This window comes from Acinetobacter nosocomialis NIPH 2119, from assembly GCF_000368085.1.
In the GTDB taxonomy this organism is placed as follows: Bacteria; Pseudomonadota; Gammaproteobacteria; order Pseudomonadales; family Moraxellaceae; genus Acinetobacter; species Acinetobacter nosocomialis.
The window spans coordinates 1,308,625-1,366,295 of sequence record NZ_KB849239.1 but is presented as its reverse complement, the minus strand read 5'-3'; the positions used below and the strand labels follow the sequence as shown (position 1 = coordinate 1,366,295).

Sequence of the window (57,671 nt, the reverse complement as noted above, 5' to 3'; positions counted from 1 at the left end):
CAGCAGAAAGTAAATTAATGCTGACTTCAAAAAGAGTACCTAATCGCATTTGTGCATAGACAGTTGTCATAAACTCTTTCATTGAAGCTTTTGCATACTGGCTCTCACGACCAGCATGGGCAAATAATTTAACCGTTTGAATATTTGTGTAGGCATCTGTTACACGTCCAGTCATTACTGCACGAGCATCAGCTTGTTGCTGTGATACTTTGCTTAAACGGGGAATAAAGAACCAAGCGCTTAATAAGAATAAACCCAACCAAACCATAAGTGGAATGAGTAAAGTTGGTGAAATTGCACCAAGAACGATACTAACGGTAATAAAATAAATGCTGACATAAGCCAACATATCGCCCAAAATAATCCAAAATTCACGGATAGCTAGTGCTGTTTGCATGACTTTTGCTGAAAGGCGACCCGCAAAATCATTATGGAAAAAATCTAGACTTTGCTTTAACAAAAGATTATGAAAACGCCACCGTAAGCGCATTGGAAAAGTACTATATAAAATTTGGTGTTTTATAATAGATTGAATATTAACAAATAAAATATTAGCAAATAAAACGCTAATAAGAATGAGTATATTGGAAGCGTGTTGGCTTAAAAAGCTTTCTGGTTGACTGTTACTCAGCCAGTCTACAAGTTGCCCAATTTTTGAAAAGAGTAGAGCTTCAAAGCTGGCTGCACCCGCTGTACATATAATGAGTAATAATAAGTACGGACGAACACCTTCAGTAGCTTGCCAAACAAATGGGAAAAAGCGAGTTGGTAAGGGCTCATCCAGACCTTTGGTTGGATAAGGATCTACAAGTTTTTCAAACCACTTCAGCATGAATGACTACCTTTATACATCAGCTACTTTATTAAAATTTCGCAATTTAATTTGCAATAAAGTCAGTTAGATCAAACTCGATATAGATGTTGATCTGTTGGGTGTGTGGATACACATCAAAGTTTATGTTGTATATCTTTAACTAAAACTGACAAGATTTAGTCAAGATATAAATTTGGAAACGGGAAAAGCCTAAAAGGCATGGTAAAGACAAAAAATGTTTTATTCATTATATCGATAATAATAGATGAAGTGGTGAATGAATTTGATGTGAATGTAATTTTTATAATTTTTTTTAATAAATGATAAAATACTGATATTTAGCCTAAGCAGCATGAGCCTTTATCTAAAAATTGATAAAGGCTCATAATAATTACCACATTAAGTCATCTGGAATAACATATGCTGCATACGGATCTTCTTCGTCAGTAGTTTGTTCATTTTTCTCTGCATTATTAATTAAAATAAAGCCTTGCATTTTTTGATCAATTTTTTCGGCCAAAGCTTTTGGAAGATAAGCGTATTGATCTTGATCTTTAGCAATTACTAAACTACCTGTAACAAGGGCATTGTAGACTTGTTGAGATAGATATACCTTTTTAATTTTATTTTCATCAATAAATTGATAAGCCACATCTCCAGCAAAATCTACAATTTTGTGTTGTTTAATCATTTGAATAATAGAAGCTTTTAATGCTTTTTCTTCGAGTTGTTGCTGTTTTTCTAGATTTAAAGCTTGGTCTTTTGCTAGTTTTTCTTGTTGAGCTTTTTCAATATTTGCTTTGATTTCTGCTTCATTGCTTTGACCAGTACGCTGCTCATGCTGAGCTTGTTTGGTGAGTTTTTTTGCTTTTTTATTGTCAACTAAACCTGCTTTGAGTAACTGAGCTTGTAAGGCATTTTTAACCATGACTTAATCCGAATCTGAAGAGGAAGAACGATGAAAATAAACAGCCCAATACGAAATACTGAGTGTTAAGCTTAAAATTGCTGGTAGCAAAAATGATTGCAATTTTAAGTAGGGGTGAACTGAAGCAGCAATTATACCACCAATAAGAAAACCTGAAAAAATAAGTAGATGTAAAATAATACGACGGTTTTCTACTTTTAAACCTCGTGCTATGTAACCAAGTGCAAGGCCAAGATCTGTTAAGACACCCGATAAGTGAGTTGTCCTAATAATGGTCCCTTTATAATGGCTGACCATGGCATTTTGTAAACCCATGGCGACACAAGCCCATAATAATCCATATTTGGGAAAATAAGGCAGTAATAACCAGCAAAGAAAAATAAAGAGGGCAACTAAGCTTAAAGGGAGGCCATATCGACGGCCTAATTTGAAATGGCTATTACCTAAAATAAAACCACTATAAAATGATCCACATACATAACATAGTATAACAAGTACCAAATATATGACGTGATCAAACTGCCAGTTTACCAAACTCATCGCTAACATACTGACATTACCTGTCATATGCGACACCGATTGATGTAAAAGGGTGATTAACCCTAATACATTAATCATTCCGGCATTCATTGCCAGTAAAAAGGCGCCCATTTGGAACCAGTTTGGTAAACGTTGAAATGGCATGTTCTCTAAGAGTTTTGTCTTGAGCGAATATCAACAGCGGCAGTAAATAAAACATCAGTTGATGAGTTAAGAGCTGTTTCGGTTGAATCTTGTAATACACTAATAATCATACCAACTGCAACAACTTGCATCGCAATTTCTGATGAAATACCAAATAAACTACAAGCGACTGGAATTAAAAGTAAAGAACCACCGGCAACACCAGACGCACCACATGCTGAAACTGTAGCGACTACTGACAAAATAATCATAGTTGCCAAATCAACATGAATCCCCAATGTATGCACAGTTGCTAAAGTAAGCACAGTGATTGTAACAGCTGCTCCAGCCATATTAACTGTAGCACCTAAAGGAATAGAAACACTTGCAGTAGATGGATTAACACCTAAACGTTCAGCTAAATCAAGGTTAACTGGGATGTTAGCTGCTGAGCTGCGTGTGAAGAATGCAGTAATACCACTTTCTTTTAAGCATTTAAAAACAAGTGGGTATGGATTGCCACGAATTGTTAAACCTACCAAAATTGGGTTAACTACAAGAGCAACAAAAAGCATTGTTCCTAATAGAACAGCTAATAATTGCGCATAACTTTCAAGCGTTGCTAAACCAGCATCGGCAAAGGTTACTGCAACTAAACCGAAAATGCCTACAGGTGCAAATGCGATGACTTTGTGAATAATCGCACTCACAGCATGTGAAACATCATGCATCACTTGTTTAGTCGTATCTGAACTATGACGCATTGCTAAACCTAGACCAATTGCCCATGCCAGAATGCCAATAAAGTTCGCTTCACTAATTGCTTGAACAGGGTTTGCAATAAAACTTAAAAGCAAATTTTTTAATATATCAGCGAGGCTACCAGGCGCTTGTAGGTTGTTATGTGAAACAGTATTAAGATAAAGAGTACTTGGAAAAGACAAGCTCGCAACAACGGCACTAAACGCAGCTAATAGCATACCCACTACATATAATAGTAAGACTGGTCGTAAATTTGCACTATGGCCAACCTGAAAGTTAGCAATAGATGAGAGAACCAGTACGAAAACTAAAATAGGAGCAACCGATTTCAATGCTTTAATGAACAGCTCACCAAACAAGCTTAAGTAAGGTGTAACGGTTGGAAATAATAGTGCAACACCTATTCCTAAAATAATGGCGATAATAATTTTGGTGACTAAGCTTAATCGAGAAAAGAATTCAAGCATATAAAGGCCTTATTAACCTATTCATGGCTAAAGGTTGAACAAGCGGAGTATTTTATACTTAAGTGATGTGAATCTTAAGCTTTTTTATATCAAGTAATTAGATTAATAAAAAAAGGTAATATTAAGTATTTGTTTTTAAAATAGTAAAATTAAATTATTAAATTAATTAAAAAGATATTCTGCTTATATAACAGTCAATAAAAAATTAACTGTGTGGTCTAAAAACCTATTGAAAAATAGTGGAGGGTGAGACAGAAAGAAATAAGAGAGTGTATTGTTGTTTTCAATAGCTTTAGATACTTGAAAAACTACGCGAATTTTCAATCCTCTTTGCTCGGTTTATTACCAGCTACCAAGTTGAAAAATCGCATATTTCAGGAATACATTAATATTATTATAATTTTATAAATTCAGCGCAGTTATTCTATACAGTATAACTGATAAAGCGTATTCAAAATTGAGTGCATCTTGTCATCCTTTATAGAATAGAAAATTTGTTTGCCATCACGACGTGTTGAAACGACATCACTTTTACGTAACATCATCAATTGTTGTGAAAGAGTGGGTTGGGTGATTTGGGTTTTCTCTTCGATTTGAGAGACATTTAACTCCTCATGAGCTAAGTGACATAAAATTAATAAACGGTCAGGGTTAGCTAAAGACTTTAATGTGCCTACGACTGAATCAGCCGCATTTTTCATTTCTTCAATTTGGAGTCCATCTTTCATACTTTATACCTATATCAATATGGCCGGCATAGTATAGATTGATCTTAAGAAAATGAATGTAGCAAAACTAATCAATCCAATTGTTTTTGTTGAAAAGGTTTATAAGTGTAATTGATAAATATATAACATTATTAAGGTATAACAATAATTTGTAGTTGTTTTGTGTCAAAAGTGTTGCATTGTGTGAGAAGCGTAATTGTTAAGTATAAATGAAACAAAGTCAAAGGAAAAAAATCTTATTTTAAGTTCTATCTATAGTTAATTCTGATTTATCTATGAAAGGGTAATAAAAAAAGATTGAGTTTTTACTTTTTAAAGATATAATTGATTCTGTACAGACAGGTCTGTATATTCTAGTTTGGGATGATAGTCCAAAAAAAACGTCTAACTCTAGGCTAGAATGACTTTCAGACGCAGCGTGATGAATAAGAAGAAGATTCAACAATATAAGAAGAATAATATCACGCTTTATTTTTTACTGTGCAACTTTTTCAAACTCAATAAGCTTCTCTACACGTTTCCAGTAGTCATTAATTTTTACTGAGCCGTGCTCAACCTGAGCTTGAATGGTCATACCTTCTAAAATATTGACTAACAGTAATGCTAAAGGACGAGATTCCTCAATTTCATGTTGAACAAGAAGATCCTGCATTAACTGAGTCAACCATATTTTGTATAAAGTCGCAGGTTGGTGAGTTGAAGGGTATTGCTTTAATACTTCTTCTAAGGCTTTTTGAAACATACAGCCATTAAAATCTTCGCTATTAAACCAATCTGCATACCATAAAAAGATTGCCTTAATACGGGCTAATGGATCATTTTCGTCTTGTTTAGATATAGCAGCAGTAAGAGAATTTTGTAAAAGTGAGTTTCTTAGTAATAAACACTCTTCAATTAGTTTCTCTTTGGAAGGGAAGTATTTGTAAAATGTCATTTTTGCTACACCAGACTCACTGATGATACGATCAACCCCTATAGAGTTATAACTATATGAGTTAAAAAGTCTTAATGCAGTGGTAATAATGTCATCTTTTTTTGACATATTTTAGTAGCCTCACACAAAAAATTTGCTCTTAGCCTAAATGGTCGAGTGTATAAATAAAAAGCAAGAACGCACAATTTTACATTGTATTGATTGTTATTGATAGAAAAAAATAGGTTTTTTAAAAACAATAGAAGGGCAAAGCATAATGCTCTAGGTATATATTTTATATTTGCTGAAAAAATTTCTATGTCTTAATTAGACGTATTTACTAGATAATTTTTTAATTTAGAAAATAATTTTAAACCATAGAAATGTAACCGCAAAATAGATTTATAGATTGGTATATTTAAACATGTATTTATAAAAGAAAAAAGGAGAAATTTTAGAATTTTCTCCTTTTAACCTATTTAGTCGATATTATTCTGCCGGTGGCAATAACATAAGAATTGAATCATTCAATAATTGAACAATATTTTCTAAAATCTCTACATTGCTTAGCTGGTTATTAAATGGAATACTTTCTCCATCTGCTATTGTTTTGAGTTGAGTGGCAAAAGATTCCACTATTGTTAAATCTTCTCCATTGCCCCAAAACTTTAAAACTCCATTTTGTTCTGTATAAAGTAGGCGAGAGGCTGGTTCTAGCAATAATTCATAACCTTCTGTCAAAATAGCATTGAGGTCTTCAACTTCTATCTCGTCTGGTTCAGGAATATTATCTGGATATTTAGGTTCAGTCATATATGCCATGATGGCAGCATCAAGTACTGATGAATTTTGCAATTGAGCTAAAACCAATCCTCTTAAATATGCTAATTCTTCTGTATTAATTTCACCAACTTGAGAAATACTCTTTCGGGCAATATCTATGACTGGGTTCTGTAGTAATTCATCGGTAGCAAATTGGTCACTAATTCTGTCAATCATGCCAGAAATATTAGGCATACGGAAACCAAACGAGAAAGTTAAGCAATCATCTTCAGCAACACCATAATGTGCTAAGCCAGGTGGAACATATAATAAGTCACCAGGAGCTAAAACTTCGTCAAAATGAACATCTATGTCTGGCAATAATTTTAATGGTTGATTTGGAACAAATTCAGTGGTTGCATCACACATTTGGCCTAATTGCCAACGGCGGTGTCCATGTCCTTGAACAAGAAATACATCATAAAAGTCAAAATGTTTTCCAACTGAGCCGCCTTTAGGTGCATAAGAAACCATAATGTCATCACGACGCCATTGAGGAATAAAAGGAAATTTCTTCCATAATTCCGCTAAATCGAATGAGTAATGATCAACTGCTTGTACTAACAGTGTCCATAGCTTTGGTAATTTTTGAAAGTCACCTTTAGTTAGAGGAGAAGACTTTACGTGCCACTCATTTGGATTTTTGTCTTTTTGACGAATAAGACGTGCGCTAACATGATCTTCTAAAGCGAATTCTTTCACATCATTTGGCTCTAACACGCCAATGATTTCAGGCATGGCGTTACGCACAAGTAATGGTTTTTTCTGCCAGTATTCTGATAAAAACTGTTCAGCAGTAATGCCGCCTAAAACGGTTAAAGGTTCTGTCATGGAGATAACCTATAAATAAACTAATAAATATTAAGGAATTTGAAGTTCAAGCTGTCTTAAAATCTGACAGAGCTGAATCATGGGTAAGCCCATTAGGGTGGTTTGATCTTGGCCTATCATTTTCTCAAATAAACTAATGCCAAGACTTTCACACTTAAAACTTCCCGCACAATGAAGGGGTTGATCTAAATCGATATATCTTTCAATTTCTGAGTCGCTTAAATTGCGAAATTTAACTTGATAATGTTCAACTAGAGTGTGTTCAAAGTTTTTTTCAAGACATTGAACACTTAAGGCTGTACTAAAAAAGACTGTTCTGGCTGAGTTTGCTTTTAACTGAGCTTTAGCATTTTCAATAGTCAATGGTTTGCCAATAAAATCATGAGGTGCATGTTCTCGCCATGCAACCTGATCTGATCCAATTACAATTGCTTCCGGATTTTTCTGAGCAATAACCTGAGCTTTAGTAAAAGCCAGTCTTTTAGCTAAATCATCAGCATGAGTCTCGCCACGAGAACTTTCATCAATATCTGGACTGATACAGATATATTCGATGCCCAAACGATTCATCAAATCCTTACGCGTTTGACTACTCGATGCCAAAATAATTTGGGGGTGTTTCATTACACTGCGTATTCCATTAATACATCTAATGGGACATAACTTAATACTGCTTGATGGCAGGCATGAAGTTTGACAGGTGGAGCTTGACCAGCTTGATATGCTTCTACCCAACGAGTTACACAAATGCACCAGAAGTCACCTGGCTGTAGGCCAGGGAAGCCAGCTTCAGGTAAAGGAGTAATGAGATCGTTGCCAACTTTTTGCGAAAAATTTAAAAAGTCAGACGTCATTTGAGCGCATACAGTGTGTTGCCCAAGATCTGTTACTGCTGTATGGCAAAAACCATTTCGAAAATATCCGGTAATAGGATCAAAACAACAGCTCGCTAAAGGCTCACCTAAAACATTTAAACGATTGATTTGTGGATCGGGATGAATAGACATAATCGATGAAATATTAAATTACTACCTCTATCATAATCAAAACTTTGGCTTTCTACAGCTTTTATGCAAAAAAACTAACCTTTTTTGATGTAATCATTTAAAATTGGCGCGTTTTTAAAATCATAAAGAGAGCTTTACATGAATTTTCAGCGCATGACTGACCTTAACTTAGCAGGTAAACGTGTACTTATTCGTGAAGATTTAAACGTTCCTGTTAAAAATGGTGTGATTACCAGCGATGCTCGTTTACGTGCGGCACTTCCAACAATAAAAGCTGCTTTAGAAAAAGGCGCTGCTGTAATGGTATTTTCGCATTTAGGTCGTCCTGTTGAAGGTGAGCCAAAGCCTGAACAATCACTTGCACCAGTTGCAGCATATTTAACTGAAGCATTAGGCCAAGAAGTTAAATTATTTACTGATTATCTTGATGGTGTAGAAGTTCAGGCTGGACAAGTTGTTTTGCTTGAAAATGTTCGTTTTAACGCTGGTGAAAAGAAAAATAATCCTGAGCTTGCACAAAAGTATGCTGCTTTATGTGATGTATTTGTGATGGATGCATTCGGTACTGCTCACCGTGCAGAAGCTTCTACTGAGGGCGTAGCACGTTTTGCTCCAGTTGCAGCTGCTGGTCCTTTATTGGCTGCTGAATTAGATGCGCTTGGCCGTGCAATGCAAACACCTGAAAAACCAATGGTTGCTATTGTTGCTGGCTCTAAAGTTTCAACAAAACTTGATGTTTTAAACTCATTGTCTACTATTTGTGATCAACTTATTGTTGGTGGTGGTATCGCAAATACTTTCTTAGCGGCCGCTGGTTACAACGTTGGAAAATCTCTATACGAAGCTGACTTGGTAGAAACAGCAAAACAAATTGCTGCTAAAGTAAGCGTTCCACTTCCTACAGATGTTGTTGTAGCGGATGCATCTCAAATTAACTTTGAAGATTTCTTGGGTTCTTTGGCGGCTGCACAAGCAGTTGTTAAAAAAGTTGAGGATGTAACTGCAAACGATATGATTTTAGATGTTGGTCCTGAAACAGCTAAAGCATTTGCAAATATTTTAACAACATCAAAAACGATTCTTTGGAATGGTCCCGTTGGTGTGTTTGAAGTTGATCAATTTGGTGAAGGTACTAAGGCACTTTCTCTTGCAGTTGCTCAATCTGATGCATTCTCGATCGCTGGTGGCGGTGATACTTTAGCTGCGATTGATAAATATAATGTTGCTGACCAAATTGGTTATATTTCAACTGGTGGTGGTGCGTTCCTTGAATTTGTTGAAGGTAAAACTTTGCCAGCAGTGGCTGTTTTATTAGAACGTGCATAATACATATATGTAAAAAAAGAAGGGGTTGGGTTCAACCCCTTTTTCATTGATAAGTCATTAAATTGTCATATTACTGAAATAAAATAATGAGCACTAAATCACCAATTGTGGAAAATAGTGATGAATTTAAAACTTACCTTAGCTGCTTTATTAATTGTTCCAGTGATGTTGACTGCTTGTGCGAAAAAAGAAGAGTCTTCTAAAGCAGGACAAGATGCAGCATCTACAGCAGTTTCTGATAAAGTAACTCCTGAACAGCAAGCTACAATTGATTCGCTTGATAAGCCAGTTTTAGATGAAAAGAATACAGATGTGGTTGAAGGTAGTGCGTCTAACGAGTCGGCTGCTTCAGAAACTCATTAATTTGTTGTTTTTTGTTAAAAAGTCCCTGCAAATGCAGGGATTTTTTTTGAAATACTGTGATTTGTTGCTGAATTGAAATAAATGACAAGGTAGAATAAGCCGCACTACCTGGGAGGATATTATGGCACTCATTTCAATGCGCCAGCTCTTGGATCACGCTGCGGAACATAACTACGGCGTACCAGCATTTAACGTAAATAACTTAGAACAAATGCGTGCAATTATGCTTGCCGCAGATGCAACCAATTCACCTGTAATTGTTCAGGCATCAGCTGGAGCTCGCAAATATGCAGGCGCTCCATTCTTACGCCATCTTATTTTGGCTGCAATCGAAGAGTGGCCGCACATTCCAGTGGTAATGCACCAAGACCATGGTACTAGCCCTGATGTATGCCAACGCTCTATTCAACTTGGTTTTAGCTCAGTAATGATGGATGGTTCATTAGGTGCTGATGGTAAAACCCCTACAACTTACGATTACAACGTAGATGTAACTCGTCAAGTCGTAGCAATGGCTCATGCTTGTGGCGTGTCTGTTGAAGGCGAAATCGGTTGCTTAGGTAGCCTTGAGACAGGTATGGCTGGAGAAGAGGATGGTGTTGGTGCAGAAGGTGTACTCGATCATTCTCAACTTTTAACTTCTGTTGATGAAGCGAAGCAATTCGTTGCTGACACAAATGTTGATGCCTTAGCAATTGCTGTAGGTACTTCACATGGTGCTTATAAATTTACACGTCCACCTACAGGTGACATTCTAGCAATTGATCGCATTAAAGAAATTCATGCGGCGTTGCCAAATACTCATCTTGTAATGCACGGTTCAAGCTCTGTACCACAAGAATGGTTAAAAGTAATTAATGAGTTTGGCGGCAATATCGGCGAGACTTATGGTGTGCCAGTTGAGCAGCTTGTAGAAGCAATTAAACACGGTGTACGTAAAATCAATATTGATACTGACTTACGCTTAGCTTCAACAGGTGCAATTCGTCGTTTCATGGCAGAGAATCCAGCTGAATTTGATCCACGCAAGTACTTCGCTAAAACTGTCGATTCAATGAAACAAATTTGTATCGATCGTTATGAAGCCTTTGGTACAGCAGGTAATGCTGACAAGATCCGTCCAATTTCATTAGAGAAAATGGTAGATCGTTATAAATAATTCCCGATAGGGTTTGATTTATGGAAACCGGTTATTTATATAACCGGTTTTTTATTATCTAAATCTTATCCATAAAAAAACCTGTGATAAACACAGGTTTTAATTAAATAAAAATTAACTTACTTTTGCAGATTCTTTTTGTCGAGACTTGGATCTTTAATCTCTACATAAGCATTTGCACGTACTTCACGTAACCAGCTATCAATTTCAGTATTGAATTGACGTTCACCTAAAATTTGACGTGCCATACGTTCTTGATATTCGTGAGTCATATCTTTTTCGCGTTTGTCTGTCACTTGTAGAATATGCCAGCCAAATTGAGTTTGGAAAGGTTCACTAATTTGACCTACAGGAATTTCCTGCATTTTTTTATCAAACTCAGGTACCATCATTCCTGGATTAACCCAGCCTAAACTACCACCGTCACGCGCGGAACCTGTATCGTTTGAATAAGTTGCCGCAAGAGTGGCAAAATCTTCACCTGCCTTCAATCGCTTGTAAATGCTATCAATGATTTGTTTTGCATTTTCAGGACTTACTACCTCGGAAGGCTGAATAAGAATATGGCGTGTTTGATACTGTGGTACTAAGGCTTTTTGTTCATTTTGCTTGCGTTCTAAGAGTTTTAGAACATGTACACCATCTCGTACAGAAATTAGATCAGTGGTTTGACCATCTTGTAGGGGAGTAATACGGGCAGCGAGTTCAGCCGGAATATCAGAAAGGGGACGGAATCCCATGTCTGCACCTTCAACTTTTACTGTCGCAGTTGAAAGTTTTTTGAGAGCATTTAAATCATTGCTTTGAGCCAGCTTTGAACGAACTTCTTTAGCTACACTTTGAACTTCTTGAGGATTGTCTCCAGAAATTCGCATATGGATCACATGTGCCTGATTGCCGAGAGCAGCTTGACCCTGTGGTGATTTTAAGAAATTGTCAACATCTTGATCACTAATCTTAATACGTGACATCACTTGCTGTTGGCGTAGACGATTAATTGCTAAATCTTCGGCAATACGGCCTCGTAAATTTTCATAAGTTCCTGGAGCAATCGCATCTAATTTTTGTTGAAATGCTTCTAAACTTTTACTGCCAGATTGACTTGCTACTTTAAGTACTGCCTCGTTTAGGCTTTTCTCATCAGGTTTAATACCATAACGTTTTACTTGTTCAAGTTGAGCTTGACGTAAGATGAGTTGGTCTAAAACTTGAAATTGTAAGTATTGTTGAGGTGGTACTTCTTTTTTTTGTGCCTGTAACTCGTGAGTAGCTTCTGCCATTCCTTGTTCAAGGTCACTTTTTAAAATTACGCTATTGTCCACAATTGCCACAACTTCATCAGTGGGTTGGGCAAAACTATGCATTGATGAAGATATTAATACAGCAAGGGTTGTTGCTTTAAAAAACTGTTTAAGATGCTTTGCCTTCATTAACGTTGTGTCCAAGATTGATTAATTTTGTTAAAACCTAAAACGCGATTTTCAAGTATAGATGCAAGTTTGTTGTTTAAACCACCTAAACCTTTAAGTGTGACTTCAGCCATAATCGCGCGTTTCTCGTTAACATTAGGAGATTTTGGATCATCTAGGTCGTTATAGTAAGAACGACCGTAGACTGAGATACCCCAGCAACATGATTCATAGTTAACACCTAATAACAGCTCACGAGCCACATCATTGTCCATGTCATATTGAACAAGACCCATAATACGCCAGTTGTCTTTAATTGGTTGTATAAACGATGCAACAACTTGGTCATAGTTATCTTGGCGACCAGGGATATCTTTACGATAGAAGTAGCCTAAGTTATATAGGTTGCCTTTGTCACCCGTGTAGTAAACTTGGAAATCACGCTGTGCGTTATCGCCGTTTGACATCCAAGCTGAATTTGCTGCAATCGTAAAGTTCTGGTTAAGTTGGCTTGTTAAGCTTACAACTGGTCCTGTATTGCGTTCGGTATCAAATGTATCAGGTTGATTTTGTAGAGTTACGCGTCGATCTTCAAAATAATAGCTTTGACCTACACTCGCACGTAAGCGTTCTAAACCTACTGTATCAAAAAGGCTATAACTTACACCAAGTGATAAGAAATTGTTGTCTTCAAGGCGGTCATGCCCATAGAAGCGGTAAGGGTTGAAGAGTTGATCGTAGTTAACTGAAGCAGAGGTTGAATCGAAGTTTGGATAACCATTCTGATCTTTATAAGGGGCATAGGCATAAAATGCACGTGGAGTAATTGTTTGAAGATATTTACCATCACGTTCAAAAGTAAGACCAGTATCTAAAGTAAACTGAGGTACGACGACTGATTTAGACTCTGAACTGGCATCTAAACCTTGTGAGGCAATGCTATCTTTGTCATAAAAAGTCTGGATAGAACGTACAGAAACTTCAGGAATAACAAAAGCTGCTGGTGTACGATAGTTATAACGTGTTGCAAACTGGTTATAAATACGTGTACCGCTACTTTCCTGAGCAGAACCATCATTAATTGATTTTTTAAAGTATGCAGTATCGTTATTAAATTCGTACTGTAGACCTTGTGGATTACCAGTTACGTAGTTTAATAAGAACTGTGGTAAACGGGCATAAGGTTTATTCGCATCCAAAACTGAAGGATCGAGCGTCTGGAAGTCTTCAACTTTAAGCTGAGCTTTTAAACCCGGAATACCATGTTGATAGTTGAGTTCCCAAGCTCTTCGTAGATTTACATCGGTTTTGGAGTTTGGACTGCTGTCTAAGTCTGCAAAATAATCTTTATCAGATGCATAGTGATATTCAAGGTTAGTAGACCATTGATCATTAATATTCCAGTTGTGGAGGAAATTAAAATCTTTACGGTCTTTATCGTTATATTCTTTATCAGATGGAAGAATACCGCCTGATATTACCCCTGCACCGAAGCCATCCGTTAAATAGCGAAATTCACCTTTGAGCATGGCTCCACGTTCTGATAGATATCGTGGAGTAATCGTTGCATCATAATTAGGCGCAAGATTTAAATAAATTGGAACAGAAAGTTCACCGCCACCACCACTATTTGAGAAACCTGAAAAACCAAACTGTGGGTTAAGAATACCTGTAGTTCGACGGTCATCAATTGGGAAGTTAAAGTAAGGGACTGCTATAACTGGCACATCTTTAACATAGATTTTTGCATTGCGAGTGACGCCTCGACCAGTTTCCTGATTTAGCTCAATTTTATTAGCCTGAATTTTCCAAGCAGGTTTTTGGCCTGGTGGACAAGTGGTATAGCTTGCATCGTTAAGAACCATTACATTTGGAGAGGTTCTCTCGATTTTTCCAGCGTGACCATGTGCATGCTGCTGTTCAGAAATATAAAAACTATTATTTAAATCACCAGTTTGAGTCTTTAAATTGTAATTAATTTCATCACTTTGAGAGAGTAAGCCGCCTTGGGCTAACTGCACTCGACCTTGTGCATGAGCAAATGTTTGAGTTTTATCGATGGTAACTTTATCGGCACGTACAGTACGACCTTCTTGATCTATTACTACGTTTCCTTCTAGCTCAGAATCGCCAGCAGGGTTGTAATGACCATAATCCGCCGTTACAACCGATGTAGCCTTATCTGCATCTAATGCTTTAGTTTCAGGATTAATCGGTGTAATCCAAGTTCCTTGGCAAAATGCCGAACTCAAATATTTATTATTGCGCAACTGCGCTTCAGGTGCAGATTTATCAACATAATATTGTTGAAAGAATTCCTGCCCAGGATAGGCTTCCTTAATACTCGCCTTAAGTTGATTATTGTCTATGTTGGAGACAACACCAGCTGACTCAGCATAACTTGATTGTATGGAGCCACATAAGAGCGTAAAAATAGCGGTCGCTAAAGGATTAAATTTAAACTGATGCTTCATTGTCTCATTAACCAAGTATGCTAATTCACAATTAATTATTGTCGCATCATAGAGAAAAAGTTTATAAGTGGCTACACTTAACCCTTCAAAAATCTCAGCTTGTTTTAGATTTTATTGCAAATGAATACACAACGTGAACAATTGATACATACATGGCTTACATCTGTTCTTGAAAATGATCAATTTCAGATCGCTTATTTAGCAGGGGATGCCAGCTTTCGCCGTTATGCTCGCATCCAGTTACAAAATAAAACTTATATGCTTATGGATGCGCCTCCTGAAAAAGAAGACTGTGTTCCGTTTGTAACCATTGACGAGTTTTTTGCAGGTCATGGGGTTCGCGTGCCTCAGATTGTTGCAAAGGATTTAACACAAGGTTTTCTATTGCTAGAAGATTTTGGTGATGTACTGTTGTCTACATTATTAAATGATGCAACAGTTGATCAATATTACGAACAAAGCTTTAAACAGCTCACTCATTTGCAATCAATTAATGGTATTGATCATTTCCCAGCTTATTCTTATGAAAAGCTTATGTCTGAAATGCAGCTGCTAACCGATTGGATGTTGCCATCACTTGGAATACATCCATCGGCTGAGCAAAAGAAAACTATTGATGATGCATTTGATTTCTTAGCCAATGCTGCATTGGCTCAACCGCAAGTTATTGTGCATCGTGATTTTCATAGTCGTAATTTAATGAAAATTACTAATGAAGAAGAATTGGGGGTAATCGACTTTCAAGATGCGGTTATTGGTGCCGACACTTATGATTTAATCTCGATTACACGTGATGCGTATGTACAGTGGAATGCTGAGCGTGTTTATCAATGGTTTAAAGTTTTCTATGAGCTTTTACCAGCATCTGCTAAACAAAACCGAACTTTTGAGCAATTTAAACGTGATGCCGATTTAATGGCAATTCAACGTCATATCAAGATTTTGGGCATTTTTGTTCGTCTGTTTGAGCGAGATGGTAAGTCTGGATATTTAAAAGACTTGCCGCGAGTCATGTGGTATTTACTTGAAGAGAGTCGTGGTTATCATGAGCTTGATGACTTCATGACGTTTATTCGTAACTCAGTCATGCCTAAGTTTATAGAAAAATATGGCCCCTATGAGGTAGCAGCATAATGAAAGCAATGATTCTTGCTGCTGGCTTGGGCAACCGTATGCGTCCACTTACGCTATATACACCAAAGCCTCTGCTTGAGGTGGGTGGTAAGCCACTTATTGTGTGGCATATCGAAAAACTTAAGAAAATTGGTGTGACTGAAATAGTCATCAATTCTGCCTGGTTGGCTGATAAGCTCATCAGTAGCTTAGGCGATGGTTCTCAATTTGGTGTGGACATCCGTTGGACACGAGAAGAAGAAGGGCTGGAAACAGCTGGTGGAATTATTAATGCTTTGCCACTGCTTGGAACAGATCCATTTATTCTGGTGAATGGTGATGTATGGACCACAATGGGTTTTGAAGCGCTACGCGATATTCAGCTAAATGATGATTTAGCTCATCTTGTGTTGGTTGATAATCCTAAACAACATCCTGAAGGCGATTTTACATTATTGGATGGACGTGCTTTTGCATTCGATCAAGATGTGAAGGGTGAGAATCTCACTTTTAGTGGTGTATCTGTTATCAATCCTAAGCTCTTTGATGGATTGGAGCCTGGTAAACGTCCGTTAGCACCATTGTTGAAGCAAGCGATGCAGAATCAAAGAATATCTGCTGAAAAGCTTAAGGGTGCATGGGTAGATGTGGGAACGCCTGAACGTTTAATGGAGCTAGATTTGCAAATTCGTGAAGGCTTCTACGATTAACTGCGTAATCCCTAATCGTTAAATAGTGTTCCACGATGCATAAATAGGTATACTTTGTTTTAAATTTTACTTAGATGTTATCTGTTTATGCATCCATTTTTTCAAGAGTTACAACAGGGTAGTCAAAAACTAGGTTTGTCGCTTAGCGATGAAGCTTTGACATCATTGTTAAAGTATCAAGATGCTTTGGTACTTTGGAACAAAGCTTATAATCTAACAGCGATTCGTGATCCGAAAGAAATGTTAGTGAAGCATTTGTTAGATAGCCTAAGTATTTTGAAAGATTTACCACCAGGTCGATTGCTTGATGTAGGTACTGGTGGTGGTATGCCAGGCATGATCATTGCTTTATGTCAACCAGAGCGCTCTTGTGTATTGCTTGACTCAAATGGTAAGAAAATTCGTTTTTTGAAACAGTTTATTGCTGACCTTAAGCTTAAAAACGTAGTAGCTGTGCAAACGCGTGTTGAAAATCAAGATACAATTGATGAGCTTGGTCAATTTGATGTGATCACAAGTCGTGCATTTGCATCTTTAACTGATTTTGTTGATGCTGCACGTCCATATTTACATGAGCATAGTATAATTGCTGCGATGAAAGGATTGATTCCAGTTGAAGAAATGGAAGAGCTTAAGCAGGAATTTTCATGTAAAGTGATTGAACTGCATGTACCAAGACTTGATGAACAACGTCATTTACTTTTACTTCAACGAATTTAAATAAAAAGTATTAGGGTTACCATGGCTCAAATTATTGCGATTGCAAACCAAAAAGGTGGTGTTGGTAAAACAACGACTGCAGTAAATCTTGCAGCATCACTTGCTGTATTGAAAAAACGTGTATTACTTGTTGATATAGATTCGCAAGGTAATGCTACGATGGGGTCTGGTATTCAAAAGAATGATCTACTTTACTCAATCACAGATGTGTTATTGGGTGAAGTGCCAATTGAAACTGCAATTCAAAAGGCAGAGGTTGGATATAAAGTTTTGGGTTCAAACCGTGAGCTTTCAGGTGTTGAACTGGCAATTGCCGAACAAGAAGGTCGTGAGTTCATTTTAAAGAATGCTCTGAACGAAATTAGAAATTCTTTTGACTATATTATTGTTGACTGTGCCCCTAGCTTAAGTTTAATTACGGTAAATGCCTTGGCTGCCGTAGATAGTGTAATCATTCCTATGCAATGTGAGTACTATGCATTGGAAGGTTTGGCTGATTTAACCCAAACAATCGATCGTATTCAAAAAGCATTAAATCCTGATTTAGAAATTATCGGTGTTTTACGTACGATGTACGACGCACGTAATGCCTTAACTCGTGATGTATCAGCTGAGTTGGAACAGTATTTTGGTAAGAAGCTCTATGACACTGTGATCCCACGTAATGTTCGTTTGGCTGAAGCGCCAGCGCATGGTTTGCCAGTGATTTATTTTGAAAAGAGTTCAAAGGGTGCAGTTGCATACTTAAATCTTGCAGCTGAGATGTTAAAGAAAAGTAAAGTAAAGAAAGGAAGTAAAGTATGAGCATCAAAAAACGCGGATTGGCGAAAGGGCGTGGTTTAGATGCATTACTTGGTTCAATTCAAAAAGAAAAATTACAATTAGAAGCTCAAGCACTTGATCATGGTCAGTTAAAGCAAATTGATGTGAATTTGTTGAAGCGAGGTGAATATCAGCCACGTCGTTTTATCCATGAACATGACTTACAAGAATTGGCATCCTCTATTGAAAAACATGGGGTAATGCAACCAATTGTTATCCGTCCTGTAGATGATGAAGCTCATCCTTACGAAATTATTGCAGGTGAGCGTCGTTGGCGTGCAGCACAAATTGCCGGTTTAACTGAAATTCCAGCAATTGTTCGTGATTTAAATGATCAGGTCGCAATAGCTTTAGCACTTATTGAGAATATTCAGCGTCAAGATTTAAATCCAATTGATCAAGCCTTGGCATTACAACGTTTTCATGATGAATTTGGTTTAAGTCATCAGGAAATTGCCGATACTGTAGGTAAGGCGAGAACAACGGTCAGTAACTTGTTGCGTCTATTAAGTTTGGCTGATGACATTAAAGAATTTATGCAACAAGGCCAGCTTGATATGGGCCATGCTCGTGCCATCTTGACTTTAAAAGGTAAAGAGCAACTTGAAGTAGCTAAAATTGTCATTGAAAAGGGATTATCCGTTCGTCAAACTGAGCAATTAGTACGTGATTGGAACGAACCTAAACAGGAAAAGGAAAAAACTCCTGTTGCACCAGACATTGAGCAATTAACTCAGAAATTATCGGAACGTTTTGGTGCCAATGTTAAAATTGATCATAACCAGAAAGGTAAAGGGAAACTTGTTATTCATTATCATTCACTCGATGAGTTAGATGGTATTTTGAATATTTGTTTGCCAGATTAATTCTAAGTTAGGTCATATATTTCTAATTTATATTCTTGGGGAAGAAAATATGTGGGAACTTGTGAAAGCGGGCGGCTGGTTAATGCTGCCTTTAATTTTGTGTTCAATTTTAACGGTCGCTATTAGTATTGAACGTTTTATACGTTTGAGACGTTCACAAGTTTTGCCTAAAGCACTGATGAGTGATGGTAGTGCAGATATTTCTCATATCATCACAAATTTGGAGCAAGATACTAATGCCTCAAGTACAGCATTAGGAAATATTCTAAAAGCTGGTTTTGAGCATCAGGAGCATGGAGAGCAATTTGCTCGGGCTCAAATGGAAGCAATGGCTTCTCAAGAAATTTCTTATTTAGAAAAAAATATTAACTTCTTGGGAACTTTAAGTGCTATAGCACCTTTGCTTGGGTTACTTGGAACAGTTGTAGGGATTATTGAGTCTTTTCTCGTGATTGATTTTGGTTCGGCAGGTAGTCCAAGCTTAATGATTCCTGGTATTTCAAAGGCCTTGATCACGACAGCGGTTGGAATGCTCATTGCAATTCCTGCACTTATTTCTTATCGTTATTTTCAGAGAGTGGTGCAAAATTACATTGCGGAGTTAGAGCAACAATCTACACTCTTTCATGCATCATTGTTTTATAAACGTTCTTCTGTTGTGCAAGAACATCGCCGTGTTGGTTGATGGGTAGATAGCAATATGAAGTTTAAACGTTCTCAAGTTGAAGACATTCATATCAATCTAACGCCCATGATTGATTGTTTATTGTTCATTCTGGTGTTTTTATTGTTATCTACCACTTTTAATCAGCCAAGTCGCATCAATCTAACTTTACCAGATGCACAAGGCGTCCCACCAAAACAGTACGATCATAAAATTGAAGTCGTGGTAGACTCTAGCGGTCATTACGCTGTCAATGGTCAAGCATTGTCTACCAAGGAAGTCGCTGATTTGAGCACTGCAATTAAGCAAATTGCTCAAGAGAGCCGTGATTTTATGTTTATCATCGCTGCAGATGCAAAAGCGTCTCATCAGGATGTTATTCGTGTTATGGATGTAGCAGGACAACTCGGTTTTGTTAACATCAATATTAGTACCAAAGTTCCTTCTAGAGGTTTTTCTGAGTGAATCAAGATTTTAAGGTTTATTTGCGTCTCATATCCTATTTAAAACCTTATTGGGGCGTGGCCTTATTAGTTCTTATCGGATTCGGTATGAACTCAGCAACAGAGGTTTCTGTTGCTAAGCTCATTAAATTTATTATTGATGCCATTCAAAATGCGAGTAGAGCGGATCTAGACTGGTTCCCTTTATTAATCATTTTATTAGTATTTTTCCGTGGCTTAGGCCTATTTATGGGCGGCTACTATACTGCTGTTATCTCCCGTAGTTTAGTTTTTAGTATTCGCCAAGAAGTTTATGCAAAGCTTTTAAGACTGCCGGCTCAATATTATCTCGATAACTCTTCGGGACATATTACAGCTAAAATTATGTATAACGTTGAGCAACTCACAGCTGCTTCATCTGAATCATTAAAAACCATTGTTCGTGATGGTATGATTACATTGGGGCTGCTAGGTTATTTGTTTTATACAAATTGGCGTTTGACCCTTTGTATTATGGTGTTCTTACCTATTATTGGGGTTTTGGTGCGCAAAGCATCAAAAAGAATGCGTAAACTTTCACTGCAAGTCCAAGACACTATGGGCGATGTTAACCATGTCGTACAAGAAAGTATTAGTGGTAATGCAGTTGTTAAAAGTTTCGCTGGTGAAGACTCAGAACAAGAGCGTTTTTATAAGTCGTCTGAAGAGAACTTAAAACGCGGTTTAAAAATGGTGATTGTACAAAACCTAAATAGTCCTGTTGTTCAAGTTGTAATGGCTTGTGCAATGGCTCTTATTGTATGGTTAGCCTTAAGACCACAAATTTTAGGAAATACCAGTGCTGGTGAGTTTGTTGCGTATATTACAGCAGCAGGACTTCTTTCTAAACCTGTTAAAAACTTAACTGATATTAATGAAAAGTTGCAGCGTGGTTTAGCGGCAGCACATTCAGTTTTCGAATTATTAGATTTACCTGAAGAAGAAAATACCGGTCAACTTAAACCTCAATTGCAAGGTGCAATTCGTTTTGATCATGTTGTGCTTAACTATGCTGATGGTACTCAGGCGATTAAAGACTTTTCTTTAAATATTCGCCCAGGTGAGACAGTTGCATTGGTAGGGCGCTCGGGTGCTGGTAAAACTTCATTAGTGAATATGTTGGTACGTTTTCAAGAAGTCTCAAGTGGTCAAATTTATTTAGATGACTTACCAATACGTGATATAGAACTTTCAAGTTTGCGCACACAAATTGCAATGGTTAATCAGCAAGTTGTTTTGTTTAACCGGACCGTACGTGAAAACATCGCTTATGGTCAGTTATATAATGCAAGTGATGAAGAGGTTATCGCAGCCGCAAAAGCTGCTTACGCCCATGACTTTATTATGAACTTACCAAATGGTTACGATACTGTTTTAGGTGCACAAGGTCTAAACTTATCTGGTGGTCAACGTCAACGTATAGCAATTGCTCGTGCAATTTTGAAAAATGCACCAATTCTTATTTTAGATGAAGCGACAAGTGCGCTTGATAATGAATCTGAACATTTTATTCAGCAAGCATTTGATGAGGCGATGCAAGACCGTACAACGATTGTGATTGCACATCGTTTATCTACAATTGAAAATGCAGATCGTATTGTTGTATTAGATCGTGGACAAATTGTTGAGCAAGGCACCCATCAAGAATTACTTGCTAAGCATGGTGCTTATTATCAATTACATCAGCGTAATTTTGAGGACAACTAAGCATGTCTTTGGCCCAGCTGATACAAAATGCATGGAATAAGCAATCAAGTTGGTTGATTGTTTTGCGTCCGTTGTCATGTTTGTATCGTGCTGGGTTTTTATTGAATCGTTATTTTTATAATTCAGGTTTAAAAAAAACCTATAGTGCACCTCTACCAGTCATGGTAATTGGCAATATTACAGTAGGTGGTAGTGGCAAAACTCCATTATTAATAGAACTAGTCAATTACTTAAAACAGCATAATGTAAAAGTAGGCGTAATTAGTCGCGGTTATGGTGGAGCTGGTCCTTTTCCTATGTTGGTAACATCGGCCAGTCAGGCAGCTGAAGCAGGGGATGAGCCTGCTTTGATTGTACAGTCAACTGGTGTGCCTATGGCAGTAGGACCGAATAGACAGGCTGCAATCGAGTTATTATTAGCATTCACAAAACTAGATTTAATTATTAGTGATGATGGATTACAACACTGGGCTTTAGGTCGTCAAATAGAATGGATTGTGCTTGATCAAAATCGTGGACTTGGAAATAGAAAGTTATTACCAGAAGGCTATTTGCGTGAACCTGCTGAACGTTTAAAAACGGGTACAGTAATCGAACATACATTTGCCCCTTCAACAGCAATGCATATGCATCTAGAAGCGGGGCATCCTTACTTATTGAATCCTTCTTCAGCAATTGAATTATCATTCAATACACAAAATAATTACCATGCAGTAGTGGGTATTGGTTTTCCTCAGCGCTTTTACCAAACACTTAAAGGTTTAGGTGTAAATCAATTTCAAGAGCATGCTTTTCGTGATCATCATGATTACGTTATTGATGACCTTGTATTTAATGATGATCAGCCTATCATTACGACTGAAAAAGATGCGGTTAAGTTGTTACCTTTACTTGAAAAGTATCCAGAATTTAAACGGCCTATTTGGGTCGTACCTGTTAAAGCAGTTTTGTCTGCAGAGTGCTATCAGGTTTTAAATCAGCAATTGCAAAAGCTTGATATTCAAATATCTTAGGAAGAAAAAATGAAACACATCGTTATTCCAGCACGCTTCTCAAGTTCGCGTTTGCCAGGTAAGCCATTGTTACTTATTCATGATCGTCCTATGATTTTACGTGTCGTAGATCAGGCAAAGAAAGTTGAAGGCTTCGATGATTTATGTGTAGCAACTGACGACGAGCGTATTGCTGAAATATGCCGTGCAGAGGGTGTTGATGTGGTTTTAACAAGTGCTGACCATCCATCGGGGACAGATCGTTTAAGCGAAGTTGCTCGTATTAAAGGATGGAATGCTGATGACATTATTGTAAATGTACAAGGTGACGAGCCTTTACTACCAGCTCAACTTGTTCAACAGGTTGCCAAGCTTCTGGTTGACAAACCAAATTGCTCAATGTCTACATTATGTGAGCCTATTCATGCATTGGATGAATTTCAGCGTGATAGCATTGTGAAAGTGGTTATGTCTAATCAAAATGAAGCTTTATATTTTAGTCGTGCAACTATTCCTTATGATCGAGATGGTGCTAAACAAGCTGAAGCAACTTTACATACTCAAGCATTTCGTCATTTAGGTTTATATGCTTATCGTGTGAACTTGTTACAAGAATATGTTACATGGGACATGGGTAAACTTGAAAAGTTGGAAAGTCTTGAGCAATTACGTGTTTTAGAAAACGGGCACCGTATTGCTATTGCTGTAGCAGAAGCAAATTTACCGCCGGGTGTTGATACCCAAGCCGATCTTGACCGTCTAAATAATTTGCCTGTTGAGTCTTTTGAGTAAGTGTTAATTTAATGAATCAGAATGTGACTTCTAAGGTTTATCCGTGGCAACAGACAATGTGGGAAACGTTAACAACACGTTTTCCTAATATTGGGCATGGCTTATTATTTTATGGTAAACAAGGTTGTGGTAAGCATGCTTTTGCCAAGCATTTTTTAGCATGGGTCCTTTGTTTAAATAAACAGCCTCAGGGGGCTTGTGGTGAGTGTAGTAGCTGTCAATGGTTAAAATCAGACACGCACCCGAACTATGTTCATATCACGACTGATGAAGAAAATAAAAAACAGAATGCAAAAATTAAAATAGAAAAAATTCGAGATCTATTGCCATTTGTCCAGCAAACTGGTGAAGGATGGCGTGTTATTGTTATTGAACCAGCCGAAGCTTTAAATCTTGCATCATCAAATGCGCTGTTAAAAACTTTAGAAGAACCCGGTGAGCGTGTTGTTTTAATTTTGTTGGCTGATCACTATTTGAAATTACCAGCTACCATTCGAAGTCGCTTACAGCATTTTGCTTTAGACCGTATTTCATATGAGCAGGCAACATCTTATCTAAATGAGCATTTGGCTGAAATTGCGTCAGTGCCACCTGAATTATTGTTAGGTCTTTCTAATGATATGCCTTTGCAAGCAGTTGAAATTGCCACGAGTGATTGGTTTGCGAAAAGACAGTCCTTTTTAGAAGACTGGACTAAGGTAGTTAATCAAAAAAACATGCCTTTATTTTATTCGGTTAAATGGCAAAAAGAGCTTAACTTTAGTGATTTTATGATGCTTCTTGAATACTTGTTAGGAGATTTAATTTGTGTCAAGCTCAATCAACCACAGAAAAATATAGATTTACAGTACGATCAATTGGCGCAAAACTATAATTTAGAGAGCTTATTCAGTCTTTATGAGGAATTGCAGCAATCTAAAAGATTAGTTGAACAAAATGTACAAACACAACTCATCATAGATCAACTTTTTATAAAATTAATGAACGTTTAAGGGGAAATTATAATGCAACCACAAATGGGTGGAATTATTCAGGTCAATATTCCTGATAGAGCAACCTTACAAGCAAGCTATATGGGGTACGTACAAGGTGGGGGCTTATTTGTGCCATCGAAGCAAAAGGTGAAGATGGGGCAAGAAATTTTTATTTTAGCTACGTTACCAGAACAATCACAAAAAATCCCTTTAACTGGTAAAGTAGTGTGGATTTCACATAAGCAAAGTGGTTTTAAGCCTCAAGGCTTCGCAATCCAATTAAGTGGTGATAAAGGCATTTACTATAAAGCTGAGGCTGAACGGATTTTAGCTGGTAGTATGTCTTTAGATCGTCCAAGTTATACTATGTAAGCAGATAGGAAAGAACAGTGTTTGTTGATACCCATTGCCATTTAACAATGTTAGATTTAACACCTTATAATGGTGATTTAGATCTTGCCCTTGCTGCTGCGCGAGCAGAAGGTGTCTCTAAGTTTATGGCAATTTCAGTTGACCTTGATGATCATATTGCTTTAGCTGAAATCGCAAAGCGTCATGAAGACGTTGGGTATACCGTTGGTGTGCATCCTTGTGAGGATGTAGATATCATGGCCCGAGCAACGACTGAGTATCTGACTGAGTTAGCTCAATCAGAAAAAGTGTGGGCTTTAGGTGAGACAGGCCTAGATTATTACCATAGCACTGATTTTATTAATGAGCAAAAGGCTTGTTTTGCTCGACATATTCAAGCTTCTAAAAATGTAAGAAAGCCAGTAGTTGTTCATACGCGTTCAGCAAAACATGATACGGTAGATATTATTCGAGCTGAACAATCTACGCATGGTATTTTGCACTGTTTTACTGAAGACTGGGAAACAGCAAAAGCTGTATTAGATTGCGGGTACTATATTTCTTTTTCAGGTATTGTTTCATTTAAAAATGCTCAAGATTTACGAGATGTTGCCAAGCAAGTGCCTTTAGATCGACTTTTAATTGAAACAGATAGTCCTTATTTGGCTCCAGTGCCATATCGTGGTAAAACAAATGAACCAAAATACGTACCCTATGTAGCGAAAGCACTTAGTGAGGTATATGATAAATCGGTTGAGGAAATTGCAAGAATCACCTCGCAAAATTTCGAAAATTTACTCAAAGCGATTTAACTTATAGAAACTATACAAAGAGAGTAATTGCGTGAAGATGGACCGTCAAGCTCAGTTCCGAGCAAGAGAAGCGTTAATATTTCAAGTTGCGGAACAGTTGTTGTTAGAAAATGGCGAAGCCGGAATGACACTTGATGTGCTGGCTGCTGAGCTTGATTTGGCAAAAGGTACTTTGTACAAACATTTTCAAAGCAAAGATGAATTGTACATGTTGTTGATTATTCGTAATGAGCGCATGTTACTCGAAATGGTCCAAGACACTGAGAAAGCTTTTCCAGAGCATTTGGCTTTCTTTATGTTGCATCATTTGCACCACCCGGAACGAACAGTTTTGTTCCATCAAATTGAAGAAAAGCTTTCGATTACAGCACAAGGTGTGCATCATCTTTTTAATGAACTGTATCAAGTAAGAAAACAGCGCTTACGTATTATTATTCGTATGACTGATCATTATTTAGAATCAATCCAGAGTCATATGACTACGCGAGATTACTTGGCTTCAATTTGGTCTCTTACTCATGGAGCTGCGGCAATTCTGAATTCAAGTTTTTACCAACGTTATTTGGGTTCAAGAGACACTTTGAGAGTAGCTTATATTGATCAGGCGTTGGCCTTACCGAAACAAGCAGTTGAACAATACGCTTAATAGGTCAATATGAAATTGAAATCATTTCAATCACAAAAAGGCTTTACCCTCATAGAGGTGATGGTAGTCATTGTGATTATGACAATTATGACTTCACTTGTTGTATTGAATATCGGTGGTATAGACCAAAAAAAGGCTATGCAGGCAAGAGAGTTATTTTTACTCGATTTACAGAAAATTAATAAAGAATCACTAGACCAATCACGTGTATTAGCTTTAGAAACTCATGGTGAGACAGATGTCTCACCATTTTCTTATGAATTATATGAATATCACGATCAAAGCACTTTACAAGTACAAGACTTAAAAAATCGCTGGCAGAAATATAGTGAATTTAAAACACGACAACTTCCTGCGCATGTGTCTTTTTCAGTACAGCCTTTAGATGGCGAGAATTATTCTAAAGCTAAAAATACCGATTTGGTTGGTGGACAAACACCTCAGCTTATCTGGTTTGGCAATGGAGAAGCCAAGACCGTTAAAATACAATTTTATCTAGAGCAAAAACCGATTGGTTCAGAAATACAAATAGATCACTTGGGTAAAATAAATGAAATCTAAAGGCTTTACCCTCTTAGAAGTTATGGTTGCTTTGGCAATCTTTGCAGTAGCAGCTGTTGCTTTAACTAAAGTGGCAATGCAGTACACTCAGTCTACTTCTAATGCCATTTTAAGAACTAAAGCTCAATTTGTAGCTATGAATGAAATTGCTATGATGGAGATTAATCAAGAGTGGTTGCAGGGCACTCAAAGTAAGCAAGTAACTTCTCAAGGTGAGACTTGGCAGATTGATAAATCAGCTGAATCAACTGTTAGCCCTAATGTTCAAAAAATTGATGTACAAGTTAGCTTATATGATCCGGATAAGGGAAAAGTACAAAACGGTATTACTCATATGGTCTTTTTTAATTATCCAGTGAAAGCAAAATAATGATAAAAAATAAGAATTTTCGAATTCAAAGCATTGCTTCTCATCTTAGAGCTCAGTCGGGTGTTATTCCGACTGACTACTCTGGGCATAGCTCTTCGTCTTACGCTCAGACAAAGCTTCGCTTTAGAGAGCATCACACTCGAAACATGGTTTCTCGTCTTGCGGCGCGATCAGGTGGTGTGTCGACTGGCTATTCAGAGCATTGCTCTTCATCTTGCGCTTGGACAAAGCTTCGCTTTGTTAATCCTCGCTCAGGATTTACGTTGGTTGAATTGTTAGTTGCGATTGCTATCTTTGCGGTCTTATCCTTATTGGGGTGGAAAATTTTCGATTACTTGCTTAAAGTTCGTGACCGTAATGCTGAACATGAAGTGCATTTGTTTGAGTTACAAGATGCTTATCAACAAATTCTTCGTGATAGTCTGCAAATTATTCCTTTATCTGCAAATCAAGGTGGCCAACTTCATCCAGCTTTAGAAATTGATAATCAAATTCTGCGTTTTAGCAAAGCAGGTGTAACGGATCCTTTAAAACAAGGTTTATCACCGTTTGAACGAATTGAATATCGTTATGATGCAGACCAAAAAAAATTATATCGTCTTAAATATACAAATTTGAATACTTCGAATAATGAGCAACCTTTATCGAGTACCTTGCTAAGTCAGGTTGACCAATATCAGATTATGGTTTTGACTCCGCAAGAGGTAACAAAGTGGCCTGAGGTTAATATTGATCCAACAAAGCCTAACGAATTGAAAAAATTACCGAAAGGAATAAAAATTCAACTTACTGTAGCAGGAGTAAGTTATGAATGGATCTATAGCTTAAATCAAAGTAATTTATCGCTTTCCCCACAAGGTGGCTCATAATGTTTAAAAATTATAAGCACCAACAGGGTGTCGCTTTACTGACAATACTTATTATGGTTGCCTTGGCTACAATTTTAGCTGCTTCTATTGCCAAACATCAAAATAATACTATGGAAAATACAGCTTATTTAATGCGTCAAAATCAATCTTTGCTCTATGCAAAAAGTGCAGAAGCTTTTTTCTCGGAGTTATTAATTCAAGATGCAAATAATGCGGGTGGAGTAGATCATTTAAAAGAGACATGGGCACAACCTATGCCACCGTTCCCAGTAGAAGATGGTTCTGTCTCAGGGCGTTTGCTTGATGAGTCGGGGAAATTTAACTTAAATAATTTGACCAATGGGGAAGGTATGGTAAATGAAGATGCTAAAAGTTGGTTTGAACGTTTGCTTGTGCGAGTAGGTTTACCTGCTGAGCTAAGTCAGGCTGTGATTGATTGGCAAGACCCAAATGATGAGCCAGCTGGACCAATGGGAGCAGAAAGTAGTTATTATCAAGGCTTAGATCCTAGCTATATGGCTGCGAATACTAAATTTCACCGTATTGAAGAGTTAAAGCTAGTTAGAGGCTTTGATGGGAAAAAATATGATTTGATCGCCCCATATATTTCTGCTTTGCCAGAAAATACGAAATTAAACATCAATACTGCTTCACCATTGGTTTTAGCAAGTATTGATGAAAAACTAGATGTTGGAGCGATCGAAAAAGAATTACAGGCGCGACAGCAAAATTTAAAGTTCTTCCAAAATGTTGATGAATTGTGGCAATTGAGTGCTTTTTCAGCGGTTGATAGTCAAAAGAAAAAGCAGGCAAGTGGTCTTATTGATGTTAAATCTAACTTCTTTCAAGCTCAAATTGAAGTTGTTCTAAACAATAGGAAGCGCCAGTTTACTAGCGCCTTAATGCGAAAAGATAAGCAAGTATATGTCTACTCAAGGAGTTTGGCTCCATTTAACTAAATAAATTTATTGATATTTTTCCTAAGTCTGTAATACTTGAAGCTTATTAATAAAAGGGATGAGGTCATATTTCTGTATAGACAATATTTAAAGTAAAAATCAATATCTTCAAAATTCCTTCACATCTCTTATCATACTTTTTGCTAATTGTTTCTATTTGAAAAGTGGTGCGAAGTTTTTATCTTTTGCTTTATAATAATGTTCTTAGAAGGAATGATCGATTTGGCACATGTTAATTCGTAAGTTATTTAAGTTTGAAAATGCACATGTAGTACGTAACTGTACATCAGATCGTTGTAAGCGATCGATTCATGGGCACAGTTATAAAGTCGAGTTATTACTTAAAGCTTCGAAATTAGATCATGGACAAATGGTATATGATTTTGGACTATTAAAAGGTGTGATTAAGGACCTTTTTGATAGTTTTGATCATGCGATTTGTTTCTGGGAAAAAGATGATCCACAATATATCGATGCTTGTAAAACTTTTAGTGCACGTTGGATTTCTTTACCAGTGTCTCCATCTGCCGAGCAATTTTCTCGTATTTTCTTCTATCTAGCTCAGCAAGTATTAAAATCAACCATTACCCAAAATGGGGAAGGTGATGTTGAAGTTTATTCAGTGATTGTTCATGAAACTGATACAGGGTATGCCCAAAGTTTTCTTGAAGATATTCAAAATGAACAAATGGGACTACTAAACCTTGAAGGTATTGTTTTCTCAGAACAAGTTCAATCTGAATGGACTGATCCAAAAATGTATGAAAATTTAAAACAAGGGATTAAGTTTCAGAATCCACATGTTAACTTACAAGTAGAAGTGTAAGTTAACGTCCTTTTGTTTGTAGAAATGAAAATTGATCTAGGATGACATTAATGCAATTAACTGAGCAACAGCAAGACAAACTCAGTAAAGTTCAATTAGAAGAAAGCTGGAAAAGATCATTAACTCCATTTTTGCTGAGTCCTTACATGGATAGTTTGCGAGACTTCCTGTTTCAACAGAAGCAGGCTCAAAAAACAATATATCCACCTAGTAAACAAATTTTTAATGCGTTAAATATTACACCTTTAGATCGTGTAAAAGTCGTGATTTTAGGGCAAGATCCATATCATGGACCGAATCAGGCAAATGGCTTAAGTTTCTCTGTACAAAGAGGGGTTGCATTACCTCCATCTTTACGTAATATTTTTCATGAATTAAATACAGATTTAGGTGTACCAATTTCGCGTCATGGTGATTTAACCAAATGGGCCGAGCAAGGTGTACTTTTATTAAACAGTGTACTTACTGTAGAAGCAGGACAGCCCACATCACATCAAAAACAAGGTTGGGAAGAGTTTACTGACGCAGTAATTGATGTCTTAAATGAACAACGCGAGCACATTGTTTTTATTTTATGGGGTGCTTATGCACAACGTAAAGGGCAACGTATAAATAGAGAAAAACACTTAGTTTTAACTGCTGCACATCCATCACCACTTGCGGCTAATCGTGGTGGTTTTTTTGGTTGCAAAGTGTTTTCAAAAACAAATCAATATTTGAAACAACATGGCATTGAGCCCATAGACTGGCAATTGGACGCATGATGAACTCTCCCAATGTAAATAGCTATCATCCGGATTTGGTAGTTGAAGAAGCGAAAAATGGTTGGCGTATAGTACGTTTGAATCGACCTAAATCATTACATGCTTTAGATGAATCAATCGTAACGGCTTTATTACGAGTATTTGAAGACTTCCGTGATGATGAGCGAGTAAAAGCAATTTGGTTGGACTCGACAACACCAAAAGCTTTTTGTGCAGGCGGAGATGTACGCAAATTACGTCAGCTGGTCATTAATCAAGAAGTAGAAACAGCAAATAAGTTTTTCCAGCAAGAATATGCTTTGGATTTACTTTTGCATAATTATGCAAAACCAGTTGTTGTATGGGGCGAAGGTTATGTAATGGGCGGCGGTTTAGGCTTGTTTATGGCTGCGCCTTTCCGCTTAGTTACACCGTATTCACGTTTGGCAATGCCTGAAATTAATATTGGCTTATACCCAGATGTAGGTGCAAGCCGTTTCCTTGCTGACCGTGGGCAAATTGGTTTATTTACCGGTTTGACGGGTTCTATCATGACTGCCGCTGGGGCCTACAGCATTGGTTGGGCGACGCATATTTGCGAAGCACAACGTGATAATGTTCTGCAAAAAGTATTGAATATTAATTGGGCTCACTATCCTGCAGGTGATTTCCGTGCGATTGACGATACTTTAAATAGTTTGCACCGTCCGGTTGCAGCAGGACCATTGCAAAATTCTTTAGACGTTATCCATAGCGTTTGTCGTGGTTCAAGTTTTGAACAAGACTATCAGGCGATTGTAAGCTTACGCGATGCAAGCAGTGATTGGTTGCGTCAAGCTAGTGAAAACTTACAAAAGGGTTCGCCAAGTACAGCAGCGATTACTTGGTTGTTATGGCAATGGGGTAAACAAGTTCATTCTTGGGACGAAGTTTTTGATCTGGAAGCGCAAATTTCTGAATGGAAAATTCGCCACCCTGACTTTGTGGAAGGTGTGCGTGCACGTTTAGTCGATAAAGATTTATCGCCAGAGTGGAAAGCCTGTGAAGACCTCACATTAAGAGGTATTTTGGCCGATGACCCACCAATTACGACTATTGATAGCTGGAATGCATTACTTAGACAGTATGGTGTAGTGTCATAATAAATAATGTCTAAATTTAGTGATGAGTATTGGATGCAGCTTGCTTACGAGCAAGCTGAATTAGCGGCCGAGCAGGGGGAAATTCCTGTTGGGGCTGTAATTGTAAGCCAAAATAAGTTAATTGGAGCTGGTTTTAATGCTCCAATTGGTTTATCTGATCCTACAGCGCATGCAGAAGTTCAAGCTATTCGTTCGGCTTGCCAATTATTAAAAAATTATCGTTTACCAGAAGACGCGACTTTGTACGTTACGCTTGAGCCATGCACAATGTGTGTGGGAGCTTTGGTACATGCAAGAATTAAACACGTTGTATTTGGAACAGTAGAGCCTAAAGCGGGCTCACTAGTGAGTACACGTCAATTATTAGAAAATGGTTATTACAACCATAAATTTACTTTTGAGCAGGGATGTTTACATGAAAAATGTGCTCAGCAGTTAAGTCTTTTTTTTAAGCAAAGACGTGAACAAAAGAAACAAGAGAAGCAACAAAAATCGTCCTTAAATGATTAAAAAATGTCATGTGGATATGGCAAACTAACGCCGTTTCATTGACATGATTTATTTAAATAAGGAACTTTCATGCGTAATGTAATTACTATACAAAAAGAATTTAATGCTCCTCTTAGTGATGTATTTAACCTGCTTTCTAGACATGCAACTTACAATAAGGCATTTGCTCCATTACAAGTTGTACGGGTAAAAGACTCAGTAGATCCTGAAAGACCCGATGGGGTTGGTTCTGTTCGTCGTATGGGGTTCGGTACGATTAAACCACTTAAAGAAGAAATCACTTATCTCGAAGAAAACAAGCGTATTGAATATAAATTGATTGATAATCCCTTAGTTAAGCACCATTTAGGTCGTATCGAGTTTTCTGAAATAACTCCATATATTACTTTGGTTACTTATCGTATCGAATTAACGGCAAAAGCTCCTGTTGTAAGTAAATTAATTCTTGCACAGCTAAAACTAGCGATTACACTAGGCTTTTCGAGATTAGCTAAAGCATTTGCTTCTTAGTGAGAGTTCAATGACAGTTCAAATTATTACTATTGATGGTCCGAGTGGTTCGGGTAAAGGAACATTAGCGGCAAAACTTGCTGCTTATTATCAATTTCATTTACTTGACTCTGGCGCTTTGTATCGTTTGTTAGGGTTGTCATTACATAAACATGATTTGTTAGAAAAATTAGATAGCCATTTAGATGAGTGTGTGAAATATGCTCGTCAGCTTAATATCAAGTTTGAAACTTCAGCAGAGGGAACATTGGTTTTCCTTGATGGAGAAGATGTATCACAAACCATCCGTACAGAGCGAGTTGGAGAATATGCTTCTAAAGTTGCAGCAATACCAGAGCTCAGACAAGCACTTTTTGAGCGTCAAAGAGCCTTTGCGCAAACTCCTGGTTTAGTGGCAGATGGCCGAGATATGGCAACATCAATTTTCCCTGAAGCGAATGCAAAAATTTACCTGACAGCATCGGCAGAGTCTCGTGCTGAGCGAAGAGTAAAACAGTTGCAGGGCATGGGGCTAGATGCTAAAATAAACGACATTTTAGCTAATATACAAGCGCGTGACAAAAGAGATATGGAGCGGGAAGTAGCTCCTCTCAAGCCAGCCGCAGATGCTTATATCATTGATAGTTCGGAATTAACGATCGATCAAGTATTTAAGTTAATGGTTGATTATGTCAATAGCCGTACTATTAGCAACTAAGATTATCAGTTGACGCATAGCTTGATCAGTCTATAAAGACTATGTTGATACTTAACTAAACCGGCCTTGTCTGATCCAAGACCGCTGACTTTATCAGGTATATCATGACCGAATCTTTTGCAGCCCTCTTTGAAGAAAGTGAATTAAACCTCAACGTTGAAAAGGGTGCAGTCATCCAAGGTGTTGTTGTAAACATCGATAGCGACTGGGTTACTGTTGACACTGGCCTTAAATCAGAAGGCATTGTTGACCGTGCTGAATTTTTAAATGAACAACGTGAACTTGAAGTTCAGGTTGGTGACACTGTTGACGTAGTTGTTGAAGCTCTTGACAACGGTATGGGTCAAACAGTTTTATCACGTGAAAAAGCTAAACGTGCTGAAACTTGGACTAAACTTGAAAAAATCTTTGAAGATGGCGAAATCGTTACTGGTGTTATCTCTGGTAAAGTTAAAGGCGGTTTCACTGTTGACATCGGTCCTGTTCGTGCGTTCTTACCAGGTTCATTAGTTGACACTCGTCCTATCCGTGACACTACTCATCTTGAAGGTAAAGAGTTAGAGTTTAAAGTAATCAAACTTGATGCTAAACGTAACAACGTTGTTGTATCTCGTCGTGCTGTTATGGAAGCTGAATCTTCTGCTGACCGTGAAGCATTACTTGCTCAACTTGAAGAAGGTCAAACAGTTACAGGTACTATCAAGAACCTTACTGATTACGGTGCATTCGTTGATCTTGGCGGTATTGATGGTCTTCTTCATATCACAGATATGGCTTGGAAGCGTATCAAGCACCCTTCAGAAGTTGTTGAAGTTGGTCAAGAAGTTACTGTTAAAGTACTTAAATTTGACCGTGAACGTAACCGCGTATCTTTAGGCCTTAAACAATTAGGCGAAGATCCATGGTTAGCGATCATGAGCCGTTACCCTAAAGGTTCTATCGTTAAAGCACGTGTTACTAACTTAACTGACTACGGTTGTTTCGCTGAAATCGCTGAAGGCGTTGAAGGTTTAGTACACGTTTCTGAAATGGACCACACTAACAAAAACATCCACCCATCTAAAGTTGTTCAGATCGGTGACGAAGTTGATGTTATGGTTCTTGAAGTTGACGAAGAACGTCGTCGTATCAGCCTTGGTATCAAACAAACTCGTGCTAACCCATGGGAAGAGTTTGCTAAGTCTCACGAGAAAGGCGAAAAAGTTTCAGGCACAATCAAGTCTATCACTGACTTTGGTATCTTCATTGGTTTAAATGGCGGTATCGACGGTCTAGTTCACTTGTCTGATATTTCTTGGAACGAACAAGGCGAAGAAGCTATCCGTCGTTACAAGAAAGGTGACACTGTTGAAGCAGTTATCTTGTCTGTAGATGCTGAAGGTAACCGTATCAGCCTTGGTATCAAGCAATTGAACAGCGATCCGTTCAATGATTTCTTAGCTGCTAACGAACGTGGTGCTTTAGTTAAAGGTACTGTGACTGCAGTTGATGCTCGTGGCGCAACTGTTAAGTTGGCTGACGAAGTAGAAGCTACTCTTAAAGCTTCTGAAATCAACCGTGACCGCGTTGAAGATGCAACTAAATTCTTAGAAGTTGGTCAAGAAGTTGAAGCTAAAATCATCAACGTTGATCGTAAATCTCGCTCTATCAACTTGTCTATCAAAGCGAAAGACGAAGCTGAAGAGAAAGAAGCAGTAGCTAACTTACGTACAGCATCAGCTTCTCAAGAAAATGGTCCTAAGACTATTGGTGACTTGATCAAAGCACAAATGAAGTAATAAGTTAACAAAGTACAGTTTCATGTAACGAAATTGTACTTTTTATACAAATTACTGTAAACGGTAGCGTAGTATTCAACATACTGCGCTACCGTTTTGTATTTAAACAGGTTATTATCAAACGACTTAGAGTAGTAATAAATAACGAGGTCGTAGATGACTACTGAAGCTCTTAATAAGTCTGATTTGATTGAACGCATTGCGCTAAAAAATCCACACTTGGCTGAACCATTGGTGGAAGAAGCGGTTAAAATCATGATTGATCAAATGATCGAAGCTCTTTCGACTGACAATCGTATTGAAATCCGTGGTTTTGGTAGCTTTGCTTTACACCACCGTGAACCTAGAGTTGGTCGCAACCCAAAAACAGGTAAGTCAGTAGATGTTGCAGCTAAGGCTGTTCCACATTTTAAACCAGGTAAAGCACTCCGTGATGCAGTGAATGAATCTGGAAAATAAATAAAACTCATAAGTGGGGTGCCTATGCGTTATATTCTAATTGCATTACTCATTATTGTATTTGGCTATTCTTTAGCACTTGTTTTGCAGAACCCAACAGAACTTCCTGTTGATTTATTATTTACTCAAGTTCCTGCAATGCGTTTAGGTTTATTATTGTTGCTTACCTTGGCGCTTGGAATTGTAGTTGGACTTTTATTAGGTGTACAAGTTTTCCGAGTTTTCCAAAAAGGTTGGGAAATTAAACGCCTTAGAAAAGATATTGACCATTTGAGAAAAGAACAAATTCAAAGTGCTCAATTGGCAGCAGCAGAAGCAGCTGCAAATGTAAGACATGAAAAAACTGTGGTAGATGTTTATCCTCAAGATAAAAACTCTACTCCTTTATAATTATTCGTAATACTACTCTTTATCTGGTTATAGAGAGTAGTATTTCCTCCCTATATTTCTCCTCATTCATTAAATTTAAAATCAATATTTTTTTATTCAAAAACTTGCCTTCATAGTTTTCTTTATTAGTAGCTGACTTGTCTATTATAATAGCGCTGATTTTATATGATGGAAGAAAGTCTCTTGAGTATCATTGTTGCGTTGGATGCTAAAAGCCAATATGACGCTTTAAAAATTGTTGAACAACTTGATCCTACATTATGCCGCGTAAAAGTAGGTAAAGAGCTTTTTACTCATGAAGGCCCATCTGTTGTAAAAAAACTTCAAGAAGAAAATTTCGAAGTTTTCTTAGATTTAAAATTTCATGATATTCCTAATACAACTGCTCAAGCTGTATGTGCTGCGGCAGACTTAGGTGTGTGGATGGTGAACGTACATGCATCAGGTGGTCGAAAAATGATGGAAACCTGTGTAGAGCGTTTAAAGGCTGGTAATTATCAAACTCAGTTAATTGCTGTAACAGTTTTAACTTCAATGGGTCGTGAAGACTTAAAAGATATTGGTTTAGATATTGAACCTGTAGAGCAAGTTAAAAGATTAGCTAAACTGACTAAAGAGAGTGGTTTAGATGGTGTAGTTTGTTCTGCTCAAGAAGCTAAAATTCTCCGTGAATTAATTGGAGAAGATTTCTCTTTAGTTACCCCTGGAATACGTCCAGAAGGTAGTAATGCAGATGACCAAAAACGTATTGTGACTCCAAAACAAGCAATGCTTGATGGCTCTACCCATTTAGTTATTGGTCGTCCAATTACTAAAGCAGAAGACCCAACTCAAATGTTGAAGTCAATTCTTGCTTCGATTGCTTAAAAGTTTAAAAACACAGTAATTAAAAGTGGAGCGAGTAGGCTTAGAAGTAAGCCACTCATCATGGCGTGTGGTACATAATGTGTACCACATGACTGTTTTACCATTGCTAATGTTACATCCATCGAGGTGGCACCAGCGCTTGAAATTGCTGGACGTGGAAAACGCCATCCCATGGTGTACATGAGTAAAATTGCAACTATTTCTCTAAATAGATCTGTAAGTAAGGCAATTCCACCTAGCTCAGCTGAATGTAATTGTGTAAATAAAATACCTGACATTGAATACCAACCATAGCCTTGGGCTAAAGCTAACATTTCATTGAGTGTAAAATGATTGCCTAGTATAAAATAGTTAAGAAAACCAGCTATACATGAACCTATAAAAGCAGCTAAAGGCACAATAAGAATTTTCCAGCTTAACCATGTTCGGTTAAAATGGGTAAAAGCTAATTCGATGCCAATTAGAAAAATAAAGACTAATAACAGATACCAACTATTAAATGAAATATGTATATTTAGTCGAGTAAAAAGAATACCTAAAATGATACCTACAGTTAAAGCTAGAAATGCCTTAGCAATATTTTTTAGAGCATTGATAAAAAGCTGAAGTGAAATTTTTCCTTTAACACTTTCTTTATCAAAAATTGCGTAGGCGATTAAACAAGTAAAAAAAGAACCAAAAGATGTTGTAAATGCAATTAATAGGGCTGGTGGTAATATAGTAGATGGATTATTAATTTGATCAAGTGCAAGTGTTAATTCTAAAGCAACACTTGTTAGTAAAATATATGAAAAATAGGGCAAAATTTTAAAAATAAACTGCCGAATATTTAATGAGAGTTTAGGGCCAAGAAAGTATCCAAAAGCTATTACAATAAAAATTTGAATAATGAGGCTAACAGATTGCATATAATAGATAGATTGTTATTAACCTATCTATTATGTATTGAACATTTTATGCTGCATAGCTCTTAGAGAACTTATTTAGCAGTAAATAATTTTGGGGGTTAACTTTACGGGTTTCTAACCAATACCTCCAAGTATAAGTTGGCCATAAAGAAAAGTTTTTCCCATCGGCAGCCTGATACCAACTATTACAACCGCCTGCTTGCCATACGGTACCTTGAAGTTGTTTCTGTATTCCTTCATTGAAAGTATCTTGGACTTCAGGTTTAATTTCTACAGCTTGTTGACCAGATTTATCTACGAGTTCAATAAGTTGTAAAATATAATTAACTTGAGACTCAATCATAAAAATAACCGAGTTATGTCCTAAAACAGTATTTGGTCCAAGCAGTTGGAATAGGTTAGGGAAATTCTTCGTCACTATTCCATAATAACTTTCTGCACCGTTCTTCCACGCCTGCTTTAATTCAATTTGGTTACGGCCAATACAAGTAAAATCTTTTAAGTAAATTCGGGGATCTGTAATAAAGCCAGTCCCATAAATCAAACAATCGATAGATCTTTCTTTTCCATCTTTTGTAATAATGCTGTGTTCTTTAATTTCTTGAATACTATCCGTCACTAATTCCACATTTTTACGGTTAAATGTCGGGAAGTATTTATTTGAAATAAGAATACGTTTACAGCCCATCACAAAGTCTGGGGTAAGTTTTTTAGCTAATTCTTTATCTTTTACTTGGAAGTGTATAAAAGCTTCGGCTAGTTTTTGTCCATATTTCATGATTTGAGGCTGAACTATTGGCACAACGCGTGATTCGTTACTCCAATAAAGGCGACTACGATGAATTTGTCTATAAAGATTAGATGTTTTAAATAGGGCTTTACTTAAACTGGAGTATTTTCGCTCATCACGTGGAATAACCCATGCTGCTGTTCTTTGAAAGACATATAGTTGCTTAACATCTTTTGCGATTTCTGGAATATATTGAATCGCACTACCACCTGTACCAATCGAAGCAACTGATTTACCTTTTAGGCTATAGCTATGTTCCCATTGGGAGGAGTGAAAAACTTTACCTTTAAATTTTTCAATACCTTGAATATGAGGGATTTGTGGAATATGTAATGGACCAGATGCAAATACTACAAATTGTGCTTCTAGAGAAGGTTGGTTGGCAAAATCTAACATCCATACATGTCGCGTTTCATCATACTGTGCATGTGTAACTTCATGATTAAACTTACAGTAGTTTTTTATTTGATATTTATTAGTTATATCTTGAATATAATCAAAAATTTCAGGGGCTTCAGCATAGCGTTTTGACCAGTCTGTTTTAGGTGCAAAAGATAAAGAATACATGTGTGACTGTACATCACAGGCAGCTCCTGGATAACGATTTTCTCGCCAAGTTCCTCCTACATCAGTGGATTTTTCTAAAATAAGAAAATCTATTTGCTTGTTCTGTAATAGACGAATAGCCATTGCAAGGCCACCGAATCCAGCACCAATAATTGCGATTTTAGTTTTTTGAGTAGCATGTTGTTTTGAATTTAGCATTGGAAACCCTGCATATGCGCTAAAGAGGATTGCAGGCAAGACTAACTTCTTTTGAACAGTTTAAACATGATTGTACCGACGTGAAAATTGATATATTCGGCAATTAATTTTATTACTTCTTTATAGTAAAACATTTCAGTCTAGGGAAATTGATAGAAGAATGAAACGATCGGCACTTGGTTTAATCTATTTAATTCAAGGAATGCGCAATGCGGGCATTGATGTCGACTCACGTTTGGCAGATATAGGTATAAAAGTAGATTCCTTAGACCCAAGCTCAACAATTCATGACAGTTTGGAATGGGATATACAACAAATTATTAGTGAGAATGTTGATCCGGAGAAAGGTTTGTTTATTGGGCAACACTATGCATTAGCAGGTTATGGTCCATTATTAATGCTACTTGTAACAAGTCAAGATATACAAACTGCACTGGAAAAAGGGATACAGTATCAAAAACTCACTCATTTATTTGGCACTTTGAGTTTACAAGAAACCGAAAAACATATCATTCTTAACTATTTACCGGTCGACTTAAAAACAGAAATTGGTTTACTTCGTGCCCAGTGTGAAATTTCAGGGACTTATAAATTTATTCAAGATATTTACACCATGATGGGCTTATCAATGCCTAATATGCGTATAGATCTGCCATTTCCTAAACCGACTAATCCAGATACTGTTGCTCAATATTTCTCATATTATGGAGATGATCTGCATTTTAATTCTACACATGCAGCATTTAGCCTAAGTAGGAATGTACTTGATATAAAAATTCCTTCAGCAGATATTATTACTCATCGTATCTATGAAGCTAAATGTATTAAAGAAATTAAACGATTAAATGAACAAGATCATCTAATACCACCTATTATTCAATATGTGCAAGATTATTTAGAGCTACAACAAGGAATTATCCCGAGCATGGCGGAAACCGCTTTTGCTTTAAAAATGCCTGAAAGGACATTAAGGCATCAATTGCAGCAGCTTAATACGAGTTATAAACAAATTCGTGAACAGATTATCAAGAATAAGGCGCTTAAGCTTATGGAATATAAAGAGTATTCAATTGAAGTTATTGCAGAAGCACTTGGTTATTCTGAACCTGCCGCTTTTAATCATGCGTTTAAAAGATGGTTTGGACAGAGCCCTCGGCAATATGGAAAAGAGTTTTACTGAGCATAACTCTTGATGCTAAAAGCTAATGTGGTCGGACAAAATGTTCGCTATACTCTCTTAAGTTAAAATTGAAATAAAATGATATGTTAAATTTAAAATCTTCTCATAGTACTGCATTTACTCCTTCTTCCCCAGCAGAGCGCTATGCTGAGGCATTGGCTTCAGGCCAGTTCATGGCAGATGAAGCACAAGCACAGGCAGTGCAAGAATTAGATCGTGTATGGAAAGAACTTTTAAATCGTTATAAAGCTTCTAAAAAAGCTTTTCGTCGTTTTCGCCGTCAAACCTCTCCAAAAGGTGTATATATGTGGGGTGGTGTAGGACGTGGTAAAACTTGGCTTATGGACCAATTTTATGAGTCTGTGCCATTTCGCCGTAAAACGCGTATGCATTTCCATCACTTTATGCAACATGTACATAAAGAATTAAATAAACTTTCTGGCCAACGTAATCCACTCGATATCGTGGCTGATCAAATTTATAAAGATGCTGTTGTTATTTGTTTCGATGAGTTTTTCGTGTCAAACGTAACAGATGCAATGATTTTGAGTGATTTATTCCAGAAGTTATTTGTTCGCGGTGTAACACTCATTGCAACTTCAAATATTGCACCAGACGGTTTATATAAAAACGGGATTCACCGTGATCGTTTTATTCCCACAATTGAAATGGTTAAAAAGAACTGTGTCGTTTTAAATGTAGACGCGGGTGTGGATTACCGTTTACGTGTTTTAAAACAAGCTCAATTGTTTAAATCACCACTGGGCAATGAAGCTCAAAACTGGATCGCAGAGCGTTATAGTGCTTTAACTCAAACGCAAACAAATTCTCATGAACCAATTGTGATTAATAACCGTGTTGTTGAAACGCTAGGTCACACAGAAGATGTTTTATGGTGTGAGTTCTCTGAACTTTGTTTAAAGCCGCGTAGTCCTGCAGACTTTATTGAAATTGCCAATATTTATAATACTGTTCTGGTGAGTAATGTTCCGCACTTAACTGACTTCTTGTCAGAAGGTACACGTCGTTTTATTTATCTAGTCGATGAATTTTATGATCGTGGCGTGAAGTTACTCTTAACTTCTCAAGACAGCATTATTGATATCTATCAAGGCGAGAAATTGGCTTTTGAGATTGAGCGTACGCGTTCTCGTTTATTAGAAATGCAATCAGATGAGTATTTGCATTCTGAGCATCGTCATATTGATGCTACTAAAACTTCTTAAGAAATGAGATATAAAAGAGCGCTCTAAATAGGGCGCTTTTTTTACAACAAAAATAGATAAATTTAGCTAAATAATACTTTTTCATTGTGCAAAGTTTGATATAACTAAATACGCTTTAGAAAAAATAAGATAGTGAAACTTTTTGTATGTTAACAAAAAGTCTAGTTTCAGTATCTTTCAATATTGAATAAATTGTTGGGAAACCTAGTTAGAATTTTAATATTTTCCTATATAGAAAAATTTATCTTTGTCAATAGTTTTGCAAGGGAAAATGCTTACTATTTAGGAATGTGATATTAGTATTCAGCTTAATTTAAATCGGTATACTAGGTTTCTCTTGGTATAAAAAGTAGCAACTTCAGGAAAGACAATGACTGCACGTATTCAAAAAGGCAAGTTAGCGATTGCTAAAGAACTTTACGATTTTATCGAAAATGAAGCTTTACCAGGTTCTGGTCTAGATAGTGAAACTTACTGGAAGAACTTTGAGCAAGTTGTTGTCGATCTTAGCCCAAAAAATAAAGCGTTATTGGCTAAGCGTGATGAATTACAAGCAAAAATTGATGAATGGCACCGTAATAACAAATTTGAATTAGGTGCTTATAAAGCGTTTTTAACTGAAATTGGTTATTTATTACCAGAAGTTGAAGATTTCCAGATCACAACTGAAAACGTAGACGAAGAAATTGCATTATTAGCAGGTCCGCAGTTAGTAGTGCCTGTACGTAATGCACGTTATTGCTTAAATGCAGCAAACGCACGTTGGGGTTCTTTGTATGATGCACTCTACGGCTTCGATGTAATTTCAGAAGAAGGTGGTGCTGAAAAAGGGAAAGGATATAACCCTGTACGCGGTGCTAAGGTAATTGAGTTCGCTAAGAATTTCTTAAATGAAGTTTTCCCACTTGCACAAGGTTCACATGCTGATGCAACTAAATATGCAATTGAGCAAAACAAACTTGTTGTGACTTTAAAAGATGGTACTAAAACAGGTTTAGCTCATGAAGCCCAGTTCGTTGGTTTCAATGGTGAAGAAGCAAATCCTTCAGAAGTAGTACTTTTAAGTAATGGTTTGCATGTCATTATTGAAATTGATGCGAATAGCCCAATTGGTCAAACTGATTTAGCAGGTGTTAAAGATTTAACACTTGAAGCGGCGGTTACAACAATTCAAGATCTTGAAGACTCAGTTGCAGCTGTAGATGCGGAAGAAAAAGTTGAAGGTTACCGTAACTGGTTAGGTTTAATGAAGGGTACACTTCAAGAATCTATCGAAAAGAATGGTAAAACAATTGTTCGTGCGTTAAGTAAAGACCGCGAGATTAAAAACTTAATCGGTGGAACAACAAAACTTCATGGTCGTTCACTTATGTTACTTCGTAACGTAGGTCACTTAATGACGAATCCAGCGATTTTAGTAGATGGTGAAGAAATTTACGAAGGTATTATGGATGCATTGGTAACTCCATTGTTATCAGTTGCTGATATCCGTAGTACGAACGAAAATAAAAACTCTCGTAAAGGGTCTATGTATATTGTTAAACCAAAAATGCATGGTCCTGAAGAAGTTGCATTTGCTGTAGAGTTATTTGAACGTGCTGAGCAAGCACTAGGTTTACCAGCGAAGTCTCTAAAAATCGGTATTATGGATGAAGAACGCCGTACATCTGTAAACTTGAAAAACTGTATCGCTGCTGCTAAAGATCGCACTATCTTTATCAACACTGGTTTCATGGACCGTACAGGTGATGAAATCCATACTTCTATGGAAGCTGCACCAGTTGTTCGTAAAGAAGCTGTTAAAACACAAAAATGGATTGCTGCTTACGAAAACCGTAACGTTGCAATTGGCTTGAAATGTGGTTTACAAGGTAAAGCTCAAATTGGTAAAGGTATGTGGCCAAAACCAGACAGCATGAAAGATATGTTGGCAACTAAAGCTGCACATCCAAATGCTGGTGCTTCATGTGCTTGGGTACCATCACCAACTGGTGCTGTACTTCATGCGATGCATTACCATCAAGTAAATGTAAAAGCACGTCAAGATCAGCTAAAAGCTGAAGAAATGTTGTCATTAGACGACTTGTTAACACCTCCATTTGCAGCTGATACAAACTGGTCAGCAGAAGAGATCAACAATGAGCTTGAAAATAACTGCCAAGGGATTTTAGGTTATGTTGTTCGTTGGGTTGACTTAGGTGTAGGTTGTTCAAAAGTTCCTGATATTAACAACGTAGGTTTAATGGAAGACCGTGCAACATTACGTATTTCTTCTCAACACGTTGCGAACTGGTTACGTCACGGTATTGTGACTCGTGAACAAGTTGAAGAAGTGCTTAAACGCATGGCAAAAATTGTTGATGAGCAAAATGTGAATGACCCATTGTATAAACCAATGGCAGCTAACTTTGAAACGAATATTGCTTTCCAAGCAGCTTCAGACCTTATCTTTAAAGGTTGTGAACAGCCTTCAGGTTATACTGAACCGTTACTACACGCTGCTCGCTTAAAATTAAAAGGTTATACAGGTGACTAATTTAAACCTGTTATAAAAAAAGCCTCTTCGGAGGCTTTTTTTATTTTCGGTATATTTTGTGCTTACAGATAAGGTGTGAATTTATAAATAAAGGATTTCAAGTTTGATTAACTTAAAAAATCTCGATCGTGAGAATTGGCTTCTATGCGCAAAATTATCATTAGATGATTCTCAAAAGGACTATGTTGCACCAAATGTATATTCTATTGCTGAGTCTAAAGTGGAGGATACTTCAAAAAAACGCTAACTGAAAATTCAAGTTAGCGTTGGAGATAATGGAGCTATATAAATTAAAAGAAATACTAGTTGCTACTTACAATTCCAATTTTAGTAACACCTAAACGCTGTGCTGTAGCCATAACCATCGCTACATTTTTATATTCAGCCATCTGGTCTGGTTTGAGTTTGATCTGGTCTTGATCTTTTTTTGCAACAACACCTTGAAATAAAGTCTCTAGTGCCTTTCGGTCCGAAACCGCTTGGTTATTCCAAAATACTTTGCCTGTTGCATCAATTCTTACATCAATCACTTCAGGTGGCTTTTCATTTGTTGGTGGCGGTGTGCCATTTGGCAAATTAATATTAATCGCGTTGTTTGGTGCAGGTATGGTAATAATAAACATAATAATGAGTACCAACATGACATCAATAAGCGGTGTCATGTTGACTTCCAACATCACATCGTCATCATTATTTGAACCGACATTCATACCCATAAAATTCTCCTTAAAATCATTACGGGGTGGCTGGAGGTGTAGTAACAAAGGCAATTTTGCCAATACCAGCTTGTTTGGTCGTACTAATGACCTGATCTATCGCTTCAAAATGGGTAAGCTGATCTCCTCGAATATGTACTTCTGGCTGTGGTCTTTTTTGTGCTACAGCCTGCAATTTTGCTAACAGTATTTCTTTATTTGGTACATAACTTTCGTTCCAGAAAATATCGCCTTTCTTATTAACTGAGAGTTGAATATTTTCAGGTGTGGTTGCATACGGCGTATTCTTTTCTTCTGGTAGTTTCACCGGAACTGTATGAGTAACTACCGGAATAGTAATAAGAAAAATAATAAGTAGAACTAACATGACGTCCACCAAAGGTGTCGTATTAATTGTTCCAATCATTTCGTCATCATCTTCAGAACCAACACTCATACCCATAATGTTTGCTCCTTATTATTTAATGCTGCGGTTAACTGAATTATTGGTATTAATTTCACCGCTTAATAAAACTGCATGTAAATCTGAACCAAATGAACGGACGTTTTCCATTACTGCTTTATTGCGTCGAGTCAACCAGTTGTAACCAAGTACAGCCGGTACTGCAACTGCAAGACCAATAGCAGTCATAATAAGTGCTTCACCAACAGGTCCTGCTACTTTATCAATAGATGCTTGACCTGAAATCCCGATAGCAGTTAACGCGTGATAGATTCCCCATACTGTTCCGAATAGACCCACGAAAGGTGCAGTAGATCCAACCGTTGCTAGAAAGGCTAGACCTCCACCTAAATGGTTTTGTACTTTTTCAATCGCACGTTGTATTGAAATGCTGACCCAAGTATTAAAGTCAATGCGTTCAAGTAATGAACCGCCGTGTGATTTAGTTGAGTTAATACCTTTTTCCGCAATAAAACGATATGCGCTACTTTGTTCCAAACCGTCAGTGGCATTATCAAGAGAAGTGGCTTCCCAAAAACTTTTTTCTGCTTCTTTACCTTGGCGTTTTACTTTTGCTTGTTGTAAGAATTTAGAGACAATGATGTACCACGTACCAATAGACATAAGTACGAGTATGAATAGGGTAGATTTAGCAACTAAATCACCTTCACGCCAAAGAGCTTCTAGACCATAAGGGTTTTTAACAGTTTCACTCGTTGCAGGCTTTGGAGGCGGAGTAGGAGTACTTGCGTTTGAAGCCGCTTCAGTAGTTGCTGTTGCAACAGGAGTATTACTGGTTTCTTCTGCAAAAACTGTACTTAATGGGAGCAGTGAGCATGCTGCGATTAAACTTGCAGAAGCGAAACGTACTAGTGGTTGAGTTGATTTTTTCATCATGTTATCTCCAATATTTTTAATTTCTTACTCATTCAATTGTTTATTCAATTACGAATGGATATTCAATTTCATACCAGTCCTGCTGAGGCACGCCATCTTTCATTGCTGGTTTGAATGTACATAAGCTGTAAGCTTTAGTTGCCGCTTTGTCTAAGGTTTTACTGCCACTCGATTTTTTCACTTTGGCATCAATAACTTTGCCGGATGTATCAACTAAAACACGTATACGTACCGTACCTTGTTCTTCATTCATCAGTGCTTCGCGAGGATATTCTGGTTTTTCACAACCTGCGGAACCTTCTGAAACGCCACGAGTCACGCCAGTTGGTTTAGGTGCTGGTGCAGCAGCCGCCACTGGAGCGGGTGCAGCAACAGGGCTCGGAGAAGGAGTACTAGGTGCAGCAGGAGCCGGAGTAGCGACTTTAGTCGGTTGAGCTACCGGAGTAGTTTTTTGTACCGGTGTCGTTACTTTTTCTACCTGTTTAGGCGGCTCAGGAACCTTGGCAACCTTTTCGACCATTTTTGGCGGCTCCGGTGGTTTTTCCTTAGGTTTTGGCTCCTCTGGTTTTGGTGGAGGAGGCGGTTTAATATCCTGAATAATTTGTAATTCCACAGGTTTTTCTGCTGGTTTTTGAATATTGTTTGCTAAACCTGACATCAGAATATAGGCAACAAGAAGATGCAGAAAAAGTACTGCGCCAATACCAATAAGGCGTTTGGCAGATTTATTTTCTATGTCTGTAAAAGTCATGCCCATAGTTACTCCTGAAACTGTAGACAAACAATTTTTTAAAATGACTGTTTGGCTAAGAATGAGTATTTGTTCTGCAAACTAACTTTTGACAGTTATATTTGCAGAACAACCATTTAGAACTTATATGTACCTCGTACAAAGTAAGTACGTCCTAAAGGATCTGCGTAACGTGGGTCATAACCCATTTGGAAGTTATCAATTACGTTAGAAGCAGGTGGATCTTCATCAAATATATTTTTAATACCTGCTGTTAACTCTAGATTTTTAAATCCTTTGTAAGTTCCTGAAATATTGTAGGTTGTATAGTCACTTACTCTATGGTTTTGATCATTTGCATTTTGATCTTGATAACCACGAGAGAAGTTTTGTTGTAGGTTTAAAGCCCAGTTTTCGTAATTCCAGTTCAGGTTTGCGGTATGTTTCCAGCGCAAAATAATCGATTGATAATCTAAGCCGCTATATGACCCTGCAACACCTTTCCAGTCACCATCTGGTTCTGCTTGATATTTGTAGTCAGTGATATATGTACCATCAATATTGAAACCAAATCGGCCTGTGGCAGTCATTGGTGAAACCCAACTTAAGCCCACATCAAAACCAGATGTTTTAATGCCACCTAAATTTTGTTGTGTGGTAATAATATAATTTAGTGAGCCGTCAGCATTACGTACAAATTTGTCTGCATATTTCACAGGATCTGCAAATATAGCTGCTTCAGATAGAGTAGCAATTTGCTTATCCACTTCTATATTAAAGTAATCAAGAGTGAAGGCTAAATTTTTCACAGGTTCAAATACTAAGCCCGCTGTAAAAGATTTAGACTCTTCTGGATTTAAACTCTTATTCCCACCATTTTGGCGTTTGAACTGCATATTACAGTCGCGCTCTTGTTTACCACCAGGTTGTACAACTCCTCCAGGACAAAGTGCTGGGTCATCATATGTCGCACCTGTATTCGTTACTGAATTTGGTCCATTAACCTCCCAAAGTGTAGGAGCTCTGAAACCTGTACTATAAGTGGTACGGAACATTAACTGTTTAATCGGCTCCCAACGAAGTGCAAATTTTGGATTAAACGTATCGCCAAAATCGTTATAGTCATCATAACGAGCAGCAATTTGAGCTTCTAAAGTTTTGTGCAGTGGAATGTGGAATTCGGTAAATACCGATTTGATATTACGATCGCCCTTGTTTTCTGGTTCGTCTGGATCAGTACCTGTACTAGGAGCTAGTCGAGCAACATCTGCAACTACCTTTGAAGTCCAATCTTCATAACGATAGCTTGCTCCAACGGCGAATCCGACATCACCTGCTGGTAGTTTGAAAATAGATCGACTTGCAGTGAAATCGACAGTTGTAGTATCTAAGTTGGCTTTTAAATATTTGCCTTTAACACCTAGTTGATCCCATACACCAGCATCTTCAGAATTTTGCGGTCCGAACGGATTTAAGGTGCCATTGTTTAAAGCCTCTTGAGTTTTGTCATAGTCTAAATATCCACTCAAGATAGCATCAGAGGCACTACTATGCGCATAAGTCACACCTGAATTGATATCCCAGCCATGAGTTTCACCTTCAATACCGGCAAATATTCGATGTGACTGGTTAATACTATTACTGATACGATTACCAGCTTGTGAACGTAAATAAAGATCAATAGGGCCCGTTGCACCAGCAAGAGCAGGAGTTATGCCATTTCCTGGATAATATTTACTACTAGGATCTAGTGTTAAATCAAAGAATACATCTGGTGCTACTGAAGTGGTAACCTCATTTCTTGCATATAAATATTCAGCAATTGCATTAAAATTATCGCTGAGTTTAAAAGTAGCACGGCCCATTACAGAAATATCTTCTGTTTTTGGAACAATTCCAATAACAGCCTGGCTGTTATATCTACAAGTTTTGCCATCAGGACTGCTGACTAGAGGGTCATTGCTACAACCTATAGATGCATAAGGATTGCCTAAACCTGGAACATTGGCTGGGAATGAACCACTACTGGTTTTATTTACACCTAATTCAGGTAATATGCCTCCACGTCGACTGACTTTACGGTCTTGGGCCATGACATCATCGCCTTTTCGGTAATCGACAACTCCAAAAACGTTATAGCCATTTTCCTCTAAGTCACCAAAACCGCCGAAAATGCTGTAGTCTTGTTGATCTCCACCTTTTTCTTCTGGTTTTTGATACCCAGCAGTTAAGTTAAGACCCGTAAACTGCTTTTTAGTAATGAAGTTGATAACCCCACCGATTGCATCTGTTCCATAAATGGAAGAAGCACCATCACGTAAAACTTCAATACGGTCTAACATAGCGAGTGGAATAATATTTAAATTGGTTACTCCGCTATCGTATGCATTGGCAGCTAATCTACGACCATTCAGTAAAATAAGAGTTTTGTTTGCCCCTAAAGCTCTTAGGTTTGCTGCTGACCCCACAGTTTTACTAGCGCCCACGTTGCTAGCAGTTACGAAGTTTGATTGGTTTGCACTAATCTTAGCTAATGCTTCTTCAGTTGAAGTTACCCCTTGTTTTAAAATTTCATCAACTTTTACAACGGTAATTGGTGAAGCACTTTGTGCAGCAACCCCTTTGATTGAAGAGCCTGTAACGGCAACTTTTACAACTTTTGCTGGTTTGTCATCATTACTTGTTTGTTCAGTTTCTGCTGCTTGTGCCATGGTAAGACACATCATGCTTAAACTAAGGGTACTTAATTTAAGTATTGTCTTGCCGATCTTGGGGGTTACCTGAGATCGAACATTGTATTTTTTTTTCATCGTGGACTTGATCCCTTTTTGTTGTAGTTAGCGATATTGCTGTAATGCTTTTAAGCAAAGCAAGTGCCAACTATATATTTTTCTTTTTTTAGTTTATGCAAAATACTGATAAATATTGATTTTATTATGTTTAAAGACAGAGTCTTTATTTGTTTTGATGAAAAATAAATTTTCCGTTTGGCAAATTTTTTTATATTGGCTAAAAGTTTCAAATTTATTTGTATAAAAAATATACATTAATGGACACTTCACATACTTAATAAATAAAAATGTATCGTTTTAGAACTTTACTATATGTAATGTTATACTATTTTCTGTAAGATTTTTTCACATAATTTTATTTAAATATCAAATAATTAAATTTATATTTTTTATTTGGTACAAATGAATTAATATGATGCATTATGAATCATCAATGTATTTTTTTTGTGCATTTAAGATGTTAAATGATTAACATATACAAATATAATATTTGGCAAAAAGTAACTTTTATTTATATAGTTCAAACGGATTTAAGTACCTAATAAAAATATGAATTTCGAATAATCTTAAATATTTTATTATGAATACCAATAGATGGCATGAAATTCGCTTTATATTCAGTAGTTACAAAACTCTGGGTACTTGAATTTATTTTTCCATTTGATCAAATAAAAAGATGATAAAGGAAAGTGAATTCCAAATCCCAAATAGGCCTATCTGCTGAAAAAAGAACTTTTCTTATGCGGATTTAGATGTTACTCAAAAGGTTAATATCTTTTAAAAAAATTAGTTATGTGGATATGAACTTGAAATTAAAATTTTTTAAGCTCGCCATTTTAAGTTTGGCTATTACTTCAATTCCATGTGCTTATGCAATTACGCCAGCACAACCAAACAAGATTTTGCATGTTGCCTATGAAGCACCAGATGACGGTTTTGACATGGTTAAAACCACCAATTTCTATAGTGCTAGTATTGCAGAAGCTATTTTTGAACCACTACTCAAATATGATTATTTAGCTCGTCCATTACAATTAGTTCCTTATACGGCTGAAAGCATGCCTAAGGTTGAGCAAGACGGTAAAGTTTATATATTTAAAATTAAGCCAGGGATTTATTTTACAGATGATCCTGCCTTTAAAGGCAAACGCCGTGAGTTAGTGGCCGAAGATTATATTTATTCAATTAAGCGTATTTTAGACCCTAAAAATCGAGCACCTTCTGTTTCTTTTCTGGATGGAAAATTGCTGGGTGCCGATGCAGTGGTAGCTCAAGCAAAGAAAACTGGAAAGTTTGATTATGCCGCGCCAATTGCAGGGCTTAAAGCGATTGATCGATATACTCTACAATTTACGTTAACTCGCCAAGACTATAATTTTCCTTATATTCTTGCTTATATTGCTTTTGGGGCCGTTGCTAAAGAGGTTGTTGACTATTACGGTGATCGTATTGGTATGCATCCAGTGGGTACCGGACCGTATATGTTAAGTAAATATGTTCCAAGAAGTAAGGTCGAGTTGGTTGCCAATCCTGATTATCGTGGTTTTGTCTGGAATTTTAAGTCAACAGGAACACCGTGGGATAACCAGCTTGTTAAAGAAATGTCTGGAAAGAAAATGCCACAAATTGGCAAAGTTGTAGTGAGCATTATAGAAGAACAACAGTCACGGTGGTTAGCTTTTCAGTCTGGTCAATTAGATTTTGACAAACTTACAGCAGATGCTGTTCCTCAAGCTTTAGATGGCAATCAACTTAAGGCTTCTTTTCAAAAAAAAGGAATTAAACACTTTCCATATAAAGAACCTGAAATGACCTATACCATGATGAATATGCGTGATCCTGTCATTGGTGGTTTTAGCCCTGAAAAAATTGCGCTTCGAAGAGCAATTACTTTGGCCTATGACCAAAAAGAAAGCATAAAACAGGCATATAAAGGTCAGGCAGTTAGAGCAGAAATGTTTATACCTGAAGGTGTAAATGGATATAACCCGAAGTATAAAAGTAGCGTAGGATATAATCCGCGGCTAGCAAATAAACTACTTGATTATTATGGTTATAAAAAAGGGGCTGATGGCTATCGGACCTTACCAAATGGCAAACCTTTAGTTTTAAAAATTAATAATGAAAATAGCTCAGCTGCAGTTATTCTTTCCGAACTCTGGAAAAAAAATTTAGATGCGATTGGCATTCGTGCTGACTTTAAAGTAAGTAATTTTGCAGATAACTTAAAAGCCGCCACACAATGTAAATATATGATCTGGAGTGGGGCATGGATTGCTGACTATCCCGAAGGAGATAATTTTGCACAATTACTATATGGACCAAATGCTGGGCAAGGGAACCATGCCTGTTATCAGTCTAAAACATATGATGCTCTTTATACTCAGGCCATTCATTTACCACCGCAACAACGCCTACCATATTATGAAAAGCTTAATCGCCAGATTGAAGCAGACAATCCTTGGATCATTCATGTAACTCGAATTCGTAATTGGTTGATTCGTCCGCAAGTTCAGGGTTTTAAACCTCACCCGATGATGAATACAAACTGGCAATATCTTGATATTACCCCTATTAAAAAATAATTTTAGATAAAGATCATCATGACTGAAAATTTAAGACTAAAGCTCAAGCACTGTAGTGTAGGCCTATTATTTGCCGGAATGGCATTAACGGGGACCACGACTATTTTTGCCAAAAGTCCAGCCGATCCGAATAAAATTTTACATTATACGTTCCCGACAGCTGAAACAGGTTTCGACCCAGCGTATATCCATGATTTATATTCGGCGCATGTAACTACTTCGATATTTGAAACTTTATATACCTATGACTATTTAGCAAGGCCAGCAAAGCTTATTCCCCAAATCGCAACTGCTATGCCTGAAGTGAGTGCAGATGGTCTGACTTATACTATTCACATTAAAAAAGGTATTTATTTTACGCCAGACCCTGTTTTTAAAGGCAAACCTAGAGAGTTAACGGCTTACGATTATGCGTACTCTTTTAAGCGGTTATTGGACCCAACTTTACGTTCACCAAATAGCTGGTTGCTGGAAAACAAAATTGAAGGTATGGATGCCTTAGTACAATCAGCTAATAAAACAGGAAAATTTAATTATGATCAAAGTGTGAGTGGTTTGCAGACACCTGATAAGTACACCTTGGTTATTCGATTAATGAAACCTGATTATAACTTTCCTTTATTACTGGCACATGACCCTACAGGGGCTGTAGCACGTGAAGTTATCGAAAAATATAAAGATAAAGCTGGCTTTGTTATGGGGCATCCAGTAGGAACAGGACCTTATATGCTCAGTAAATGGGTGCCTGCTTCACGCATAGTTTTAAAAGCGAATCCTGATTATCGTGGCTTTACTTGGAATTTTGTCGCCAGTACCCCTGAAGATCAAGCTATTGTGAAGCATCTTAAGGGCAAACAAATGCCTCAAATTGGTACAATTGATATTCAGGTGATGGAGGAAAACCAGTCAAGATGGTTGGCATTTCAGCGTGGTGAAGTTGATATCATTCAGCTCGAAGGGCAATTAGTCTCGAAAGCCATTAAAGACGGTAAATTAAGACCTGAGCTTGTAAAAGAGGGTGTGCAATTATCACGTATCGTCGATCCAGAAATTAGTTATAACTATTGGAATCTTAAAAATCCTGTAGTTGGTGGAATGAGTAAAGAAAAAATCGCTTTACGCCGTGCAATTGCAATGTCCCGTTCAATAGATCAAGAAATTAAGTTAGTGCGTAACGGTGATGCAGAGCGTCTACATTTTCCAGTTCCACCAGGTGTAGTAGGGGCCGAACCTCAATATAGAAGCAGTACCCCATATTCGGTTAAAGCAGCAAATTTATTATTAGATAAATATAACTACAAAAAAGATGCATCAGGATGGCGTACACAACCAAATGGTAAGCCTCTGGTCATTGAATATATGGCGCGTAATGACAGTATTGGTCAGCAAAGCGCTGAGCTTTGGAAAAAGAACTTTGACAGTTTGAATATTCGTATGGTGTACAAGCCAATGCTCTTTTCAGACCTCATTCGGGCACAAAAACAGTGTGACGGAATGTTTGGCTCCTCTGCATGGATAGCCGATTATCCGGATGGGGATAATTTTATGCAGAATTTTTATGGTCCGAATACCCATATGACCAACTGGTCTTGCGGTTCAATACCGGAGTTTGATCAATTATACCGTCAGTCTCAACAGGTCAAGCCAGGTCCAGAACGAGATGTGATTTATCGAAAAATGACACGTTTATTAGAAGTTTATATGCCAGTGCAAGTCTTGTATGCACGTTATAGAAACATGTTGGCTCAACCACGAATCATTGGATATAAGAAGCATCCGATTTTACATGCTGAATGGATGTACTTCGATATTGAGACAAATACGAAATCTAATCATTAAATGAAAAAAATTGGAGACACGATGAAAAATAACACACTGAAAATGACTAGCTTATGTATGTTGACGATAGGTATAAGTCAGTTTGCATCGGCAGAGACCACACGCGCAACCTTACCATTACTTAAGGCAGAACAACTCCCAGCATGGTGCGATTCTAATTTAAAAAAAATCCAGCAAGAGATTTCAAACTTTGAAAAAACACCTGTTAAAACTGATGCTGCCGCAGCTCCAATATTAGCAAAGTGGGATAAAATTTTTGCTCATCTTGAAGATTTTTCAGGACCCATAGGTTTATATAGTAATGTAGATCCAGATGCGAAATTACGTAAAGCAGCAGAAGATTGTGAGATCAAAATTAATCAATTTCATACTGATATATTCCAAAACTCAAAGCTGTATAACGTAATTAAAAATACAAAAGCAACTGATCCGATAGATCAGAAATACCGTCAGGATATTCTGGATCAGTTTGAAGACACAGGGGTTCAGCTAGAACCAGCAAAACGCGCAAGAATGAAAGCGATTCTTGATGAATTGACTAAACTCGAGCAAGAATATAATCGCAATATTCGTGATAACCCAGAAAAACTTGAATTTACGCCTGAAGAGATGAAAGGTCTGCCAGAGAGTTATATTTCAGGGTTAAAGAAAAATGCCAAAGGTAACTATCTTTTAGGTTTTGAGTATCCGGAATATCGTCCATTTATGGAACTGGCAGATAATGATGATGCCAGAAAAAGATACCAGATTGCCTTTACACGACGCGGTACTGAACAAAACTTAAAATTACTCAAGCAGGCAATAGATTTGCGTTATGAATTGGCGCAATTATTTGGCAAAGCAAGTTATGCTGATTGGGCGTTAAAAGACCGTATGGCAAAAACGCCAGAAACTGTAAATCAATTTTTAGCAGAAGTACAAAAAACGGTAGCACCACTTGAGCGCAAAGAAGTAGAAGAGCTCCGTGCATTTAAAGCACAAACTTTAAAAACACCATTAGATAAAACTGAGATAACACGTTGGAGTGAAGCTTACTGGAGTGAAAAACTTCGTAAGAGCAAATATCAAATTGATCAGGAAAAGCTTCGTGATTATTTCCCGACTTTAGCAGCACAAAAATGGTTATTTGCTATTTCATCTGATCTTTATGGTATTGATTTTAAACCTGTCAAAGTGAAAGCATGGCAGAGCGAAGTTGAATATTACGATGTAGTCGATAAAAAGACAGGAAAACTTCTAGGCGGCCTATATATGGATAAATTCCCTCGCGAAGGGAAATATGGTCATGCTGCCGTTTGGGGAGTATATGGTGGCAGCACTTTAACCAACCGCTTACCGGTTTCAGCATTAGTCACAAACTTTAACCGTAAAGGTTTAAATAGTGATGAGCTCGAAACTTTTGTGCATGAATTTGGTCATGCCTTACATGGCATTTTATCTAATACCCGTTATGCAAGCCAGTCTGGAACATCTGTAGAGCGTGACTTTGTAGAAGCACCATCTCAAATGTATGAAGAGTGGGCACGCCGTAAAGAAACCTTATCTAAAGTGGCCGATTATTGTGACCCGGCATGCCCACGAGTTGATGATGAATTAATTGCCCGTTTAAAAGCAGTACATAACTATGGGCGCGGTTTACGTTACGCACGTCAAACGCTTTATGCACAGTACGATATGGCGCTTCATACGGCTGATGCCTTAAAAGTAAAACCTTTAGAAACTTGGCAAAAAATGGAAGCAGCTACAGCTTTGGGATATGTCCCAACAACAGAGTTTCCTGGTCAGTTTGGACACTTGATGGGTGGTTATCAAGCAGGTTACTACGGTTATATGTGGTCTGAGGTTTTAGCTTTAGACATGCTTTCTGCTTATGGTGACAACTTAAATAACCCACAAGTAGGACAACGTTATCGCCAGACCATTTTATCGCAAGGTAGCCAAAAACCGGCAGCTGAATTGGTTAAAGATTTCCTTGGTCGTGATCCTGACAATAAAGCATTCTTTAACGAAATTACCGGACAACGGGTTAAATAAGGAATTATCACTATGCTGGCATATGTTATTCGGCGGTTATGGCAGATGATTCCAACCATGTTGGGAGTAGTACTGTTTATCTTTATTCTTTTTAACTGGGTCGGTGGAGATCCGGCCTATATTCTGGCAGGTAAGATGTCTAATCCTGAGCAGATTGAAAACATTCGTAAGCAACTAGGTGTCGATCAGCCTTATTACGTTCAGCTCTGGATTTTTATTAAGCAGATTCTTACTTTTGACTATGGCGCAAGTTGGAGTACTGGCGAGCCAGTTTCACAAATTATTTTAACTCGCTTGGGGCCTTCGTTAACGCTCTTAATTCCACTCACTATTTTACAAACCGTTATTTCAATTGGCTTGGCTCTAGCTGTATCGGCAGTACGTGGTTCTTTAACAGATCGTATGGTCATGATGTTATGTACCATTGGTATGTCGATCAGTATCTTGGTTTATATTATTGTTTTTCAATATGTTTTGGCATATCAGTTAAGTTGGTTTCCAGTGCAGGGCTGGAGCGATAACTTTACCGATAATTTATTTAAGTTTGCCTTACTTCCAATTCTAATTATGTTGGTGGTGAGTATTGCACCTACTTTACGTTTATACCGTAGTTTTGTGCTTGATGAGATTAATCAAGATTATGTTAGAACGGCAAGGGCTAAAGGTGTAGGGGAAAGCCGAATTTTAGGTGTGCATGTTTTACGTAATGCCTCAATTCCTATTATTACTGACGTGATGGCGACTTTGCCTGCGTTGCTCATAGGTGCATTTTTAATTGAACGTTTTTTTGGTATTCCCGGTATTGGTCGAGAAGTAATTATCGCGGTTGAGCGAAGTGATTTTCCTGTGATTAAAGCAATTACAGTGTATATCGCAGCTGCAACCATGATTTTTAATTTGATTGCCGATTTGGTCTACAAAGTGGTTGATCCACGTGTACAGTTGAAGTAGGTGGGTTATGCTAAGTGTTCTAACAAAAAGAAAATTACAAACCCAGACAGCTCCAGCTTCAGCGGGTTTATGGCGCCTTGCAATGCGCCGTCTTCGGGCTGACAAAATTGCAATTGCATCGCTCATTGTTGTGCTGTTCTATCTGGTCGTATTGCTACTATCATTTACTGGCGTGATTGCATCAGACTGGAATAAAGAAGTTGCTGTCAGTTATGCACCTCCTACATTTATAGGTGCAGATAAAACAACTGAAGCTTTGCAAAAGACAGCTGCTGTAGATGA

General features: G+C 37.4%; 57 protein-coding genes and 1 pseudogene (2 of these 58 only partly in view). 40 read left to right on the top strand and 18 right to left on the bottom strand.

The window, feature by feature from the left end:
- The 9 genes from F984_RS10415 to F984_RS10375 all read right to left on the bottom strand — a co-directional run.
- Positions 1–832: the beginning of an ABC transporter ATP-binding protein gene (locus F984_RS10415; protein ID WP_004709151.1), read on the bottom strand. It extends 1,016 nt beyond the left edge of the window; the window shows 832 of its 1,848 coding nt (coding positions 1–832); it begins with the start codon at positions 830–832; its stop codon lies beyond the left edge, outside the window.
- A 373-nt stretch (positions 833–1,205) separates the two neighbouring features.
- Positions 1,206–1,742 (bottom strand): DUF2058 domain-containing protein, encoded by a 537-nt coding sequence (locus F984_RS10410; protein WP_002050144.1) that lies wholly within the window; start codon positions 1,740–1,742, stop codon positions 1,206–1,208.
- Positions 1,743–1,745: 3 nt separating this feature from the next.
- The gene (locus tag F984_RS10405) at positions 1,746–2,426 is read right to left on the bottom strand and encodes a YoaK family protein (protein WP_004709149.1); all 681 of its coding nucleotides are present in this window, start codon (positions 2,424–2,426) and stop codon (positions 1,746–1,748) included.
- A gap of 5 nt (positions 2,427–2,431) precedes the next feature.
- The gene (sstT, locus tag F984_RS10400; RefSeq protein ID WP_002050031.1) at positions 2,432–3,634 is read right to left on the bottom strand and encodes a serine/threonine transporter SstT; all 1,203 of its coding nucleotides are present in this window, start codon (positions 3,632–3,634) and stop codon (positions 2,432–2,434) included.
- 419 nt (positions 3,635–4,053) lie between these two features.
- Positions 4,054–4,362, bottom strand: a complete 309-nt coding sequence (locus F984_RS10395) for an ArsR/SmtB family transcription factor (RefSeq protein ID WP_002050127.1) — start codon at positions 4,360–4,362, stop codon at positions 4,054–4,056.
- Between the two features lie 475 nt (positions 4,363–4,837).
- Positions 4,838–5,404, bottom strand: coding sequence for a TetR/AcrR family transcriptional regulator (locus tag F984_RS10390; RefSeq protein WP_004709146.1), 567 nt, complete (start codon positions 5,402–5,404; stop codon positions 4,838–4,840).
- Positions 5,405–5,764: 360 nt separating this feature from the next.
- The gene (locus F984_RS10385) at positions 5,765–6,928 is read right to left on the bottom strand and encodes a ribosomal protein uL16 3-hydroxylase (RefSeq protein WP_004709144.1); all 1,164 of its coding nucleotides are present in this window, start codon (positions 6,926–6,928) and stop codon (positions 5,765–5,767) included.
- Between the two features lie 30 nt (positions 6,929–6,958).
- The gene (locus F984_RS10380; RefSeq protein WP_004709142.1) at positions 6,959–7,552 is read right to left on the bottom strand and encodes a Maf family protein; all 594 of its coding nucleotides are present in this window, start codon (positions 7,550–7,552) and stop codon (positions 6,959–6,961) included.
- Entirely contained in the window at positions 7,552–7,935 is a 384-nt protein-coding gene (locus F984_RS10375) for a DUF2237 family protein (protein WP_002050020.1), read from the bottom strand. The genes F984_RS10380 and F984_RS10375 overlap by 1 nt, the downstream gene beginning before the upstream one ends.
- A 138-nt stretch (positions 7,936–8,073) precedes the next feature.
- On the opposite strand from F984_RS10375, the gene F984_RS10370 reads away from it, so the two are divergent.
- The 3 genes from F984_RS10370 (at position 8,074) to fba (ending at position 10,783) form a co-directional block, all read left to right on the top strand.
- The gene (locus tag F984_RS10370; RefSeq protein WP_002049932.1) at positions 8,074–9,261 is read left to right on the top strand and encodes a phosphoglycerate kinase; all 1,188 of its coding nucleotides are present in this window, start codon (positions 8,074–8,076) and stop codon (positions 9,259–9,261) included.
- Between the two features lie 120 nt (positions 9,262–9,381).
- A complete protein-coding gene (locus F984_RS10365; RefSeq protein ID WP_002050198.1) occupies positions 9,382–9,624 on the top strand; it encodes a hypothetical protein in 243 nt (80 codons plus the stop codon).
- 121 nt (positions 9,625–9,745) lie between these two features.
- Positions 9,746–10,783 (top strand): class II fructose-bisphosphate aldolase, encoded by a 1,038-nt coding sequence (gene fba / locus F984_RS10360; protein ID WP_002049840.1) that lies wholly within the window; start codon positions 9,746–9,748, stop codon positions 10,781–10,783.
- 119 nt (positions 10,784–10,902) lie between these two features.
- Here the strand turns inward: fba and F984_RS10355 are convergent, their stop codons facing one another.
- Positions 10,903–12,213, bottom strand: a complete 1,311-nt coding sequence (locus F984_RS10355) for a peptidylprolyl isomerase (RefSeq protein ID WP_002050186.1) — start codon at positions 12,211–12,213, stop codon at positions 10,903–10,905.
- Entirely contained in the window at positions 12,213–14,666 is a 2,454-nt protein-coding gene (locus F984_RS10350; protein WP_004709137.1) for an LPS-assembly protein LptD, read from the bottom strand. Before F984_RS10350 ends, F984_RS10355 begins: the two co-directional genes overlap by 1 nt.
- A 120-nt stretch (positions 14,667–14,786) precedes the next feature.
- Here F984_RS10350 and F984_RS10345 point away from each other — a divergent pair, with 120 nt between their 5' ends.
- The 28 genes from F984_RS10345 to pyrF all read left to right on the top strand — a co-directional run bounded on the left by F984_RS10345 (position 14,787) and on the right by pyrF (position 36,998).
- Positions 14,787–15,800, top strand: a complete 1,014-nt coding sequence (locus F984_RS10345; RefSeq protein ID WP_004709136.1) for an aminoglycoside phosphotransferase family protein — start codon at positions 14,787–14,789, stop codon at positions 15,798–15,800.
- Positions 15,800–16,489: an N-acetylmuramate alpha-1-phosphate uridylyltransferase MurU gene (gene murU / locus F984_RS10340; RefSeq protein WP_004709133.1), complete on the top strand. Its 690-nt coding sequence runs from the start codon at positions 15,800–15,802 to the stop codon at positions 16,487–16,489. Before F984_RS10345 ends, murU begins: the two co-directional genes overlap by 1 nt.
- Positions 16,490–16,576: 87 nt before the next feature.
- Positions 16,577–17,209 (top strand): 16S rRNA (guanine(527)-N(7))-methyltransferase RsmG, encoded by a 633-nt coding sequence (gene rsmG, locus F984_RS10335; RefSeq protein ID WP_004709131.1) that lies wholly within the window; start codon positions 16,577–16,579, stop codon positions 17,207–17,209.
- A 21-nt stretch (positions 17,210–17,230) separates the two neighbouring features.
- Entirely contained in the window at positions 17,231–18,013 is a 783-nt protein-coding gene (locus F984_RS10330) for a ParA family protein (RefSeq protein WP_002050124.1), read from the top strand.
- Positions 18,010–18,897 (top strand): ParB/RepB/Spo0J family partition protein, encoded by an 888-nt coding sequence (locus tag F984_RS10325; RefSeq protein ID WP_004709129.1) that lies wholly within the window; start codon positions 18,010–18,012, stop codon positions 18,895–18,897. The genes F984_RS10330 and F984_RS10325 overlap by 4 nt, the downstream gene beginning before the upstream one ends.
- Before the next feature lie 49 nt (positions 18,898–18,946).
- Complete coding sequence (locus F984_RS10320; RefSeq protein ID WP_004709127.1) at positions 18,947–19,582, top strand: MotA/TolQ/ExbB proton channel family protein; 636 nt, start codon at positions 18,947–18,949, stop codon at positions 19,580–19,582.
- A gap of 15 nt (positions 19,583–19,597) precedes the next feature.
- A complete protein-coding gene (locus F984_RS10315; protein ID WP_004709125.1) occupies positions 19,598–20,026 on the top strand; it encodes an ExbD/TolR family protein in 429 nt (142 codons plus the stop codon).
- Positions 20,023–21,750, top strand: coding sequence for a lipid A export permease/ATP-binding protein MsbA (gene msbA, locus F984_RS10310; RefSeq protein ID WP_004709124.1), 1,728 nt, complete (start codon positions 20,023–20,025; stop codon positions 21,748–21,750). Before F984_RS10315 ends, msbA begins: the two co-directional genes overlap by 4 nt.
- 2 nt (positions 21,751–21,752) lie before the next feature.
- Positions 21,753–22,763, top strand: coding sequence for a tetraacyldisaccharide 4'-kinase (lpxK, locus tag F984_RS10305; protein ID WP_004709122.1), 1,011 nt, complete (start codon positions 21,753–21,755; stop codon positions 22,761–22,763).
- Positions 22,764–22,772: 9 nt separating this feature from the next.
- Positions 22,773–23,534: a 3-deoxy-manno-octulosonate cytidylyltransferase gene (kdsB, locus tag F984_RS10300; protein ID WP_004709120.1), complete on the top strand. Its 762-nt coding sequence runs from the start codon at positions 22,773–22,775 to the stop codon at positions 23,532–23,534.
- An 11-nt stretch (positions 23,535–23,545) separates the two neighbouring features.
- Positions 23,546–24,526: a DNA polymerase III, delta' subunit gene (locus tag F984_RS10295; RefSeq protein ID WP_004709118.1), complete on the top strand. Its 981-nt coding sequence runs from the start codon at positions 23,546–23,548 to the stop codon at positions 24,524–24,526.
- A 12-nt stretch (positions 24,527–24,538) separates the two neighbouring features.
- Positions 24,539–24,880, top strand: coding sequence for a PilZ domain-containing protein (locus F984_RS10290; protein WP_001183024.1), 342 nt, complete (start codon positions 24,539–24,541; stop codon positions 24,878–24,880).
- A 17-nt stretch (positions 24,881–24,897) separates the two neighbouring features.
- Positions 24,898–25,671, top strand: a complete 774-nt coding sequence (locus tag F984_RS10285; protein ID WP_004709116.1) for a TatD family hydrolase — start codon at positions 24,898–24,900, stop codon at positions 25,669–25,671.
- A 37-nt stretch (positions 25,672–25,708) separates the two neighbouring features.
- Entirely contained in the window at positions 25,709–26,317 is a 609-nt protein-coding gene (locus F984_RS10280; RefSeq protein ID WP_000375838.1) for a TetR/AcrR family transcriptional regulator, read from the top strand.
- Positions 26,318–26,326: 9 nt separating this feature from the next.
- Positions 26,327–26,878: a type II secretion system protein gene (locus F984_RS10275; RefSeq protein ID WP_004709114.1), complete on the top strand. Its 552-nt coding sequence runs from the start codon at positions 26,327–26,329 to the stop codon at positions 26,876–26,878.
- Entirely contained in the window at positions 26,868–27,248 is a 381-nt protein-coding gene (gene gspI, locus F984_RS10270) for a type II secretion system minor pseudopilin GspI (protein WP_004709113.1), read from the top strand. Before F984_RS10275 ends, gspI begins: the two co-directional genes overlap by 11 nt.
- Entirely contained in the window at positions 27,248–28,117 is an 870-nt protein-coding gene (gene gspJ / locus F984_RS10265; RefSeq protein ID WP_004709112.1) for a type II secretion system minor pseudopilin GspJ, read from the top strand. Before gspI ends, gspJ begins: the two co-directional genes overlap by 1 nt.
- Positions 28,117–29,076, top strand: a complete 960-nt coding sequence (gene gspK, locus F984_RS10260) for a type II secretion system minor pseudopilin GspK (RefSeq protein ID WP_004709110.1) — start codon at positions 28,117–28,119, stop codon at positions 29,074–29,076. Before gspJ ends, gspK begins: the two co-directional genes overlap by 1 nt.
- Before the next feature lie 229 nt (positions 29,077–29,305).
- On the top strand, positions 29,306–29,902 hold the full coding sequence (locus F984_RS10255) for a 6-pyruvoyl trahydropterin synthase family protein (protein WP_004709107.1): 597 nt from the start codon (positions 29,306–29,308) through the stop codon (positions 29,900–29,902).
- 50 nt (positions 29,903–29,952) lie between these two features.
- Positions 29,953–30,666 carry a uracil-DNA glycosylase gene (ung, locus tag F984_RS10250; protein WP_004709105.1) on the top strand — a complete coding sequence of 238 codons (714 nt, stop codon included), beginning with the start codon at positions 29,953–29,955 and terminating at the stop codon, positions 30,664–30,666.
- Positions 30,663–31,787 (top strand): enoyl-CoA hydratase/isomerase family protein, encoded by a 1,125-nt coding sequence (locus F984_RS10245; RefSeq protein WP_006580787.1) that lies wholly within the window; start codon positions 30,663–30,665, stop codon positions 31,785–31,787. The genes ung and F984_RS10245 overlap by 4 nt, the downstream gene beginning before the upstream one ends.
- Before the next feature lie 6 nt (positions 31,788–31,793).
- The gene (gene tadA, locus F984_RS10240) at positions 31,794–32,297 is read left to right on the top strand and encodes a tRNA adenosine(34) deaminase TadA (RefSeq protein ID WP_031944625.1); all 504 of its coding nucleotides are present in this window, start codon (positions 31,794–31,796) and stop codon (positions 32,295–32,297) included.
- Positions 32,298–32,366: 69 nt separating this feature from the next.
- Positions 32,367–32,807 carry an SRPBCC family protein gene (locus F984_RS10235; RefSeq protein ID WP_004709101.1) on the top strand — a complete coding sequence of 147 codons (441 nt, stop codon included), beginning with the start codon at positions 32,367–32,369 and terminating at the stop codon, positions 32,805–32,807.
- Positions 32,808–32,817: 10 nt separating this feature from the next.
- The gene (cmk, locus tag F984_RS10230) at positions 32,818–33,504 is read left to right on the top strand and encodes a (d)CMP kinase (protein ID WP_002049899.1); all 687 of its coding nucleotides are present in this window, start codon (positions 32,818–32,820) and stop codon (positions 33,502–33,504) included.
- Positions 33,505–33,608: 104 nt separating this feature from the next.
- A complete protein-coding gene (gene rpsA, locus F984_RS10225; protein ID WP_002050239.1) occupies positions 33,609–35,282 on the top strand; it encodes a 30S ribosomal protein S1 in 1,674 nt (557 codons plus the stop codon).
- Positions 35,283–35,438: 156 nt separating this feature from the next.
- Positions 35,439–35,741 carry an integration host factor subunit beta gene (locus tag F984_RS10220; protein WP_002050043.1) on the top strand — a complete coding sequence of 101 codons (303 nt, stop codon included), beginning with the start codon at positions 35,439–35,441 and terminating at the stop codon, positions 35,739–35,741.
- Between the two features lie 24 nt (positions 35,742–35,765).
- Complete coding sequence (locus F984_RS10215; RefSeq protein WP_002049904.1) at positions 35,766–36,131, top strand: lipopolysaccharide assembly protein LapA domain-containing protein; 366 nt, start codon at positions 35,766–35,768, stop codon at positions 36,129–36,131.
- A gap of 168 nt (positions 36,132–36,299) precedes the next feature.
- Positions 36,300–36,998: an orotidine-5'-phosphate decarboxylase gene (gene pyrF, locus F984_RS10210; RefSeq protein WP_025467815.1), complete on the top strand. Its 699-nt coding sequence runs from the start codon at positions 36,300–36,302 to the stop codon at positions 36,996–36,998.
- Here the strand turns inward: pyrF and F984_RS10205 are convergent.
- Positions 36,995–37,906 carry a LysO family transporter gene (locus tag F984_RS10205; RefSeq protein WP_002049769.1) on the bottom strand — a complete coding sequence of 304 codons (912 nt, stop codon included), beginning with the start codon at positions 37,904–37,906 and terminating at the stop codon, positions 36,995–36,997. The genes pyrF and F984_RS10205 overlap by 4 nt on opposite strands.
- A 46-nt stretch (positions 37,907–37,952) precedes the next feature.
- Positions 37,953–39,500 (bottom strand): flavin-containing monooxygenase, encoded by a 1,548-nt coding sequence (locus F984_RS10200; protein WP_080631549.1) that lies wholly within the window; start codon positions 39,498–39,500, stop codon positions 37,953–37,955.
- A 121-nt stretch (positions 39,501–39,621) separates the two neighbouring features.
- Here F984_RS10200 and F984_RS10195 point away from each other — a divergent pair, with 121 nt between their 5' ends.
- The 4 genes and pseudogenes from F984_RS10195 to F984_RS0103830 all read left to right on the top strand — a co-directional run.
- Positions 39,622–40,641 carry a helix-turn-helix domain-containing protein gene (locus F984_RS10195; RefSeq protein ID WP_004709095.1) on the top strand — a complete coding sequence of 340 codons (1,020 nt, stop codon included), beginning with the start codon at positions 39,622–39,624 and terminating at the stop codon, positions 40,639–40,641.
- An 83-nt stretch (positions 40,642–40,724) separates the two neighbouring features.
- Positions 40,725–41,867: a cell division protein ZapE gene (zapE, locus tag F984_RS10190; protein WP_002050256.1), complete on the top strand. Its 1,143-nt coding sequence runs from the start codon at positions 40,725–40,727 to the stop codon at positions 41,865–41,867.
- 370 nt (positions 41,868–42,237) lie between these two features.
- On the top strand, positions 42,238–44,403 hold the full coding sequence (locus tag F984_RS10185) for a malate synthase G (protein WP_004709092.1): 2,166 nt from the start codon (positions 42,238–42,240) through the stop codon (positions 44,401–44,403).
- A 103-nt stretch (positions 44,404–44,506) separates the two neighbouring features.
- Positions 44,507–44,632: pseudogene (locus tag F984_RS0103830) on the top strand (GNAT family N-acetyltransferase); the annotation flags it as partial.
- Positions 44,633–44,705: 73 nt separating this feature from the next.
- Here F984_RS0103830 and F984_RS10180 read toward each other — a convergent pair.
- From F984_RS10180 to F984_RS10160, 5 genes are all read right to left on the bottom strand, one after another.
- A complete protein-coding gene (locus F984_RS10180) occupies positions 44,706–45,119 on the bottom strand; it encodes an ExbD/TolR family protein (protein ID WP_004709090.1) in 414 nt (137 codons plus the stop codon).
- A gap of 19 nt (positions 45,120–45,138) precedes the next feature.
- Positions 45,139–45,561 carry an ExbD/TolR family protein gene (locus F984_RS10175; RefSeq protein ID WP_002050154.1) on the bottom strand — a complete coding sequence of 141 codons (423 nt, stop codon included), beginning with the start codon at positions 45,559–45,561 and terminating at the stop codon, positions 45,139–45,141.
- A gap of 15 nt (positions 45,562–45,576) precedes the next feature.
- Positions 45,577–46,458 carry a MotA/TolQ/ExbB proton channel family protein gene (locus F984_RS10170; RefSeq protein WP_004709087.1) on the bottom strand — a complete coding sequence of 294 codons (882 nt, stop codon included), beginning with the start codon at positions 46,456–46,458 and terminating at the stop codon, positions 45,577–45,579.
- Between the two features lie 40 nt (positions 46,459–46,498).
- Positions 46,499–47,215: an energy transducer TonB gene (locus F984_RS10165; protein WP_004709085.1), complete on the bottom strand. Its 717-nt coding sequence runs from the start codon at positions 47,213–47,215 to the stop codon at positions 46,499–46,501.
- Positions 47,216–47,325: 110 nt separating this feature from the next.
- Positions 47,326–49,998 (bottom strand): TonB-dependent receptor, encoded by a 2,673-nt coding sequence (locus F984_RS10160; protein ID WP_004709084.1) that lies wholly within the window; start codon positions 49,996–49,998, stop codon positions 47,326–47,328.
- Between the two features lie 776 nt (positions 49,999–50,774).
- On the opposite strand from F984_RS10160, the gene F984_RS10155 reads away from it, so the two are divergent.
- The 5 genes in view from F984_RS10155 to F984_RS10135 are tightly spaced (at most 15 nt apart) and all read left to right on the top strand, a layout consistent with a single transcriptional unit that may run on beyond the window.
- Entirely contained in the window at positions 50,775–52,565 is a 1,791-nt protein-coding gene (locus tag F984_RS10155; RefSeq protein WP_080631626.1) for an ABC transporter substrate-binding protein, read from the top strand.
- Positions 52,566–52,580: 15 nt separating this feature from the next.
- Complete coding sequence (locus tag F984_RS10150) at positions 52,581–54,404, top strand: ABC transporter substrate-binding protein (protein ID WP_080631547.1); 1,824 nt, start codon at positions 52,581–52,583, stop codon at positions 54,402–54,404.
- Positions 54,405–56,438 carry a M3 family metallopeptidase gene (locus F984_RS10145; RefSeq protein WP_022574646.1) on the top strand — a complete coding sequence of 678 codons (2,034 nt, stop codon included), beginning with the start codon at positions 54,405–54,407 and terminating at the stop codon, positions 56,436–56,438.
- A 12-nt stretch (positions 56,439–56,450) separates the two neighbouring features.
- Entirely contained in the window at positions 56,451–57,389 is a 939-nt protein-coding gene (locus tag F984_RS10140; protein ID WP_004709076.1) for an ABC transporter permease, read from the top strand.
- 7 nt (positions 57,390–57,396) lie between these two features.
- Positions 57,397–57,671, top strand: partial view of an ABC transporter permease gene (locus F984_RS10135; protein WP_004709074.1) — the 5' portion only. Its footprint extends 868 nt past the window's final position; 275 of the gene's 1,143 nt are visible here — the first part of the coding sequence; the start codon lies at positions 57,397–57,399; the stop codon falls past the right edge of the window.

Excerpts from the sequence above, each read along its gene's own strand:
- F984_RS10410 (WP_002050144.1), bottom strand. The coding sequence starts at position 1,742 with ATGGTTAAAAATGCCTTACAAGCTCAGTTACTCAAAGCAGGTTTAGTT.
- F984_RS10405 (WP_004709149.1), bottom strand. The coding sequence starts at position 2,426 with ATGCCATTTCAACGTTTACCAAACTGGTTCCAAATGGGCGCCTTTTTA.
- sstT (WP_002050031.1), bottom strand. The coding sequence starts at position 3,634 with ATGCTTGAATTCTTTTCTCGATTAAGCTTAGTCACCAAAATTATTATC.
- F984_RS10395 (WP_002050127.1), bottom strand. The coding sequence starts at position 4,362 with ATGAAAGATGGACTCCAAATTGAAGAAATGAAAAATGCGGCTGATTCA.
- F984_RS10390 (WP_004709146.1), bottom strand. The coding sequence starts at position 5,404 with ATGTCAAAAAAAGATGACATTATTACCACTGCATTAAGACTTTTTAAC.
- F984_RS10385 (WP_004709144.1), bottom strand. The coding sequence starts at position 6,928 with ATGACAGAACCTTTAACCGTTTTAGGCGGCATTACTGCTGAACAGTTT.
- F984_RS10380 (WP_004709142.1), bottom strand. The coding sequence starts at position 7,552 with ATGAAACACCCCCAAATTATTTTGGCATCGAGTAGTCAAACGCGTAAG.
- F984_RS10375 (WP_002050020.1), bottom strand. The coding sequence starts at position 7,935 with ATGTCTATTCATCCCGATCCACAAATCAATCGTTTAAATGTTTTAGGT.
- F984_RS10370 (WP_002049932.1), top strand. The coding sequence starts at position 8,074 with ATGAATTTTCAGCGCATGACTGACCTTAACTTAGCAGGTAAACGTGTA.
- F984_RS10365 (WP_002050198.1), top strand. The coding sequence starts at position 9,382 with ATGAATTTAAAACTTACCTTAGCTGCTTTATTAATTGTTCCAGTGATG.
- fba (WP_002049840.1), top strand. The coding sequence starts at position 9,746 with ATGGCACTCATTTCAATGCGCCAGCTCTTGGATCACGCTGCGGAACAT.
- F984_RS10355 (WP_002050186.1), bottom strand. The coding sequence starts at position 12,213 with ATGAAGGCAAAGCATCTTAAACAGTTTTTTAAAGCAACAACCCTTGCT.
- F984_RS10350 (WP_004709137.1), bottom strand. The coding sequence starts at position 14,666 with ATGAAGCATCAGTTTAAATTTAATCCTTTAGCGACCGCTATTTTTACG.
- F984_RS10345 (WP_004709136.1), top strand. The coding sequence starts at position 14,787 with ATGAATACACAACGTGAACAATTGATACATACATGGCTTACATCTGTT.
- murU (WP_004709133.1), top strand. The coding sequence starts at position 15,800 with ATGAAAGCAATGATTCTTGCTGCTGGCTTGGGCAACCGTATGCGTCCA.
- rsmG (WP_004709131.1), top strand. The coding sequence starts at position 16,577 with ATGCATCCATTTTTTCAAGAGTTACAACAGGGTAGTCAAAAACTAGGT.
- F984_RS10330 (WP_002050124.1), top strand. The coding sequence starts at position 17,231 with ATGGCTCAAATTATTGCGATTGCAAACCAAAAAGGTGGTGTTGGTAAA.
- F984_RS10325 (WP_004709129.1), top strand. The coding sequence starts at position 18,010 with ATGAGCATCAAAAAACGCGGATTGGCGAAAGGGCGTGGTTTAGATGCA.
- F984_RS10320 (WP_004709127.1), top strand. The coding sequence starts at position 18,947 with ATGTGGGAACTTGTGAAAGCGGGCGGCTGGTTAATGCTGCCTTTAATT.
- F984_RS10315 (WP_004709125.1), top strand. The coding sequence starts at position 19,598 with ATGAAGTTTAAACGTTCTCAAGTTGAAGACATTCATATCAATCTAACG.
- lpxK (WP_004709122.1), top strand. The coding sequence starts at position 21,753 with ATGTCTTTGGCCCAGCTGATACAAAATGCATGGAATAAGCAATCAAGT.
- kdsB (WP_004709120.1), top strand. The coding sequence starts at position 22,773 with ATGAAACACATCGTTATTCCAGCACGCTTCTCAAGTTCGCGTTTGCCA.
- F984_RS10295 (WP_004709118.1), top strand. The coding sequence starts at position 23,546 with ATGAATCAGAATGTGACTTCTAAGGTTTATCCGTGGCAACAGACAATG.
- F984_RS10290 (WP_001183024.1), top strand. The coding sequence starts at position 24,539 with ATGCAACCACAAATGGGTGGAATTATTCAGGTCAATATTCCTGATAGA.
- F984_RS10280 (WP_000375838.1), top strand. The coding sequence starts at position 25,709 with ATGGACCGTCAAGCTCAGTTCCGAGCAAGAGAAGCGTTAATATTTCAA.
- F984_RS10275 (WP_004709114.1), top strand. The coding sequence starts at position 26,327 with ATGAAATTGAAATCATTTCAATCACAAAAAGGCTTTACCCTCATAGAG.
- gspI (WP_004709113.1), top strand. The coding sequence starts at position 26,868 with ATGAAATCTAAAGGCTTTACCCTCTTAGAAGTTATGGTTGCTTTGGCA.
- gspJ (WP_004709112.1), top strand. The coding sequence starts at position 27,248 with ATGATAAAAAATAAGAATTTTCGAATTCAAAGCATTGCTTCTCATCTT.
- gspK (WP_004709110.1), top strand. The coding sequence starts at position 28,117 with ATGTTTAAAAATTATAAGCACCAACAGGGTGTCGCTTTACTGACAATA.
- F984_RS10255 (WP_004709107.1), top strand. The coding sequence starts at position 29,306 with ATGTTAATTCGTAAGTTATTTAAGTTTGAAAATGCACATGTAGTACGT.
- ung (WP_004709105.1), top strand. The coding sequence starts at position 29,953 with ATGCAATTAACTGAGCAACAGCAAGACAAACTCAGTAAAGTTCAATTA.
- F984_RS10245 (WP_006580787.1), top strand. The coding sequence starts at position 30,663 with ATGATGAACTCTCCCAATGTAAATAGCTATCATCCGGATTTGGTAGTT.
- tadA (WP_031944625.1), top strand. The coding sequence starts at position 31,794 with ATGTCTAAATTTAGTGATGAGTATTGGATGCAGCTTGCTTACGAGCAA.
- F984_RS10235 (WP_004709101.1), top strand. The coding sequence starts at position 32,367 with ATGCGTAATGTAATTACTATACAAAAAGAATTTAATGCTCCTCTTAGT.
- cmk (WP_002049899.1), top strand. The coding sequence starts at position 32,818 with ATGACAGTTCAAATTATTACTATTGATGGTCCGAGTGGTTCGGGTAAA.
- rpsA (WP_002050239.1), top strand. The coding sequence starts at position 33,609 with ATGACCGAATCTTTTGCAGCCCTCTTTGAAGAAAGTGAATTAAACCTC.
- F984_RS10220 (WP_002050043.1), top strand. The coding sequence starts at position 35,439 with ATGACTACTGAAGCTCTTAATAAGTCTGATTTGATTGAACGCATTGCG.
- F984_RS10215 (WP_002049904.1), top strand. The coding sequence starts at position 35,766 with ATGCGTTATATTCTAATTGCATTACTCATTATTGTATTTGGCTATTCT.
- pyrF (WP_025467815.1), top strand. The coding sequence starts at position 36,300 with ATGGAAGAAAGTCTCTTGAGTATCATTGTTGCGTTGGATGCTAAAAGC.
- F984_RS10205 (WP_002049769.1), bottom strand. The coding sequence starts at position 37,906 with ATGCAATCTGTTAGCCTCATTATTCAAATTTTTATTGTAATAGCTTTT.
- F984_RS10195 (WP_004709095.1), top strand. The coding sequence starts at position 39,622 with ATGAAACGATCGGCACTTGGTTTAATCTATTTAATTCAAGGAATGCGC.
- zapE (WP_002050256.1), top strand. The coding sequence starts at position 40,725 with ATGTTAAATTTAAAATCTTCTCATAGTACTGCATTTACTCCTTCTTCC.
- F984_RS10185 (WP_004709092.1), top strand. The coding sequence starts at position 42,238 with ATGACTGCACGTATTCAAAAAGGCAAGTTAGCGATTGCTAAAGAACTT.
- F984_RS10180 (WP_004709090.1), bottom strand. The coding sequence starts at position 45,119 with ATGGGTATGAATGTCGGTTCAAATAATGATGACGATGTGATGTTGGAA.
- F984_RS10175 (WP_002050154.1), bottom strand. The coding sequence starts at position 45,561 with ATGGGTATGAGTGTTGGTTCTGAAGATGATGACGAAATGATTGGAACA.
- F984_RS10170 (WP_004709087.1), bottom strand. The coding sequence starts at position 46,458 with ATGATGAAAAAATCAACTCAACCACTAGTACGTTTCGCTTCTGCAAGT.
- F984_RS10165 (WP_004709085.1), bottom strand. The coding sequence starts at position 47,215 with ATGGGCATGACTTTTACAGACATAGAAAATAAATCTGCCAAACGCCTT.
- F984_RS10160 (WP_004709084.1), bottom strand. The coding sequence starts at position 49,998 with ATGAAAAAAAAATACAATGTTCGATCTCAGGTAACCCCCAAGATCGGC.
- F984_RS10145 (WP_022574646.1), top strand. The coding sequence starts at position 54,405 with ATGAAAAAAATTGGAGACACGATGAAAAATAACACACTGAAAATGACT.
- F984_RS10140 (WP_004709076.1), top strand. The coding sequence starts at position 56,451 with ATGCTGGCATATGTTATTCGGCGGTTATGGCAGATGATTCCAACCATG.